Here is a 57,671-nt window from a genome sequence, read left to right on the forward strand (position 1 = left end):
GAAACGTGCGGGGGCAAGCGCAGCGACTAAGTCTGCCGCAAAGCCCAAGCGTGCCAGCAAAGCGAAGTCGTCCTCTAGCACTTGAGCGGTGATGAGTTTGGCTGCTAAGGCCGACCAAAGAACGCCTCTCGACCCCAGGGCTGTAGCCAGGAAAATTCCTGGGCGTTGAGTCAGTGCGCCGATGATCGGAAGGCGATCACCCGCCACGCAACGTATGCCCACAAAACTTCCCGCCTTTTGAAGGTGGCTTGTATCGCCTTCCGGATAATTCAACAAACCCCTTGCTTGTTCACGATTAAAGTCATCGCTTGAAGCCCAGTCTTCAAGATCGGATTCGCCCTCATCAAAACTCGAGCCGACTATCCAGCGATAACTACCGTCTGACAATTGCTCGGCAGGTAAGCAATAGCCATCGCACGATATTGCAGTCTTTGGTAATTTTCCAGCCCAAGCATCGTGCTCATATATAGAAAAAATGCTCAGCTGCCCGCGCACCGGCCTTAGTGGCAGACGAACACCCATGCTTGCCACTAAATTTTTAGTCTCCAATGCTGCTGTAATGATGACTTTGCTAGCAGTCATGATGGGCTCATCTTGATGATTAAATAATTGCCAGCCCGCGCCTAATTTTTCTAATCGACACACAGGAGTATTCCAGCAACAAGTCAGTTGCGGGCGTGGTTTCAGGGCCTCGCTTGTTGCTAACGATAAGTCCAGTGATGCGCCACGCGAAAGCCAAATACCACTTTGGTCAATACCGCAAACTTGGCTTGCTTGATTGGCATCAAGTGCTTGCGCTATATCCTCGCCAAGCTCCAAACTTTGTAAATAATCGACTACTTCTACAAGCTTAAAAACTTTATCTTTTTTTGTCGGCTGAAAGATGCCATGCTGGTTCCAGGTTTTACCCCAGCGCGCTTCGGCCATCAGAAAAGCAATGCGAGTTAATCGCAATAAGCGAGGCGCGCCACGGCCAACATGTGGGTGAGCAATAGCGTATGCATGACTAGAGCATGCAGAGGCAGGGAGGGATGCAGAGTCAACAACACAAACGGTTTGACCGCGCTCTAGCAACTCATTCGCAATGGTTGCACCTGCAATGCCTGCCCCAATCACCACGATGTCATGGTGTTGGGGTGCGGTCATTAAATAAAGATTGTTTTGAAAAGGCCTCTTAAGTTTCTAGGGAATACCTAGGCGTTTAAGCGCTTCTCAATTTTGCTGCGGGCTTCGATCAGCTCTTTAGGCAAACGCTCACCCAAATGTTCAAATAGTTCGGAGTGCAGTTTGAGCTCATTCTTCCAGTCGTCAACAGCAACGGTAATGGCTTTCTCGAATTTTTCTACAGAGTAGTCAAGGCCATCCCAATGCATATCAGCATGCTCTGGACAAATACCAAACACCGTTTCTATGCCCTTAGCCTTGCCTTCGGCACGACCTAAAATCCAAGACAAAACACGCATATTTTCACCAAAACCAGGCCATACAAACTTGCCGTTTTCATCTTTGCGGAACCAGTTCACGCAATAGATTTTTGGTAATACTGCACCTTCATCGGCAAGCTTGCTGCCGATGTTGAGCCAGTGTTGAAAGTAATCGCTCATGTTGTAGCCAGCAAATGCAATCATCGCAAATGGATCGCGACGAACAACGCCAACCTGACCAGTAATCGCAGCGGTAGTTTCGGAGCCCATCGTGGCAGCCATATAAACGCCCTCTACCCAATCGCGTGCCTCACTTACCAAAGGCACAGTATTTGAGCGACGACCGCCGAACAAGAACGCATCAATTGCCACGCCTTCTGGATCATCCCAATTAGGATCAACAGCAGGGTTGTTTGTAGCGGCCACAGTGAAGCGTGAATTTGCATGTGCGGCGTTACGACCAGCGGCGCCATCAGCAGGAGTCCAATCCTTGCCTTGCCAATCAATTAAGTGTGCTGGAGGCGTATCAGTCAAACCTTCCCACCAAACATCGCCATCATCCGTTAAACCAACGTTAGTAAAAATCACGTCTTGGTTTAATGAGTCGAGGCAGTTCGGGTTGGTTTGACGGTTTGTACCTGGTGCAACGCCGAAGTAGCCTGACTCAGGGTTAATCGCAAATAAGCGGGTTTTGCCAGTAACGGCGTCTTTGCGAGGCTTGATCCATGCAATGTCATCGCCAACTGTCGTTACTTTCCAACCCTCAAATCCCTTTGGAGGAATCATCATGGAGAAGTTGGTTTTTCCGCATGCAGATGGGAATGCAGCAGCAATATGGTATTTCTTGCCCTCAGGTGAAGTCACACCCAGGATCAACATGTGCTCAGCCAACCAACCCTGGTCACGACCCATATTCGATGCAATGCGCAAAGCAAAGCATTTTTTGCCCAACAAGGCGTTGCCGCCATAACCGGAGCCGAAAGACCAAATCTCGCGCGTCTCTGGATAATGAACAATATATTTGTTTTTATTATTTGGCCAAGCAACATCATTTTCGCCAGCCGCAAGTGGCTTACCAACAGTGTGAATACAGGGCACGAATTCGCCAGCAGCACCTAGCTGATCAATCACTGCTTTGCCCATGCGGGTCATAAGGCGCATATTGATAGCTACGTAAGGACTGTCAGATAGCTCAACGCCAATGTGGGCAATTGGGGATCCAATCGGACCCATGGAGAACGGCACAACATACATTGTTCTGCCTTGCATACAACCATCAAACAATGGTTTGAGCGTAGCGCGCATTTCATTTGGTTCTACCCAATTATTGGTTGGGCCCGCATCTTCTTTTTTTGCAGAACAAATAAAGGTACGGTCTTCAACACGTGCTACATCATCTGGGTCAGACAGCGCCAAGAAAGCGTTTTGGCGCTTAGCCGGGTTGAGTCGCTTAAATACTCCTGCGCTAACTAAGAGCTCGCAAAATTGGTCATATTCAGACTGGGAACCATCGCACCAGTGGATCTTGTCTGGCTTGGTTAAGGCCGCTACTTCTGCAACCCACTGAATTAACTTCTGATTTTTTACATAATCAGGCGCATTTGCTGTTGTGGTCATGAGATTCCCGTGGAAAGTAATAATTTTGATCGCACGATTTTAACATTTTTGACATAATTCTTGGTGTTGCCCAACCAAGAGCAAACCCTCTATTTGCCGATACAAAACTGGCTAAATATCTTACCCAAAAGGTCATCAGGAAGTAACTTTCCAGTAATTTGCCCTAACTGATCTTGCGCTAAACGTAGCTCTTCTGCAAATAACTCTAGGGATATGTTGCCATCTGCAGCGAAAATCTGGGATTTCTCCAAATGGGTTGCAGCTCTATCCAGGCAGTCTAAATGTCGTCGACGTGCCACAATGGCCCCCTCTTGAGAGCCTCCCCAACCAACCAACTCCAGGATTTTTAGCTTTAGCGCATCAATCCCATCACCTGTTTTGGCTGAAATGAGCAAAGCCTGATTATTGCTGTGATTGGTCTTTGAGCCGCCCAATAGGTCGGATTTATTGCTAACCTCTAAAACAGGGCATTTTGGCGGTAGCGCTTTTAGTATTTGAGCCTTAAGCTCCAGCGTGCTGGCAATTTCAGCCTCATCTGGAGACCTGGGGTCTTGAAGAAACACCACTAGGTCTGCCGTGCGAATCGCTTCCCAGGATCTTTCAATACCCTTTGCCTCGACCAGATCGCTAGTGTCACGCAATCCAGCAGTATCGATGATGTGCATGGGAACACCGTTGATGGTGATGCTCTCCTTAACTCGGTCTCGTGTAGTCCCAGCGATCGGGGTCACAATTGCCACATCTTCCCCAGCAAGGCGATTTAGCAAGGAACTTTTACCGACGTTGGGGGCGCCTGCCAAAACCAATTGAATACCATCTCGCAAAATCTTTCCCTGTTTTGCGCCCTCCCTTAGTGCATGCAGCTTACTCATGACTGTTGCTAGGCGCTCACGAGCTTGGGCATTCTCCAGAAACTCAATCTCCTCCTCGGGAAAATCCAAAGTGGACTCCACCAAAATTCGAAGCTGTGTAATTTCCTCAATCAAGCTATTGATGTCGTTTGAGAAGGCCCCCTGCAGTGAGCGTGCCGCCCCGCGTACTGCGGCTTCGCTTTGAGCATCTATTAGATCTGCGATTGCCTCTGCTTGAGCTAGATCAATTTTGTTATTGAGATAGGCGCGCAAAGAAAATTCGCCTGGCTCGGCAATGACTAAGCCTTGGTCTTTACCCAACTCCAAGCATCGCTTCATTACCAATTCAAGGAGTTGTGGTCCGCCATGGCATTGCAATTCCAATACATCTTCACCAGTAAAAGAGGCTGGGGTAGAAAAGTAAATCGCAATAACTTGGTCAATTACTGCGCCGGCGCCATCGCGCAAAGTTAATAGGTTAGCTTGTCGAGGCTCTAATGCCCTCTGAAATAGGGCTTTGGCAATCTGCAAAAGATTGGGGCCGCTAATGCGAATTACCCCAATACCAGCTCTACCAGGTGCAGTGGCAACCGCAATGATGGGTAGCTTTCTAGTCATCATTGCGGGCACTCCCTATTCGTCTCTAACCAGCTAAAATTTTATTTAGCTGGTTTTTTTCCAAACATTTGATTGATTTGCCACTGTTGAGCAATGGATAACAAGTTATTCACAACCCAATACAAAACCAAGCCAGCAGGGAAAAAGAAGAACATGATGGAGAACACGAGCGGCATGTACATCATCACCTTAGCTTGAATCGGATCTGGCGGCGTTGGGTTTAGTTTGGTTTGTACAAACATGGAGATGGCCATAACGATTGGCAAAATTCCAACGGGGAAGAATTGTGTAAAGCCCAATAAGTCGCTAATTGAGGTGTCGGGTAAAGATAAGTCATGTACCCACAAAATCCATGGCGCGCCACGAAGTTCAACCGATGACAGCAACACCCAATACAAAGAAATAAACACAGGGATCTGAATCACAACAGGCAAACATCCACCCAAAGGATTAATTTTTTCCTTGCGATACATCTCCATCATTGCTTGATTTAGCTTTTGTGGCTCACCCTTATATTGCTCTTTCATTGCAAGCAGTCGCGGCTGCACCTCTTTCATGCGCGCCATAGATTTGTAGCTTGCAGCCGAGAGGGGGAAAAACACCAGCTTAATCAAAATGGTTAGGAGGATGATTGACCAGCCCCAGTTGCCCACGTAGACATGAATATTTTCTAGGAACCAAAAAATGGGTTTAGCCAAAATGGTGAGGTAGCCATAGTCTTTCAATAAAGCAAATCCTGGGGCAATAGTCTCTAAAACACTTTCTTCTTGTGGACCAACAAATAGTTTTGCTTTTTCAACAACAGTAGTGCCTGGAGCAACTACACCCAAGGGTGTTTGTATACCAATGCGATACAAGTTGTTGTCAATTCTTCCCGCATAGATGTCGCGCGTAGCTTTATCGCCAGGAATCCAGGCGCTTGCAAAGTAATGCTGCACCATTGCAATCCATGCAGGATCACCGGCGGCTACCTGCGTAGGAATGGTTATTTTGTTTTTATCAATTGCGGTGAACTCAAGCTTGTTGAATTTTTCTTTTTCTGTATAGACCGCAGGCCCGGTAAAAGTACTTGCAGAGAATGCGCCGTCAAAGGGTCCAATTTTTTTCTCTTGGGATGCATCGCGAACAATCTCTGTATACAAAACCAATGGTGTTGCATTGGCGCTGCTCTGTGTAACACGGTGGCCAACATCTACAACATAACTACCTGGATTCAAGATGAATGTCTTTTCCAGCTTTACGCCGTTGCGCTCGCTCGCCAAAATAAGGAATGGTTTGCCGGACGCATCTTTGCCAGACTGAACCAATTTAAAGTTGCTTGTGTGATTTGGTAGATCCGCATTTCCCAGCGCGATCAAGCCGGAGCGTGCAAAGTATTTGTGATTAGGTGTGTACTGGAAAAGTTCAACTGGTTTTTTTTCTGCGGTGAGCTCTTTAAGCAACTTCGCATCAATTACATTGGCACCGTTGGCGCTAATTTCTAAAACCAATACATCATTCTTTAAAACAAATTTTTCTGATGTCTCTATTGCACTCGGGATTGCTATGGGTGCTTGTTGGGGCGCTGGAATCCCTGGGGTTTGGATGGGCGCTGGAATCCCTGGGGCTTGGATGGGCGCCGGAATGTCCGCTTTACCTGTTGGCGCCTTATCGGCTGCTACAAGATTGCTGACAGGGCTTCCACCAAACATCGATGGCCTGCCTTCATGGATTTGCCAGCTGTTGTACAACATTAAGCCTGACATGGAGAAGACTGCCCAAAGAATTGTTTTTTTAAAGTCCATTTGCGTTCACTTAATAATGATGAGATCTTGGTTTTACAGCGGGGTCGTGACCACCTTGTGACCATGGGTTGCAGCGAAGAATGCGCCACACCATCAGCCCAAAGCTTTTAAAAAATCCATAGCTTGCAAAACAGTCGCAGGCATATTGAGAGCAGGAGGGCTCAAACTTACAGTGCATGCCGACAAAAGGGCTAAGCGCTATTTGATAGAGCCTCACAACTTTTATGGCTATTTTATTTAAAAGATGCACGTTAAATTAGCCCTGCAATCTGAGTTCGCAGAACTTCTTTTTCTTTTCTTCTAAGTCTTCCGCGGGTTTCGCGACCAATTGGTTTTTTTAGCTTAACTACAACATCACTGTTGAGGTTTGTGGCTTGGGCGCCCCTGACCATTTCACGGATCATGCGCTTTAATTGGTTGCGATCAACCGCACGTTTAGCTAATTTTTTAGCTACTGCAATGCCTAAATCTGGTTTCGCGCCTTGATCCGAAGATGCCAAATACAGACCCCAGTACAAGCTTGTCTTGGGACGTGTTTTTAGTAACTCAGAAATCCTGGCGCTATTCAACTGCTAAATTAAACAGCCAGACGTTTACGGCCTTTAGCACGACGTGCGTTTAATACTGCGCGTCCACTCTTAGTTTTCATACGAATACGAAATCCGTGAGTGCGTTTACGACGTGTTACTGAGGGTTGGTACGTTCTTTTCATGATTCATCCTGCAAAACCCAGTATTTTCCTTGTTGGACGGCAAAAGGTCAACCGCTATGAAGGAATATATAGGTATTTTTCTCTATTTTATGCGTGAGTTTTTAGTAAGTCGTTAATTTAAATGGATTTTTTTGTTTTGTGCACAAGTTATCCACAGGTTTTCCACGATTTTCTAGCTTGTGGATAACTTTATGGGATCGCTACAATGGATCCTCTAAAAATATGAGTAACTTACAGAATCCCCCCACATTGAATTCACCTAACCCACTTGGGTTTTGGGATGATGCCCTTGGTATGCTGGCTCGCGAGCTCTCCCCCCAACAATTTAAAACCTGGATACAACCATTAAGTTTGGTTTCCTATGATGAAAGTGAGCAATCACTCATTGTAGGAGCACCAAATAGATTCAAGCTTGATTGGATTAAGAAAACTTTTTCCGACCGCTTCCAGGAGATAGCAGACCAGTATTTTGGTCACTCAGTTACCCTAGGTTTTGTACTTAATGTTGATGGTGTAGCCACCCAAACTGTAGAGGTGAGGGCCCCTCAAGAGCGGATTGAGCCTCAAGAGGCGCTTATTAGCCCAGACAGCACGTCAACAGAGGAGCAGGCATTTGAAATTGAAGACCACTCCAAACTTAACCCAAACCTTACTTTTGAAACCTTTGTAACCGGTAAGGCCAACCAGTTGGCTAGGGCTGCATCTATCCAGGTTGCCCACAACCCAGGCACCTCATATAACCCCATGTTTTTGTACGGTGGGGTAGGCTTAGGTAAAACCCATCTGATCCATGCAATCGGTAATCACCTTTTAAAAGAAAAGCCCAACGCTCGGATACGTTATATCCACGCTGAGCAATATGTTTCGGACGTGGTTCGAGCTTATCAACAAAAGGCGTTTGATCGTTTCAAACGCTATTACCACTCCTTAGACCTTTTATTAATTGATGATATTCAATTTTTTAGCGGCAAATCAAGAACTCAGGAAGAGTTTTTTTACGCCTTCGAGGCCCTCTTAAGTAATAAGGCTCAGGTCATTATTACGAGCGACACTTACCCTAAAGAGATGGCTGGTATTGATGATCGACTTATTTCGCGGTTTGACTCTGGCTTAACGGTTGCTATCGAGCCGCCAGAGCTTGAGATGCGAGTCGCTATTTTGATGAAAAAAGCTTTAATTGAGGGCATCCCTATGAGTGAGGATGTGGCCTTCTTTGTTGCTAAACACCTCCGATCTAATGTAAGGGAGTTGGAGGGTGCGTTAAGAAAAATTTTGGCTTTTGTGCGCTTTCACGGCAAAGAGGTCACGATTGATGTGGCCCGCATAGCCCTTAAAGACCTACTCTCTATACAAAACCGTCAAATTTCTGTCGAGAATATTCAGAAGGCTGTGGCAGATTTTTACAGTATTAAGGTTGCTGATATGTACTCCAAAAGGCGCCCAGCAAACATTGCTAGACCACGTCAAATTGCTATGTTTATGGCTAAGGAGTTGACCCAAAAGAGTTTGCCTGAAATCGGTGAGTTGTTTGGTGGTCGCGACCACACCACTGTTTTACATGCGGTGCGGAAGATTGGGGAAGAGCGCTCACACGATGGCCAATTGAATCATGAAATCCATGTTATTGAGCAAACCCTAAAATCTTAGATTTTTTTGCCTGTGGATAAGGTTGTGGATAGCTCAATAGATAACTTTGGGGATAGTGTGTGGATAAATTGTGGAAAGCTTGCTGTTCATGCAAAAATAGGGTGTTGATAAAGAGTTATCCAATATTTATGCAGTGTTTATACAAAAGTTCTCCACAGGGTTTTTTGGTTATAACAGTTTGTTTTAATTGGAGTTTTTGACTTATCCACCAAAATAACGAGCCTTATTACTATTACTAATAAGATATATACAAGGATTTAAAAGCAATGCAACTCGTAAACACTTCGCGTGATAGTTTGTTAAAGCCCCTTCAGGTTGTCAGTGGCATTGTTGAGCGTCGACATACATTGCCAATCTTGGCAAACTTGTTGTTCAAGAAGCAGGGTGACAAAGTGTCATTCATCTCCACTGATATTGAAATTCAAATCACAACTAACGCCAATTTTGGAGTTGGGGTGGAAGACGTCACCACGACAGTGGCAGCAAGAAAGTTGCTTGATATATTGCGTGCTTTGCCAGAGGGCCCGGTGGCACTTAATCTTAAAGACAACAAGATGGTTATTCAAAGTGGCAAAAGCCGCTTTTCCTTACAAACCCTATCAGCAACAGAGTTCCCGGTAATGCAAAGTGTTGGTGAAGTGACCGCTAGTTGGAAAATGACGCAAAAGAGTTTTCGTCAATTAGTTGGTCAAGTTCATTTTGCGATGGCTCAACAAGATATTCGGTATTACCTCAATGGCATGTTATTGGTTGTAGAGGGTAAACAAGTAATTGCCGTAGCTACAGATGGTCACCGCTTAGCCTACTCTCAAGTGGAGTTAGCAGAGGCTCCAATGGGCTCAGGACAGAGACAAGAAATTATCATCCCACGTAAAACTATTCTTGAGTGCCAACACTTACTCGAAGACTCTGATGAGATGTTGGAGATGAGTCTTACTTCAAATCAGGTGAAGTTTACTTTTGGTGATATTGAGTTGATCTCAAAATTGGTTGAAGGCAAATTCCCTGACTTCCAAAGAGTTATACCTAAGGGCCACAAAAATTCCTTAGTTGTTGGCCGTGATGTTTTGCAATCGGCCTTACAGCGTGCGGCAATCTTAACCACGGATAAATTTAAGGGTGTGCGCTTTTCTTTATCACCGAACCGAATTACTGTTCAATCAACCAATGCTGAGCAAGAAGAGGCTCAAGAAGAAATTGAAACTGAATACAGTGGTGATGACGTTGAAATTGGTTTTAACGTCAGTTATCTACTAGATGTCTTATCAAACTTGAAAAACGAAAAAATTCAAATTAGCTTGGGTGATGCCAATAGTAGTGCGGTAGTTACCTTACCCAACTCTGAAGACTTCAAGTATGTTGTGATGCCAATGCGTATTTAATTTAGAAAAAAATGACTGAAGAAAAAAAAAGTAGTAGAGCAGTATGGTGCGTCATCGATCCAAATCTTAGAAGGTCTTGAAGCTGTTCGTAAGCGCCCAGGAATGTATATCGGGGACACCTCCGATGGAACTGGCCTACATCATCTAGTTTTTGAGGTTTTAGATAACGCTATTGATGAGGCGCTCGCGGGGTATTGTTCTGAGATTACTGTAGTCATCCAAACAGATAACTCTATTTCTATTGTTGATAACGGGCGTGGTGTACCAACAGGCATTAAATACGACGACAAACATAAGCCAAAAAGAAGTGCCGCTGAGATTGTGATGACCGAGTTACATGCGGGTGGTAAGTTCGATCAAAATAGTTATAAAGTTTCTGGCGGCTTACATGGAGTTGGCGTTAGTTGCGTAAACGCACTTTCTAAATGGTTAAAACTTACCATTCGTCGAGATGGTAAAGCGCATTACATGGAGTTTGCACATGGTGTTATTCAAAACCGCAATATTGAAGAAGAAGATGGTGTTGCTGTTTCTCCCATCACCATTACTGGTGATACAGCACTATCTGGTACTGAGGTTCACTTTCTAGCAGATGAGACTATTTTTGGAAATGTGGATTTTCATTATGAGATTTTAGTAAAGCGCATTCGCGAACTCTCATTTTTAAATAATGGTGTGCACATTAAATTAATTGATCAGCGCTCTGGTCAAGAAGAAGATTTTGCATTCTCGGGTGGTGTTAAGGGCTTTGTTGAGTACATTAATCAAACCAAAAATGTTTTACACCCTAACATTTTTTATGCAGAAGGTCTTCGTCCTTCAGACTTGGGCGGCAATATTACCGCTGAAATATCAATGCAATGGAATGATAGTTTTAGTGAGCAGGTTCTCTGTTTCACCAATAACATTCCTCAACGTGATGGTGGCACCCACTTAACTGGCCTACGTGCAGCCATGACTCGCGTTATCAATAAATATATTGATGAGCATGAGGTAGCTAAAAAGGCAAAAGTAGAAATTTCTGGTGAAGACATGCGCGAAGGACTTGCCTGTGTTTTATCTGTCAAAGTTCCAGAGCCTAAATTCTCAAGCCAAACAAAAGACAAGTTGGTGTCCAGTGAGGTTCGTGGACCAGTAGAGGAGATTGTTGCAGAAGCTTTGAGCGCATATCTTCAAGAGCGCCCAATTGATGCAAAAATCTTATGTGGAAAAATTGTAGATGCTGCGCGTGCTCGCGAAGCAGCACGCAAAGCTCGGGATATGACGCGCCGAAAAGGCGTGCTAGATGGATTAGGGCTCCCTGGAAAATTAGCAGACTGCCAAGAAAAGGACCCCACCAAATCTGAATTATTTATTGTCGAGGGAGACTCCGCGGGAGGCTCTGCGAAGCAGGGGCGTGATCGACGCTTCCAAGCAATTCTTCCCCTTAAAGGAAAAATCTTAAACGTCGAGAAAGCGCGCTTCGATAAAATGTTGGCGAGCCAAGAGGTGGTTACTTTAATTACCGTTCTTGGTACAGGTATTGGTGCAGAAGAATACAAAGCTGACAAACTACGCTACCACCGCATCATCATCATGACCGATGCGGACGTTGACGGTAGCCACATCCGCACACTATTACTTACTTTTTTCTACAGGCAGATGCCGGAGTTAATTGAGCGTGGCCACATCTACATTGCTCAACCACCTTTGTATAAAGTGAAGTTTGGCAAGAACGAGCAATACATTAAAGATGATGTTGAACTTAATCAACTTCTATTAAAAATTGCCTTAGAGTCCGCATCACTTCAAACCCCTATAGGAGAGATTATTGAGGGTGCCGCACTAGGTGAGCTTGCTAAACACTACCAAGTAATCCAATCAATTGTTGATCGCCTGTCGCGCAATATTGACGAAGATGCTCTGCGCGCTATTGCCTCTGGTACGCAATTGAACTTAGATACTGAAAATTCAGCACAAGAATCCGCAGAACGTTTGCGAGCTGCACTTAATAGCGCCTTAAACCCGCTAGCACTACCACCAGAAATTATTGTGCAAAAAGAGGAGCGCACAGACCGTTATAAACTTTTATTGTCTCGCCGTATTCATGGCAACTTAAAGTTGTCTGCAATTAACTCAGACTTTGTTCATGGTGATGACTACCAAAGCTTATCGAATGCTGCTGCCGTTTTATCTGGAAAAGTATTGCCGGGATCAAAAGTTCGTCGCGGTGATCCGGATAAAAATCAAAAAGAACAGTCCATTCAAGACTTCAGGGCTGCCTTTGCTTGGTTGCTTTCCGAAGCTGAGCGCGTTCTTAGCCGTCAACGATATAAGGGCCTTGGTGAGATGAACCCTTTACAGTTGTGGGAAACAACCATGGACACTGCATCGCGCACCCTGCTTCAAGTAAAAATTGAAGATGCCATTACTGCAGACCAGGTCTTTACTACTCTTATGGGTGATGAGGTTGAGCCGCGCCGCGCCTTTATTGAGAAGAACGCCTTAATTGCCCGAAACCTTGATGTGTGATTCTAGATGAGCAAAAAAAAATTATCACCACCAAAAATTGATCGATCTCGTATTGTCGTGAAATCTTCACCCATCCATGGGAGAGGTGTCTTTGCTGCGAAACCAATTAAAAAGGGTGATGCAATTATTGAGTACAAGGGCGAGCGTATCAGCTGGAAGTTGGCTGAGAAGCGCCACCCCCACGATCCAAAAGACCCCAATCACACCTTCTATTTTTCATTAGAGGATGGCCGGTGTATTGATGCGAAGTATGGTGGCAATGCTGCGCGCTGGATTAACCACTCCTGTAAACCTAGTTGTGAAACCCGCGAGGACAGCTTTAATGGCGATGCGCGTGTTTTTGTTTACGCGAAGCGCGATCTCAAGGCAGATGAGGAGCTTTTTTATGACTACTCTCTTGGGGTTGAGGGGCGCATCACCAAACAAATGAAAAAAGACTATGAATGCCGCTGCGGCGCCAAAAAATGTCGGGGCACGATGTTGTCTCTCGATAAGAAATAAACTTTTTTGACTATGTTGTTTATTACCATTCAGGATTTAGAGGCTGCTATTAATTATTGGCGTAGCCAGTCGCCTGCATCAGGCGAGGAGTTACATTTATGTATAGAGGCATCAGCCCTTGCGAAGCCTTATGCATTGATGATCGTTCAGGGTTCGCAGAGAGTTCCCATGGATGTCTTAGATGAAACCGCTAAATCTGCCATCCAAACTTTCTTAAAAGATACCAAGACAAATTAATAGATAACCCCTTCTTTTAGGGTTATCGCTATATTGCTAGAGATTTTCTTAGGGTATTCTCAAACACTTACCCATCTATGGGTTTGGGGACTTGAGATTGCAAGAAACAATATTAAAAACAATTGGTCTTGGAAAAACGTTTAAAGGTTTTTCTGCGGTGAGTGACGTCAATTTAGATGTCGCTCGGGGAAGCATTCATGCATTGATTGGGCCCAATGGGGCTGGCAAAACAACCTGCTTTAATCTCCTTACAAAATTTTTAGAACCCACCAGTGGTCAGATTTTGTTTAATGGGTTTGATATCACCAAAGAGAGGCCGGCTCAGATTGCTCGGCGCGGGGTTGTTCGCTCATTTCAAATATCTGCTGTTTTTCCACACTTAAGTGTTTTGGAAAATGTTCGTGTTGCACTGCAACGAGGCTTAGGTACAGAGTTTCATTTTTGGAAATCTGGGGACTCACTCAACGTGCTTAATGAGCGCGCCGAAGAACTTTTGTGTGAGGTTGGCTTGGCCGACTTTGCTCATGAAGACACATTAAATCTAGCCTATGGCCGTAAAAGAGCCCTTGAAATAGCCACCACCATGGCTATGGAGCCCGAATTGATGCTATTAGATGAGCCGACGCAAGGAATGGGGCATGAGGATGTGGAGCGTGTTACAGAGTTAATTGATCGAGTTGCTAAAGGCCGAACCGTTTTAATGGTGGAGCACAATATGAAGGTAGTTTCTTCCATCGCCGACCGGATTACCGTTCTACAGCGCGGCTCCGTCTTGGCTGAGGGCTCTTACCAAGAAGTTTCAAACAACCCCTTGGTAATTGAGGCTTATATGGGAAGTCAGGGGGCTGACACCATATGAGCACCATGGCATTGGAGGTTAAAAACCTAGAGTCTTGGTATGGGGAGTCCCATATCCTTCATGGTGTGAACTTTGCTGTTCGTGACGGCGAGGTTGTTACCTTACTGGGCCGCAATGGTGCCGGCCGTAGCACCATCCTAAAGACTATTTTAGGTTTAACCAGCAAAAGAACTGGTTCGGTAGAGGTGTACGGCGCACAAACCATCACTATGCCAACTTACCAAATTGCTCGCCTGGGTGTTGGTTTTTGCCCAGAAGAGCGGGGCATTTTTGCAAGCTTAAGTACCGAAGAGAATTTGATGCTATTGCCAGAGATTGCCCCTGGCGGCATGGGTTTAGATGAGATTTATGAAATGTTCCCTAATCTCTATGAGAGGCGCAACAGCCCGGGTACACGATTATCTGGCGGTGAGCAGCAAATGCTGGCAATGGCGCGCATTCTCAGAACAGGTGCAAAACTTCTATTGCTAGATGAGATTACCGAAGGTTTGGCGCCGGTTATTGTTCAAAAGTTGGGTGAGGTGGTTACAAGTTTGCGCAATAAAGGGTTCACCATTGTGTTGGTGGAGCAAAACTTCCGTTTTGCTGCACCTTTGGCGGATAGGCATTATGTGGTTGAACACGGCAACGTGGTTGAGGTTGTAAATCAAAACGAGCTTACCGAAAAAGCGAGCTTATTAAACGAGTATCTTGGTGTTTAGTGGTTATTTATAGGAGACAAAAATGAAGTTAAAGCAAATTACCGCATGTCTGGTGGCGGCAACCATATTTGGTTCTAATCCAGCGTTTGCGCAAGCATCAAAAACTAGTGGCGATGTTATTAAGATTGGCGTCTTAACCGACCTATCTTCAACTTACTCAGACTTGGCTGGCCCTGGTGCTGTTATTGCAGCCAAAATGGCAATCGCTGACTTTTCTAAGGACGGCACAGTTCTTGGTAAAAAAATTGAGTTGCTTAGCGCTGACCATCAAAACAAAGCTGATATCGCTGCAAACAAGGCTCGCGAATGGTACGACAAAGATGGTGTAGATGTGATTGTTGAGTTGGTATCAACCAACGTTGCTTTGGCTGTTATGGAAGTTGCAGAACAAAAAAATAAAATTACTTTAGTTTCTGGTGCGGCCTCTTTGCCAATTACCAACGAGAAATGTACTGCCAACAACGTTCATTGGACCTACGACACTTATGCCCTTTCAAACGGCACAGGTAAGGCAGTGGTCAAGCAGGGTAAAAAGAACTGGTACTTCATTACCGCCGACTATGCGTTCGGTGCAGCCCTAGAAAAAGATGCTACTAACGTTGTTACTGCTAATGGCGGTAAAGTTTTGGGTACAAGTAAGCACCCATTCCCAAATAGCGATTTTTCGTCCTACCTCCTCAAGGCCCAAGCTAGTGGTGCTGATGTTGTAGCTCTGGCAAATGCAGGTCAAGACACCATTAACTCTGTTAAGCAGGCCTCAGAGTTTGGCATCAATAAAAAGCAAACCGTTGTTCCTTTGCTTATGTTTATCTCTGATGTCCACTCTTTGGGTTTAAATGCTGCACAAGGTATGTATTTAACCGAAGGTTTCTACTGGGATAAAGATGACAAGACACGCGCATTCTCTAAGCGCTTTATCTTGCAACACAAACGCATGCCTACTAGTGTTCAAGCCGGTGTTTACTCATCAGTTCTTGCTTACCTGACTGCGGTTCAAAAAGCGGGCACTGACGATACTCAAGCTGTAATGAAGGCTCTTAAATCTACCAACATTGATGATGGTCTATTTAAGGGAAAAATCCGCGCTGACGGTAAGTTTGAGCACGACATGTATTTACTAGAAGTGAAGAAGCCTTCTGACTCGAAGAGCCCATGGGATTATTACAACGTCCGTGCGGTGATTCCTGCTGCCGAAGCAACCCAACCACTTTCATTGTCAAGATGTAAGCTGGTTACCAACAAGTAATCGAATCTTAATTAAGTATGTTTGAACTTCTTGGAATTACCCCACAAGGGCTGGTTGCCCAGCTCTTGGTGGGGCTTATTAATGGCTCGTTCTACGCCATTTTGAGCTTGGGCTTGGCTATTATTTTTGGCCTACTCAACATCATTAATTTCTCGCACGGCGCCCAGTACACCATGGGTGCTTTTGTTGCGTGGATTGGCTTAACTCAAGTTGGCCAGTGGTTTGGCTTTCCTGAGTTCTCTATTAATTATTGGTTTGCATTAATTCTTGTGCCCTTGGTCATGGCCGGCTTTGGCTTGATTTTGGAGCGAACCATGCTTCGTCGCCTTTATCACCTGGATCATCTTTATGGTCTTTTGCTGACTTTTGGTTTGGCTTTAATTATCGAGGGCATGTTCCGTCATTGGTATGGAATTTCTGGTGAGAGCTATCCTGCTCCTGAAATATTACAAGGTGCCATCCCCTTAGAATCAATCGGTATTATTTTGCCTAAATATCGCTTGTGGGTGGTTGTAGTTTCTTTGGTTGTTTGCTTTTCGACTTGGTATGTAATTGAGAGAACCAAGTTAGGCGCCTATCTTCGCGCGGGCACTGAGAATCCAAAATTACTTCAAGCGTTTGGTATTAATGTTCCCCTGATGATTTCTTTGGCTTACGCCTATGGTGTAGGCCTTGCTGGTTTTGCTGGTGTCTTAGCGGCGCCTATTTTTCAAGTGAATCCACTGATGGGTTCGAATTTAATTATTGTTGTTTTTGCTGTGGTCGTAATTGGTGGAATGGGCTCAATCATGGGGTCTATTTTGACTGGCCTTGCCTTAGGTTTGATTGAAGGCTTAACTAAAGTATTTTACCCAGAGGCATCTGGCGTGGTTATTTTTGTGATCATGGCAATCGTATTGCTCATTCGTCCCGCTGGACTCTTCGGCCGGGAGAAATAAGTATGAACTCAAAAACAAAATTAATTTATGGCATCTTGGTGTGCATTGCCCTACTTATGCCATTCCAGGATTTTATCTATTTAGTGTTTGCAATGAAGGTCTTGTGCTTTGCCCTCTTTGCTTGCGCCTTTAATTTGCTGCTGGGTTTTACTGGCCTACTCTCATTTGGTCATGCCGCATTCTTTGGAACCTCAGCCTACATTACTGCATATTTTTGCAAAGAGGTGGGACTATCACCCGAGTTTGGTATTGCATTAGGCGTTTTGGGCTCGGCGGCACTGGGCCTCCTCATTGGCTCCTTGGCAATTCGTAGGCAGGGCATTTATTTTGCAATGGTGACCTTGGCACTCTCGCAAATGGTTTACTTCTTGGCGGTTCAACTTCCATTTACCGGTGGTGAGGATGGTATTCAGGGTGTGCCCCGTGGAATGTTGCTTGGCTTCATTGATCTAAAAGATGATGTGAGCATGTATTACTTTGTATTGGCTGTGTTCTTAATTGGTTTTGCTTTAATTTTGCGTACAGTTCACTCCCCATTTGGCCAGGTCTTAAAAGCCATTCGCGAAAATGAGCCGCGCGCGATTTCTCTTGGTTACGATGTTGATCGTTTTAAATTAATTTCCTTTGTGATTTCAGCAGCCCTTGCTGGTCTGGCTGGATCTTTAAAAACTTTGGTTTTCCAGTTGGCGACATTGACCGATGTTCATTGGCATATGTCTGGCGAGGTGGTTCTAATGACCTTGCTCGGCGGCATGGGAACCATTCTTGGTCCAGTGGTTGGTGCTGGCATCGTGGTTGGCTTACAGAACTACTTGGCGAATATTGGGTCTTGGAGCACGATTGCAACCGGATTCATTTTTGTAATTTGTGTTTTGGCATTTCGTCGTGGTGTTGTTGGTGAAATCGCTCACTTTTTCAAGAGTAAGACTTGATTTTAGATTGTTCTTAATGGCTTCTAGTACGGCGCTTCGGCGCCGTACTCATTTCTGGGTTTGTATTGCTTGGGTTTACTGTGGATCCCGTGAACCTATAATTTTTATAAATAGTCAATTAAATCAATAGCTTATATTGTTAACTATTAATATTTTTGTTTAATAGTCACATTTGTTTCACGTGAAACCTACAAAATGCTATGATCATCGCCCTATCTGAGGCAAATCATGCGTTATTCAAAAAACTTCGATGTCATTGTGGTTGGCGGCGGTCATGCTGGAACTGAAGCTGCGCTTGCGGCTGCGCGCATGGGATGCGATACCCTCCTCATTACCCATAGTATTGAGAATTTAGGTGCCATGAGCTGTAATCCCTCCATTGGCGGTATTGGTAAGGGCCACTTAGTTAAAGAGATTGATGCCATGGGTGGTGCAATGGCAGCGGCTACGGATGAGGCTGGTATTCAGTTTAGGATCCTTAATTCGAGTAAGGGGCCGGCGGTGCGTGCAACCCGTGCCCAGGGCGATCGGGTTTTATATAAGGCAGCTATTCGCCACCGCCTAGAAAATCAAGAAAATCTTACCCTCTTTCAGGCAGCTGTAGATGACCTATTGGTTCAGGGGGATGAGGTTCAGGGTGTTCTTACCCAAATGGGCTTGAAGTTTATGGCTAAGAAGGTGGTGCTAACTGCTGGAACCTTCTTGGATGGAAAGATTCACGTTGGTTTAAATAATTATGCCGGCGGTCGAGCTGGTGACCCGGCCGCAGTTTCTTTATCCGCAAGATTAAAAGAGTTAAAACTTCCTCAGGGAAGATTAAAGACGGGCACTCCGCCGCGGATAGATGGGCGAACCATTGACTTCTCTGTAATGCTAGAGCAGCCTGGGGATTTAGACCCTGTCCCAGTTTTCTCCTACTTAGGGCGTCCGGAGCAACATCCAAAACAAGTTCCCTGCTGGATTTCTCATACTAATGAGCAAACCCATGACATTATTCGAGGTGGTTTAGACCGCTCCCCGATGTATACGGGCGTGATTGAGGGGGTTGGACCCCGCTACTGCCCTTCAATTGAAGACAAAATTCATCGTTTTGCCTCCAGAAATAGCCACCAAATCTTCTTGGAGCCGGAAGGATTAACAACGAACGAGTTTTATCCTAATGGCATCTCAACCAGCCTCCCTTTTGATGTTCAGTGGAATTTAGTTCGGAGCATTCGGGGTCTAGAGTCTGCTGTGATTGTGCGTCCTGGCTATGCAATTGAGTACGATTTCTTTGATCCGCGCCATTTGCGCCATAGCCTGGAGACCAGGGCAATTGCAGGCCTCTACTTTGCGGGGCAGATTAATGGAACTACAGGCTATGAAGAGGCTGCCGCACAAGGCATGCTTGCTGGTATTAACGCGGGCTTGGCTGCGCAGGGCAAGGAGCCTTGGTTGCCTAAGCGCAGCGAATCCTATATTGGCGTTCTGGTTGATGACCTCATTACTTTAGGCGTCCAAGAGCCCTACCGTATGTTTACTAGTCGCGCAGAATATCGCCTGAGCTTGCGTGAAGATAATGCTGATATGCGCTTAACTACGATCGGCCGTGAGCTTGGATTGGTTAATGATTATCGCTGGAGTACCTTTTGTAGAAAACAAGAGGCTGTTTCACGTGAAACATCACGTTTGCAAGAAATTTGGATAGGACCAAAGCATGGTTCAGCTAAGGCTGTTTCTGAGCTTTTGGGTCAGGATCTATCGCACGAATGCAGTGTTGCTGACCTCTTGAGGCGCCCTGGCATTACTTATAGCGCAGTAACAAGCTTGTCGGAGGGGCTGTGGTCCCCTGGAACTCTAGATGATGACCTGGGTTTGGCTCAGCAAATCAGCGACCAAGTCGAAATTTCTATTAAATATCAAGGTTATATAGATAGGCAGACGGTTGAGATTGCTCGGCAAGAGCATAACGAAACCTTCCCGCTGCCTGAGTGGCTGGATTACACCCAAGTTCTGGGCTTATCTAAAGAAGTGCAACAAAAGCTTAATTTGCATAAGCCGGGTACTTTGGGCCAAGCTGGCAGAATCTCTGGGGTAACGCCCGCAGCGCTATCTTTACTATTAGTGCATCTTAAAAAAGGCTTAGGCCGAACGCAAGAAGCGGCTCATGAATAATGAGTTGGTTTCCTTGGGGATTGAAGATTTGGGATTAAACCTAAACCCAGAAAATATTGCTGATTTAGAATTGTTTTTACAGGAAATGGGCCGCTGGAATCAGGTGCACAATTTAACAGCAATTGAAGGCGAGCAAAACTCTATACGTCTGCATCTTATTGATTCTATTACTGTTTTACCAATTATGCGTCAATTTTTGACGGACCCCGGTCCGAGTATTGCAGACCTTGGTTCGGGTGGCGGTCTGCCAGCCATACCCATTGCAATCTTGCAACCAGGCTGGCATTTAACCTTGATTGAGGCCATCCGCAAAAAGACAGCGTTTCTGCAGCATGTACGCGGTAAGTTGGGCCTAAAGAATATTCAGGTGTTAAGTGAGCGCGTTGAGGTGGTTGGGAAAAACCAGTCTGGACAGTTTGATGCTGTGATCTCAAGAGCATTTACCAATCTTGCCAATTTTTTGGAGTTGTCCCTGCCCCTGCTTAAGCCCGAAGGCCTGGTATTTGCTATGAAGGCCAAGCGCGCAGACGAAGAGTTGCAGGATGTTTGTATGGATGACTGGCGATTGGTGGCTGATGTGCCCTTAAAAATCCCAAATTTAGCGGTGGAGCGCCGGCTTTTAGTCTTATCCCCCGTGAGAAAATTACCCCTTTAAAGCACGACCTTTTTAAGAAAAAACTATGGCCAAAATATTTTGTATTGCTAATCAAAAAGGTGGGGTGGGTAAAACAACTACGGCAGTTAATTTAGCTGCTGGTTTAGCTGGACATCAGCAGCGTGTTTTATTGGTCGATTTAGATCCACAGGGCAACGCCACGATGGGATCAGGGATTGAGAAATCGGATCTAAATAGCACGGTATATCAAGTGCTAATTGGTCTCGCATCGGTGAAGGAATCTGCGGTTCGTTGTGAGAGCTCTGGCTATGATGTATTGCCAGCAAATCGTGACTTAGCAGGCGCAGAAATTGAGTTGGTAGATCTGGATTCTCGCGAGCAAAGATTAAAGGATGCGCTTGCTGTCGTTGCTAATGATTATGATTTTATTTTGATTGACTGCCCCCCTGCCCTATCTTTACTAACGCTCAATGGGTTGTGTGCAGCTAATGGCGTGATCGTCCCAATGCAGTGCGAGTATTTTGCATTGGAGGGCCTATCTGATTTGGTCAACACGATTAAACAGGTGCACGCGAATTTAAATCCAGATTTGGTCATCATTGGTTTATTGCGTGTGATGTTTGATGCGCGCATGACATTACAGCAACAAGTTTCCGATCAGCTGCTTGAGCACTTTGGCGATAAGGTATTTAAAAGCATTATTCCTCGCAATGTTCGCCTGGCTGAGGCCCCTTCCTACGGGCTTCCTGGGGTGGTGTTCGATAGATCATCGCGTGGCGCCAAAGCCTATTTGGAGTTTGGTGCCGAAATGATTGAACGTATTCAGCAAATGTAAAACCTAGGAACAAAAAATATTATGGTTGCAATAAAGAAAAAAGGTTTGGGTCGTGGGCTTGAGGCATTGCTTGGTGAGAAAGCACAAAAAGAAAACACTGCTGATATCAATCGCTTGCCATTGACTGCATTACAGGCCGGCAAATATCAGCCGCGTCAAAAAATGGATGTCAGTGCATTGCAGGAGTTGGCCGACAGTATTCGCGAGCAAGGTGTGATGCAGCCACTATTGGTGCGTTTAGTTGCCCCCGGTAAATACGAAATTATTGCGGGCGAGCGACGCTTTCGTGCGGCAACATTAGCGGGATTAAAAGAGGTGCCAGTTTTAGTTTCTGGTGCCGACGATCAGGCTGCCGCTGCAATGGCTTTGGTTGAGAACATGCAGCGCGAAGATTTAAATCCGCTGGAAGAATCACAAGGTTTGGCAAGATTGATCGAGGAGTTTGGTTTTACTCATGAGCAGGCTGCAAAAGCAGTGGGTAAATCCCGGAGTGCGATTACTAACTTGCTACGCTTAATTCAACTGGCAAAACCAGTACAAGCCATGCTTTTAGCTGGCGATATTGATATGGGGCATGCACGAGCGCTGCTCCCTCTGCCAGGAGCAAGTCAGGTAGCTTTGGCGCAAAGAATTGCTGCGCAAGGACTCTCGGTTAGAGAGGCTGAAAGAATGTCTACTGCCTTGGCGCGTGCTGGAGGGCAAATTGGAGATAAAAAAGCCAAAACCAATTTGGAAGCAGGCGCACCAAGCCGCGACCCAGATATGCGTCGTTTAACCCAGGAAATCGCTGATTTGATTGGGTTAAATGCAGAATTTAAGCTCAAGGGTAAGGGCGGCGAGCTCAGAATCCGCTTTAGTCAATTTGATGAACTGGACTCTCTGTTGAAAAAATTGGGTGTTGAGGCTTAAATCATTGCTAAAAATGACTCCAAAACATTTGACCTATTGCAGTGCACACATTAAACTCTCGAGGCTAAATTGATTCCTCAAAAAAATCGATTTTCTGAGGTAAATGACTGGGATGAGCCCGAAGAAGAGGTGTATCGGGTACTTAGTAAGGAGGAGATGGCGGTATTGCGAAAAAGCAATGCTCTAAATCACCCCCCGTTATCACCCTGGAAGATTTTGGCTGCACAAGTGGTGATTACAGTGCTTAGCATGGTAATTTGGTCAGTTTTTGGGGAGCCGGTAGGGGAAAGCCTTTATTCTCAGTCGGCCTTTTTAGGTGGTTTAATTAGCGTCTTGCCATCAGCCTTATTTTTAATCAGGCTGGAGTTGGCGAAAAAAACGCAGATATTGAATCCAGGAAATTATTTAGCAGCATTGGTTTCAGGCGAATTTATCAAAATTGTCGTGACTTTGATGCTGTTTGTTGGGATTGCGTATCTAGTCCCAGGCGTGCTTTGGGTCCCATTATTGGTGACTTATGTGCTTGCCTTAAAGTGTGTTTGGCTGGCGTGGTTTTGGCGCTAAGAGTAATAAATGAGATTGAACCAAAGGACTAGTTAAGAGATGTCTAGCGAAGTAAACCAAGCCCACGCGGCAGCAGAGCAAATGACGCCAACAGCGTACATTTCTGAGCATTTGCAAAACCTCACCAGCACTGGTGAGCATCAAGCCGCTATTATTGATTTCAGCATCATTAATTTAGATACTATTTTTTGGGCTTCCTTAATGGGCCTTTTAACTGTATTTATCCTATTGATCGCAGCGCGTCGTGCAACTCCAGGCGTACCTGGTCGCTTCCAGTGTTTTGTAGAAATGCTTGTGGAAATGGCCGATACACAAGCCAAGAGCATTGTTCATGGCGATCGTAGTTATATTGCCCCACTCGCTCTGTTTGTATTCTTTTGGATCATCCTCCTCAATACTTTAGATTTAATTCCGGTAGATTGGGTTTTGGGCGTAAATCATTTCATCGAGAGTTTTGGTGTGCATGTGCCCCATCACAAGCTGGTGCCTACAACCGACCTCAACGCCACCATGGGCATGTCCATGTCTGTTTTGCTGCTAGTTTTCTTTTATAGCTTCAAGGTCAAAGGTTTTGGCGGCTTTTTACATGAACTCATTTCCGCACCATTTGGCGCGAAGTGGTACTTGGCCCCGTTCAATCTTTCTTTGAACATCATTGAATATCTTGCTAAAGGTGTTTCATTGGGAATGCGACTATTCGGCAATATGTATGCTGGCGAGCTCGTCTTCCTATTGATCGCATTGCTAGGTAGTGTGTGGACATTTAATTTAGATTTATCCCTGTTCGGATTGGTGGGCCATGTTATTGCTGGATCAGCTTGGGCCATCTTCCACATTTTGGTTATTTTGTTGCAAGCCTTTATTTTCATGATGTTGACTTTGGTCTACATCGGGCAAGCGCATAGCCATCACTAAGATTTTTATTTTTAACTTATCTCTTTAACTTCAGGAGTCAGCAACATGCAACAATTTCTCGCAAACATTCAAGGTTTCACAGCAATCGCTATCGGCATCATCATTGGCCTCGGCGCGATCGGTGCTTGTTTAGGCATTGCATTGATGGGTGGTAAATACATTGAAGCATGTGCCCGTCAACCAGAATTGATGGAGCCACTCCAAACTAAGATGTTCCTTTTGGCTGGTTTGATCGACGCTGCGTTTTTGATCGGCGTTGGTGTTGCAATGTTGTTTGCTTTCGCAAACCCACTGCTCGCAGTTATTAAGTAATTGTTTTGGCGTGGATGACCAGGTGGTCATCCAACCGTTCTCAACAATACTGAAAGGAATATCGTGAATCTGAACGCGACCCTATTCGCGCAAATGATCGTTTTCTTCGTCTTATGGTGGGTTGTTGCACGCTTTGTGTGGCCACCCCTAGTTAAGGCGTTAGATGAGCGTTCAAGCAAAATTGCCGATGGCTTGGCAGCTGCCGAGCGTGGTAAAGAAGCACTCGCTTTGGCAAGTAACGAAGCAGAGCAAGAATTAACTAAAGCACGCCAAGAAGGTGTGCAGCGTGTTGCAGAAGCTGAAAAACGTGCGCAAATGTCCGCTGAAGAAATTCGCGCCAACGCACAAGCTGAAGCTGCCCGCATCATTTCTCAAGCTAAGCAAGATGCTGATCAACAAGTAACACGTGCTCGCGAAGTGTTGCGTGCTGAAGTGGCTGTGTTGGCTGTTAAAGGCGCAGAGCAAATTTTGCGTCGTGAAGTGGATGCAAAAGCCCACGGCACATTGCTTGATCAACTGAAGGCAGAACTTTGATATGGCTGAATTAGCCACGATTGCACGCCCCTATGCTGAAGCGCTTTTTCAAAGCACTAAGCCTGCTGAGCTTGCTACATGTTTGGAGCAGTTAAGTGAACTGGCGCAGCTTGCTGCTTTGCCAGAAATTGCTGCTCTATCAAACAACCCAAAAGTATCTGCTGATGATTTAAGCAAATTGCTTTCCGGCCTGGTGAAGACAAAGCTGGTCGGCAAAATCGCAATCTTTTTAAGTCTCGTAAATCAAAACCACCGCTTATCCGCTATTCCTGAAATTGCTAAGCAATTTGAGGCAATGAAGAATAAGAGCGAGGGTGCAGCAGAAGTAATGATTACTAGCGCATTCCCATTAGAGGGTTCTGCGTTGAATGATTTGTTGTCAAGTTTGAAGAAGCGCTTTGGGGGTAAAGAATTGCGCCCAACTATCCAAGTAGATCCTGCATTGATTGGCGGAGTTCGCATTCAAGTTGGTGACGAAGTATTGGATAGCTCTGTGAAGGCACAGTTAGCTCAAATGCAAGCAAGTCTTGGCGCATAAGTTATCCCTATTAAGAACATACGAAATAAGACCCAGGAGTAAGTAATGCAACTCAACCCTTCCGAGATCAGCGAACTGATCAAAAGCCGAATTAGCGAAATGGGCGTTGACTCCCAACTTCGCAACGAAGGCACTGTAATTTCAGTGACCGACGGTATTTGCCGCGTACATGGCTTGTCTGGTGTTATGCAGGGCGAAATGTTGGAATTCCCTAACAACACTATCGGCCTCGCGTTGAACCTTGAGCGTGATTCTGTTGGCGCAGTGGTATTGGGTGAATACACCCACATTAAAGAAGGCGATCCAGTTAAGTGTACTGGCCGCATTTTGGAAGTTCCAGTTGGTCCAGAGTTGCTCGGTCGCGTTGTAAACGCACTTGGTCAGCCAATTGATGGCAAAGGCCCAATTAACACCAAGTTAACTGACTTCATCGAAAAAGTTGCTCCAGGCGTTATTGCACGTCAATCAGTTAGTCAGCCAGTGCAAACTGGTTTGAAGGCGATTGATGCGATGGTTCCAATTGGCCGTGGTCAGCGCGAGTTGATCATTGGTGACCGTCAAACAGGTAAGACAGCAGTTGCGGTTGACGCGATCATTAACCAAAAAGGTAAAAGCGTTTATTGCGTTTACGTTGCGATTGGTCAAAAAGCTTCCACTATTGCTAACGTTGTTCGAAAGCTCACAGAGCTGGGCGCAATGGAATACACCGTTGTTGTTGCAGCAAGTGCTTCTGAGTCTGCAGCGATGCAGTACCTTTCAGCCTACGCTGGTTGCACAATGGGCGAATACTTCCGTGACCGTGGTGAAGACGCATTGATCGTTTATGACGACTTAACAAAACAAGCAGTTGCATACCGTCAGATTTCTTTGCTCTTGCGCCGCCCACCGGGCCGCGAAGCCTACCCTGGCGATGTGTTCTATCTCCACTCACGTCTGCTCGAGCGCGCTGCTCGCGTAAATGCTGAGTACGTTGAGAAATTTACAAATGGATCAGTAAAAGGTAAGACAGGTTCTTTGACCGCGTTGCCAATTATTGAAACCCAAGCTGGTGACGTTTCTGCCTTCGTTCCAACCAACGTTATTTCGATTACGGATGGTCAGATCTTCTTGGAAACTGACTTGTTTAACGCGGGTGTACGTCCTGCGATTAACGCCGGTATTTCTGTTTCACGTGTTGGTGGCGCAGCTCAAACTAAAGTCATTAAGAAATTGTCTGGTGGTATTCGTACCGACTTGGCGCAGTATCGTGAATTAGCGGCATTTGCTCAGTTTGCATCTGACCTTGATGAGGCAACTCGCAAGCAGTTGGAGCGTGGTCGTCGCGTTACAGAACTGTGTAAGCAAGCCCAATACAAGCCTTTGCAAGTTTGGGAAATGGCCGCTTCACTGTATGCAGTCAATAACGGCTACTTTGATGACCTCGAAGTGAAGAACGTGTTGCCATTCGAAAAAGGTTTGCAAGATCATTTGAAATCTAAGTACGCTGACTTGGTTGGCCGTATTGAAGAAACCAAAGACTTGAGCAAAGATGACGAAGCTGCTTTGCGTCTTGCAATTGAGGATTACAAGCGTTCAGCCTCTTTTTAAGGGGGCTCGCATAAATCATGGCAAGCACAAAAGAGATACGATCTAAGATCAAGAGCGTGCAAAACACGCGCAAGATCACGAAGGCAATGGAAATGGTCGCCGCATCCAAGATGCGTCGCGCCCAGGAGCGCATGCGTAATGCGCGTCCTTATGCTGAAAAAATTCGTGAGATTGTTGCCAACCTTTCTAAAGCAAATCCTGAGTTCCGCCCGGCTTACATGGCAACTCGTGATGTGAAGAAAATTGGCACGATTTTGGTTACAACAGACAAAGGCTTATGTGGTGGTTTGAATACCAATGTGTTGCGTCTGATTGCAAACCAGGTGCGCGATATGGAAGGCAGTAATATTGGAATTGAATACACTGCCATTGGTTCAAAAGGCCTCCAGTTTTTAAATCGCTCTAAAGCAAAACTAATTTCCCAAACAACTCATATTGGCGATACGCCACATATGGATGTGTTGATTGGTGCAATTACTGCCCAACTAGAAGCGTTTGAGCGTGGCGAGATTGATGCCGTTTATTTGGCATATACCCGCTTTGTAAATGCAATGAAACAAGAGTCTGTTTTGGAAAAACTCTTGCCACTGGAGCCAGCTGCATTAACTCCAGAAGAGAAATCAGGAAATTCTTGGGATTACATCTACGAGCCAGATGCAGAGTCCATCTTGAATGGCTTGCTTAAGCGCTACGTAGAGGCAATGATTTATCAAGCTGTTGCTGAAAATATGGCTTCAGAACAATCTGCGCGTATGGTCTCGATGAAGGCCGCTTCAGATAATGCGAAGAATGTAATCGGCGAATTGCAATTGGAATACAACAAAACACGACAGGCTGCTATTACTAAAGAGTTGTCAGAGATTGTTGGTGGAGCGGCTGCGGTTTAAGCGGTCAGCGTTTAGGATTACGAAAGAATTCAGGAATTAAAAGCGGAGAAATGCGATGAGTAACGGAAATATCGTGCAGTGTATCGGTCCAGTGGTGGACATTCAGTTTCCACGCGACAAAATGCCAAACATTTATGATGCGTTGACATTAGTTGATAGCGGCGAAAAATCATTTGCTGAAAAAGGTCTGACCTTTGAAGTGCAACAACAGATCGGTGACGGCGTAGTTCGTGCGATTGCCATGGGTGCAAGCGATGGTTTGCGTCGCGGCATGCAAGTTGTTTCTACTGGTAAGCCAATCTCTGTTCCTGTCGGTCCTGCAACATTAGGTCGCATCATGGACGTATTAGGCCGCCCAATTGATGATGCAGGCCCAATTGCTACTGAAGAGCGTCGCGCTATTCACCAGCCAGCACCAAAGTTTGATGAGCTCTCCCCTTCTGTTGACCTATTAGAAACCGGTATTAAAGTTATTGACTTAGTTTGCCCGTTCGCTAAAGGCGGTAAGGTTGGCTTGTTCGGTGGTGCGGGTGTTGGTAAGACCGTGAACATGATGGAATTGATTAACAACATTGCTAAGCAACACTCTGGTTTATCAGTGTTTGCTGGTGTTGGTGAGCGTACTCGTGAAGGTAATGACTTCTATCACGAGATGAAAGAATCGAACGTTATCGACAAAGTAGCGATGGTGTTTGGTCAGATGAATGAGCCTCCTGGCAACCGTTTGCGCGTTGCGTTGACTGGTTTGACAATGGCTGAAGCATTCCGTGATGAAGGCCGTGATATTTTGTTCTTCGTTGACAATATTTACCGTTACACACTCGCCGGTACTGAAGTATCTGCATTGCTCGGTCGTATGCCTTCTGCTGTGGGTTATCAACCTACATTGGCTGAAGAAATGGGTAAGTTGCAAGAGCGTATTACTTCAACTAAGACGGGTTCCGTTACTTCCATTCAGGCCGTTTACGTTCCTGCGGATGACTTAACCGATCCATCACCAGCGACAACATTCTTACACTTAGACTCCACAGTTGTGTTGTCACGTGACATTGCTGCTTTGGGTATTTATCCAGCGGTTGATCCATTGGATTCAACCAGCCGTCAGCTTGACCCACAAGTAGTTGGTCAAGAGCACTATGACGTAGCTCGTGAAGTACAGATGACATTGCAACGTTATAAAGAGTTGCGCGACATTATTGCAATTTTAGGCATGGACGAATTGTCACCAGAAGATAAGTTGGCAGTATCACGTGCACGTAAGATTCAACGTTTCTTGTCCCAGCCTTTCCACGTTGCTGAAGTATTTACTGGCTCACCAGGTAAATACGTTCCATTGAAAGAAACTATCCGTGGTTTCAAAATGATCTGTAGCGGTGAGTTGGATCACTTGCCTGAGCAAGCGTTTTACATGGTGGGTTCAATTGATGAAGCCATCGAGAAAGCTAAGAAGCTTTAATCGAACTCATCTAGGGAAATTATGTCAACCATACGCGTCGATGTAGTAAGTGCTGAGCAATCCATTTTCAGCGGTGAAGCCAAGTTTGTTGCGCTTCCTGGCGAAAACGGTGAGCTCGGTATTTTGCGCGGCCACACTCCGTTGATTACACGCATTCGTCCAGGCTCAGTTCGCATTGAAAAAGCTGACGGTGATGAAGAGTTTGTATTCGTAGCGGGTGGCTATTTAGAGGTTCAGCCTGATCATGTCATGGTATTAGCAGATACTGCTATTCGTGGTCATGATCTAGATGAAGCTAAGGCAACTGAAGCTAAGAAGCGCGCCGAAGAAGCAATGCAGAATCGTGGTACTGACTTTGACTTGGCATTAGCTCAATCAGAGTTTGTAATGGCAGCAGCACAGCTTGCAGCAATTGCACGCTTCCGTCGTAAAAAGTAAGAGCCGGTCATCTCCTTGTTGTTAAATGATCGGTTTTTAAAAGCCTGCTTGGGCGAAGCGGTTGATCAAACACCGCTTTGGCTCATGCGCCAGGCTGGCCGCTATCTCCCTGAATACAATGCCACTCGAGCCAGAGCTGGTAGTTTTTTAGGTCTTGCGAAAAATCCTGCTTATGCCACAGAGGTAACGCTCCAACCTTTGGATCGCTACCCATTAGATGCGGCTATTTTATTTTCAGATATTTTGACCATTCCCGATGCCATGGGCTTGGGCTTGAAATTTACTGCAGGCGAAGGGCCCAGCTTTGATCGCCCCTTGCGAACAGAAGACGCCGTCAAAAAATTGCGCGTTGCGGATATGGACGAACTCAAATACGTATTTGATGCTGTTTCAGAAATTCGTAAGGCATTAATTCAGGATGGCAAGCAACGCGTTCCTTTGATTGGTTTCTCTGGAAGCCCGTGGACATTGGCTTGCTACATGATTGATGGTTCGGGCTCTGATGATTTTCGTCATGCCAAGACCATGATGTTTAGTCGCCCTGATTTGCTGGAACATATCCTGGAGATCAATGTCCAGTCAATTGCCGCCTATCTGATTGAGCAAGTCAAGGCAGGCGCACAAGCACTCATGATTTTTGATACCTGGGGAGGATTGCTCCCCGACGGCTGGTACCAACGCATGTCCTTGGCTGCAATGCAAAAAGTAATCGCATTATTGCCACGCGAACATGAGGGTCGCAAGATTCCCATCATCATGTTTACTAAAGGTGGCGGCATTTGGTTAAACGATATGGCTCAAGTTGGCGCAGATGTGATTGCGATCGATTGGACTATGCGCCTAAGCCGTGCCCGTAAGCAGCTTTTAGAGATTAATAAGCCTTTGTCATTACAAGGCAATTTAGACCCTCTGATTCTATTTTCAGAACCCAAGCAGATTGCAGCTGCTGCTTCTGGACTGTTGGAAGACTTGGCCAGTGCCCCAGCATTAAAGCCGGGGCTCCATTCTTTAGATGGTCACATCTTTAATCTGGGTCATGGTATCAACCAATTTACACCTCCAGAAAGCGTTACCGCCTTGTCCGAAACGGTAATCTCCAAGTCAAAAGCCCTGCGGGCAAAGCAATAATCACAAGTAATCGCTAACTTTTACCAGTATTTGGTAAAAAGTTATGCACAGATATGTGCAAAAACCCAAATACAGTAAGATTGGCGATAAATCTGAAAACTTACTTTTAGTAAGCAGTGTAAATTATTGATTTATATAGATATTTAATAAAAGTCTGATTTTAGGTCACAGATAGCATTCCTATAAAATAACTATAGAAACCTAAAATAGTGAATGATATCCACAGACTTATCCACAGGCTAAGACAGAAAATTTTTAGTAAATGACACTTAAACCCATCGTGGTACAAGTAGTAATAGACAAGCCCTTGGCCCAGGGCTTTGACTACTTATGGGATGCTGAAAAATTAGGCAAATTACCAGAAATTGGCCATATTGTAGAGGTACCTTTCGCCAGGTCTAAGGTGATTGGGCTTGTAATAAAAGTGAGCGATCACTCCGATTATGAGATAGCAAAACTCAAATCTGTGGATCGCCTTGCCCCACTACCACCTCTTGACCCTGCACTATTGCGATTGATGAACTTTGCAAGCCAGTACTACGTGCACGCGCTGGGCGAAACCATCTTGCCAACAATTCCGCAGATGTGGAAAAAGGCTGATGATTGGGAAAAGATCCCAAAAAAAATAGAAACGGCAGATAAGAAGAGTAATAAAAATAGTGATGTGATTGCAGAGGGCTTGATCACCGAAGATCAATTGAACCCAAGTCAAAAAAATGCATTACAAGAGTTGATGGCAGACGGGCAACAAGAAAATCAATTTCGAGTAATCTTATTGCAGGGGCAAACAGGTAGCGGCAAGACTGCAGTCTTTCTCAACTGGCTTGCGAGCATCTTGAGAGACGAAGCTGCGCAGGTGCTATTGCTGGTGCCCGAAATCAATTTAACGCCACAATTAGAGAGGCGCGTAAAGGCGTACTTTCCAGATAAAAAGATGGCGCTATTACACAGTGGTGTGAGCGAAAAGAAAAGAGGCATTGCTTGGTACGAGGCAATGACAGGTAAAGCGCAAATTATTTTAGGAACGCGTTTAGCTGCATTAACCCCAATACCAAACTTGCGAGCCATAGTGGTTGATGAGGAGCACGATGCGTCCTATAAACAACAAGAAGGAACGCGCTACTCAGCAAGAGATTTGGCTATATGGCGCGCACATGATCAAAAAACCACCATCTTGCTATCTTCAGCAACGCCATCTCTAGAGACTTGGTTGGCCGCCCAATCGGGGCGTTATAAATATATTCGTCTTGATCAGCGCGCTCAGGGAGCGAACCTTCCTAGTGTGCATTTAATTAATACGCGCGATCCACAAAACCAATTTAGTCCTGGAGATGAAGACGCGCCCAAACAAAAAAGCTTAATAACTAAAACACTAGCACGTGCAATCACAAAAACTCTTGAGGCAAAAAAACAAAGCCTAATCTTAATTAATCGACGAGGATATGCGCCGGTATTGAGTTGCTCGGCATGTAACTGGTTATCGAAATGTACCCAATGCTCTACCTATACAGTGATGCATAAGGCGGGCGCGCTAGGCAAAAGATCAGTATTGAGTTGCCATCATTGCGGATTAGTAAAGTCCATTCCACAGTTTTGTCCAGACTGTGGAAATGCAGATTTAAAAACACTAGGCCATGGCACGCAAAAGTTAGAAGATGCTATTGAGGAAATGTGGCCACAAGCGCGAGTGCTTCGGGTCGACACAGACTCCAGTAGAAAGAGCAAGGGAGCAGAGAAACTCTTTCAGGAAATTCATGAGGGCAATGTCGACATTGTGGTTGGAACGCAAATGATTGCGAAGGGGCATGATTATCAAAACATTGGATTAGTGGCAGTACTAGATGCGGATAGCCGACTCTACTCGGCAGACTTTAGGGCGGCAGAAAGATTGTTTGCGCAATTGGTACAGGTAGCAGGGCGCGCCGGTAGGTCTGGAACAAGTGGAGAAAGAGGGGGCGACATTTATATTGAAACTCAATATCCAGAGTCACCTGTATTTCAGTATTTGCTAAGGCATGACGTTGATGGATTTATGGCGTTTACGGCGAGCGAGAGAGAGGAGGCAAAGTTACCACCCTACTCTTATCAGGCCTTAATTCATGCGGAGGCTAAAGTTCTTGAGAAAGCAATTCAGTTTTTAAATGAACTAAAGGCCCGCATGAAAAGCAGGGGCATAATTAGTAAAGAGCTAAAGGTCTACGACCCAGTGCCAAAGCCAGTGATGCGGGTTGCGGGATCAGAGCGGGCACAATTGTTAATAGAGTCACCGAACCGGAAGACTCTACAAGAAGCACTTGAGATAGTTGACCAAGGTTTGCGACAAGACTCTCAAGGAAGAATCAGCAAAATCTCACGCATTCGTTGGTTAATAGAGCGTGACCCGATTGCTATTTAAGCGCCTGCGCTTGAGCTGTACTTCTCAAGAGGCATTAAGATGCCCAACTCTGTATTCAGTGTTTCCTTTGATGTGGGTTTGATTTTAAAAAGCCAAACCGCATAAGGTTTTTCATTCACAATCTCGGGGGCGGCATCCATCTCTGCATTGAGGCTAACAATTTCACCGCTAATAGGTGCATGAATATCGCTTGCGGCTTTAACGGATTCAATCACAGCAACGGCTTCGCCTTGTTGAACTAGCTGACCAATTTTTGGTGCTTGAAAAAACATGACATCACCTAAAGCCTCTTGGGCATGATTGCTAATACCAACCCAAGCAAGCCCATCATCTTCGATGCTGGCCCACTCATGTGTTTCTGCGAATTTAAAGCTATCTTGAGTTTTCATTGTGTATCCTGTGAGGTACATTCTAGCTTCTTTGCCATAAACTGGCGCCCAATTAATTTACACATTTTCCATTTATGCCAATCAAATTAGGAATTGTTCCAGTCACCCCATTCGAGCAAAACTGTTCCATCTTGGTTTGCCAAGAAACAGGCGATGCCGCGGTGGTCGACCCCGGTGGAGACATTGACAAGATCTTAGATGGCGTTAAACAACTTGGCGGTACTGTAAAAAAGATTTTGTTAACTCATGGGCATCTTGATCATTGTGCTGCAGCCAAAGATTTATCTGAGCAACTGGGTGTGCCTATTGAGGGCCCGCAAATTGAAGAACAATTTTGGTTGGATCAATTGCCAGAGCAAACCGTACGTTTTGGATTTGGTCATGCAAAGGCATTTGCACCAACACGTTGGTTAGAAGATGGTGATCATGTGCAAGTCGGCAATGTGGGTTTAGAAGTTTTGCACTGTCCAGGCCATACGCCCGGTCATGTCGTGTTTTTTGATAAAGAAGATCGCTTAGCCTTGGTGGGAGACGTACTCTTTGCCGGCTCAATTGGAAGAACTGATTTTCCACGCGGCAATCATGCCGATCTCATTAATGCCATCAAGACAAAATTATGGCCACTAGGTGATGATGTGCAGTTTGTTCCTGGTCATGGGCCAATGTCCACGTTTGGGAAAGAGCGCCAAACCAACCCCTATGTTGGAGATTAATAAAGCTAAGTTGATGAAACCTAATTGAGAGATTAGGTTTTTGCAGAGCCAGTACGATGTGTGCGGTTGTACAAGCAGCTAGCGCAAATCCAACGTTGCTTGCGATTGCTTGTCGGAATCCAAGTGCCACCTTCTAGGCGCTTTTCGCGACTGCAAGAAGAGCAAAATTTAAGGCTCTGAGAGGTTTCTTGGGGAGCAGCTGGAGTCGAGGTAGTCATGGGCAATCCGGGTAAGCCAAATCTTTTACAGAAAACCTATTTTACCCGTTTTGTCCCGCTGGGGCTGGGCTGAGGACAACTCTAACGGAATCAGCCGTTTTATTGCCATCAAAGTCTAGCCAAGCCTTGTTTTCGAAGTCATATAGCTTGCACTTGCGAGCGGTATCAAAATACCAGTCCCAGGAGAACTTTTGCACAAAAATACGCTCTGGAAGAATGGTTTCAAGAGTATTTTGGGCCTCTTTAAGGCGATAGAGGGGTACGCTCATATCCACATGGTGTGCGGTGTGCTCCATGATATGGTGCATTAAAGAGCCCCAAATCCAGTTAAAGGTCAAATGGACTGTAGTTGAAACGAAGGGCTGGGCACGCAACCACTCTGATTTCTTGTCATACCAAGAAACTTTTGGGTGGGTATGGTGAACATAGACCACAAAGCCAATCATTCCGTTCCAAAACAAGAATGGGATAGCAAAGCCAGTAATTAAGCCCAACCAAACTGATTGTCCAGTAGCAATAGCTCCGGCAATCAGGCAGCCAATCCAGATAATGGCAAAGCCAGTTACCAATAAATTATCTTTAAGGAAGATTGGGCGATCACCAGGCTTGTTCTTCGCATTTGGAAAGTACTCACGTCTCCACCAGATTTCAATTAAGTAGTAGAAAACCGGACCCCAACCACTGCGATAAAGGCGCTCCAGGGTTTTACGCCATGCAGGCAAGGCATCAAACTCTGCTTTTGATAATGGGGCCCAAACAAAGTCAAAGCCCTTCAAGTTGGTCTGGCCATGGTGAACCACGTTGTGCCCCACATCCCATAAGCTATAGGGCGTTAAGGACGGCAAGAATGCAATGCGACCCAGTAATTTATTGAGCTCACGGTGCGGTGTGAAGCTTTGGTGGCAGGCATCGTGGCCCAAAATAAAGATACGACCAGTCACAAACCCAGCAACCAAGCCAAAAATGATTTTGAGTAATAAGCTTTCCACAAAAATAGTGCCAGCAATACAGCCGAGCCACATGGCGGCATCCATCACCAGAAGCATGATTGCTCTCCCAGTCTCGCCTTGAGCCATGGGGATCAACCAGCTACGAATCACTTTGCGATGCGGCAATGGAAGACTGGGCGCCAAGGGGTTGGCTAGGGATGGCTCAGAAAGGGCAGTATTTAGATGATTTGACATGATAAGAATCAATAAGTTAGTGAGAAATGATAGCCTTTTTCACAAATTTGCGCATGATATAGGTCAAAAACACCCTTCTTTTGGTGCGCCCAGCGCGAATCGAATGCGCGAGCGTCCGCTTTTGAGTCTAATGCAGTCCTTGTGGATCACAAATGTAATTTAATTAAATCCGCCGAGTGGTTCTTTTCGCATCCCTATTGGCATAGATATAGCCACCCCAATATTCATCATCACTATATTCAGACACAATCAAAGCATTGGTGATTGCCTGGGTTGCCGCTTTAAGCCAGTTAGAGTCAGTAAAGTTTTTGGCTGCCTCTAACTCTCTCATTTCCCAAGGTGCAATCATGCCATATTCAGTCATGAAGTATTTTTCAGCATCCATAATTAATGCACGAGTAGCTTCTTGATGATTCTCATACCCACGACTGAGTTTGAGATCTAGTTTTTCAAGCTTTCCTAGCAGGTCATTAAACATATTTTCTTTCGTTGTGAATTATTGCGGCGCCTGCCTAAATTGAACTTAAATAAGCTGGAAATATTTTGATGCTCACTCTTCGGGAATGGGGTGATCAGTATCTCGTAGTGCTTTGGCCCAGCGTCGAATCGTTGCGCGTAGCGTTCGCTGCACATCATCATCGAGCGGCATAGTCGGCACCAACTCTAGGGCTTGTGTGGGCGTAAGGTAGGCGTATTCCAGTAGCGCCATGCAAAACTCTCGATCTTTGTCTCGCCCTGCAGCAGCCTTTGCAAGGAAGAGATCAAGCACATCAAGGCAGTACCCTACTCGACCATTGGTATTGTTGTTTTGCACGCGATGGACACGCGTCATCCAGTCTTTTGGCAATATTGCGGTATCCGGTCCCACACCTTGAGCGTAGTAACCATAAGTCTCGTGGAACTGTGAACCTTCACCAATTGCGCCATCAATCTCATCTGCTAAATCAGGGGCCTGTCGGGGATAGATATCCGCCTCCATAGAAACGGTGAAGACCTTTTCTGGATTGGGCACTTGGCCCAGCATTGACTGGCTGCCGATGATCACAAATTCATATTGATTGGTGACATCAGCGCTGGCGCGAATGATGTGCTCTAGCTCTTCTCGTGTCATGGTAATTCCTTGAAGTTTTGCGCATCTTGGGCGGTGGTCAAAGAGCTGCCGAACACCACTCCTTTTTTGAGCGCGCTCACATCCTTCAAAATGCGAAGGCGCACTTCATCTGGAAGGATGGTGACTAGTGGAGAAGTTTGTCTAAGTTGCTGAGCATGCCTCGTGCGGCCAAGTACCTTGCGCCAAGAGCCTGCACTTAAGATGAGTTGCCATTCTCGCCATAGGCTGGCAGACCGAGAATCACCAGTAGCAATCCAACGCCCAACAGTATCTTGAGCTTGCAACAGTAATGCGGGATCAGCTTTTACTAGCCGAACAGCTTCCTCATGCAGGGTAAGACTTTGTAGATCTTGAAGTCGGTGCCCGGCGTTATCTGGCAAAACGCGTACTTGTACGTTAGGGGCAATGCGCCTAGACCTTGCTCCTGCTGATCCAGCGGGAGCAGCTTGCATCGTATCGCCCGCCAAAAGCGCTAACTCTCCGCTAACGCCCAGAACCGACATTACTCGTAGGTAAGCGCCGATAGAAGGAGACGGGTCGCCTGCCTCAATGGATCGTAGAGTATTACGGGTGAGCTTTGCGCGCTCAGACACTTCAACCGTGCCAAGCCCCTGCGCTTTACGTAAGCGCTTAATTCTATCGCCTAGTTGTAATAGCAACTGGCGCTCTAGGATGGGGCTAAGCTCAGGAGCAGTCATTTGATCATTATTTTAACCATAAACTGTTTATTTGGTCAATATATTGATCAAATAACTACAAAATAATTTAAAGAACTGGCCGCCAATTGCTGATTGGTCTTTCCGGCTTTCATCCGATGCCAACTAAGTGAACTTCGCATCTTGGCATCATATGCAGTGTTGGATCTAATGTGTGCCCAAAATATTGGTGCGCCCGGCGCGAATCGAACGCGCGACCCTTGGCTTCGGAGGCCAATACTCTATCCACTGAGCTACGGGCGCCAGCAGGAAAATCGCTAACCCCGCCATTGTAAGTGCCTATAACTCCAAGGTCTCGTTATAATCACGGCGAAGTAACCCTAAAACCCATAAAACTATAAAAGTCCTATGAGCGCAGAGCACGGAAGCCTAATTAAGTCCCCTAAACAATTGATCATCATGGTGTTTGCCAGCTTTTTTGTGCCCCTGATCATCATTCTGTTGCTAATGGTGTTTGTAAACAATGGCAAGCGCGCAGACTCTGAAGCTTCCGCCGAGCAACTCATTAAGCCCGTAGCGCAATTAAATTTTAAAGATGCTACCGCGCCACGCGAATTGCAAACGGGCGAACAGGTATATAAAGCGGTTTGCTCTTCATGCCACGCAACTGGAGCAGCAGGTGCACCGAAGTTTGGTGATGCTGGTGCTTGGTCTGCACGTTTGGGCAAGGGCTATGATGGTTTATTAACATCAGTTCTTAAGGGCAAGGGCGCGATGCCTGCTCGTGGCGGATCAAGCCCTGCTGATGTAAGTGATTACGAGCTCGGTCGTGCGGTTGTCTATTTGGCAAACTCTGCTGGCGGTAAGTTGGCGGAGCCTAAAGCCCCTGCGGCCCCCGCAGCCAAATAAGGCTTTAGTACCCATTTAAAAGCTGGCTATATGCCAGCTTTTTTATTGCTCTTTGATTTGGGCTTTTGCATCTAGAGCAACTTGGTAGGCCACTTTCTTGCTGAGTCCAAGAGTTTGTGCCAGAACAGCAGCAATTTCTTTGCTGCCTAGGTAGGGACTTAAAGCATTGGCCCACAGCAACAACGCTGAATGCTCTGGAGCTTCGTCTGCACTAGCCTGACGCCCAGCTATCAAAATAATAAATTCGCCCCTGAGGCTTTCTGCTTGCTCTAGCCATTGGGGTATATCCGCTGCATTGAGCGCAACCAATTGCTCAAATTTTTTAGTTAGCTCTCGACCTATCAAAACTTGGCGCTCGGGTTCCAGATCTTTACTGAGCGATGTCAGTGTTTCTCGAATTTGATGGGGAGATTCAAAAAAGATGCTGGCCTTAGAGTTAGAGCGAATGTCTTGCATCAGCGCGTCACGCTCTTTGGCCTTGTTGGGCCAAAAGCCTAAAAACTGAAAGCGCCCTTCTGATGGGAGCATGACTGAGCCGCTAGCAGAAATGGCGGAAGGTACTGCGCTGGCGCCAGGTATGGGAATAATTCGAAAGCCCGCCTTTTGAACGGCATTAACTAGACGCGCTCCTGGATCAGAAACGCCTGGGGTGCCCGCATCAGAGATGTAGGCCCAACGCTGGTTTTGGGAAAGGTGTTGAATCACAGTCTGTGCGCCAGCAATTTCATTGTGCTCATGCAAGGCGACACATTTCTTATGAATGCCAAAATGCTTAAGGAGGGGCGCGCTATGCCTTGTATCTTCACAGGCTATCCCATCAACAGAATTGAGCACATGTAGTGCGCGCAAGGTGATGTCCCCCATATTGCCGATTGGGGTGGCAACCATATATAGGGCTCCAGCAGGCAGATCCTGTTGCTTTAAAAAATCCAAGGAGCTTAATTCCATAGGGGCAATCTTTTGCGCAAGAAGTAAGAATAACTAAGAGAATACGTCGCTTTTGATTTCAGGTGCGCCCTAGTCAGCCTGCCTCTACTTTGGCGCATAATAATGCGATGGATAAAGATACCCTCGAACGTTTGCGCGCTCGCGCATCCCAACATTTTTTAGACAGTATTGCTGTAAAGCAAGAGGCTGAAAAAATACTTCCTGAACAAGTGGCGCGCGGCGTAGTCGCAATGACGGAATGCCTGCGTGCAGGTGGAAAAGTGATGGCGTGTGGCAATGGTGGCTCAGCAGCTGACGCACAGCATTTTTCTGCCGAACTAATTGGTCGCTTCGAAAGAGAGCGTCAAGAGTTGGCCGCGATTGCGCTAACAACCGACACATCAATCTTGACGGCAGTAGGTAACGACTACAGCTATGACGAGATCTTTAGCAAGCAAGTGCGTGGCCTTGGAAAGAAAGGCGATATTTTGATTGGTATTTCCACTTCAGGAAATTCAAAGAACGTAGTGAAGGCAATTGAGGCTGCAAAAAAGATGGGCATCAAAATTATTGCGCTCACAGGAAATGGCGGTGGAAAAATTGCAAGCCTATTAGATGCGGATGACATTCATTTGTGCGCTCCCTCTACACGCACCGCTCGAATTCAAGAAACCCATTTAGTTTTGCTGCACGCTATATGTGATGGTGTAGACCATCTATTGCTCGATTAAGGGCCCCATTCATTTTTAGAAAGTTCGTATATGCAAAATACACTCACCATCCGATTGTTTGTTGCAATTTTGATGACATCACTCTTATCGGGCTGTGGAGTATTGGCTGTTGGCGGTGTTGCTGCTGGCGCAAGCGTGATGGCTGATCGACGTCCACCGGCGGTGCAGGCAATTGATAAAGGCATTGGCCTGGAGGTGGAGAATGCTTTGGATAAGAAGTTTGGAGATAGCGCGCATATAAATGTGAGCTCCTTTAATCAAAAAGTATTATTGACGGGTGAAGTGAAAGATGCCGGCATTAAAGAGCAGGCTGGCGCATATGCAAAAGCAAACAAGAATGTACGTTCAGTGTTTAATGAGTTAGTTGTTGGGCCTATCAGTACATACACCGCACGCGCCAATGATTCCTATCTCGAGTCCAAAATTAAAACGCAAATGATTTTTACCGATAAGTTGCCATCAAATTCAATGGTGATTGTTGCTGAAGGTAGTAGCGTTTATCTGATGGGTATTCTGACGCAGAACGAAGCAGAGATTGCCAAGAAAGTAGCGAGTAATACAAGCGGCGTGAAAGACGTTTACGCCTACTTCGATATTATTTCTGAAGCAGAAAAAGCGCGCCTAGAAAAACAAGGCAAAGCAGATGAGTCTCAACCTAACTCAGCGCCAAAGCAGTAAAGCCATTTGATGAGGTATGAGCAATGAGATCTTCAAAGCAACACATGAAATTTTTTTTGCTCATCACCCTTCTCTCACTTTGCCCTCTGAGCGTGAAAGCATCCATCGATGATGCAAAGGCAGCTGCACTGGCAAAACAAAATGCTTGCTTAGGTTGTCATGCGATAGATAAAAAAATTGTTGGCCCAAGCCTTCAGGCCATTGCAAAAAAAATATGCAAGCGATCCCAATGCATCAGCGTTTTTAAAAAACAAAATTTTGAAAGGTGGATCGGGATCATGGGGTGTTGTCCCCATGCCAGCAAACGCTAAGTTAAGCGATGCGGAGTTGTCCTTATTGGTGGGCTGGATATTGCGCGGGGCGCCCAGCACGAATTAAGTAGGGCGGACGACCGGTTTGCCTAGAAACCAAGACCACGCATCATTTGAGCGCTTAAAGTTCTCTTTAACAGCATAGTCAAAGTCTGCCCATTGTTCTTTAGCAGCCTCTTCCACAATCGTGCCAGGATTTGCTGGGGGTAATGTCAAATACGCGTCCGCATCTCCATAGGCGTATTCAACGCGCATACCAGCCTTCTGAGCTAGATGCATCATCGCCCTGTTATTTGCAAGGCAATGCACAAACAGGATTTCGATACGGGTATTACGAGAATGGACGGAGGCGCGTCCTAATAAAGCAGTGCCAATGCCCTGCCCTCGGCCATTAGGTAGCACGGAGACGCCAAACTCGGCTGCCTGTGGTTTGCCCTTCACCTTTGGCAGATAGGCCAAATGCGCCATGGCAATCAGGTTTAGCTGGGAATCAAAGCTACCAAACACGGTATCTCTATTGAAATTGAGATGCTCAACATAGTGACGAATCACCTCATCAGGAGTCTGTGTGCCAAAGCGAAGTCGGCGATCCTCATCATTTAATAACAAAAGGTGACGGAGAATCTCGGCCCTGTGGCCAGCATGTAATTCACGAACAGGAACGGAAAAGCCTGCCGCGTAGGGCTTGCTATGTAAGTGACTGTTTGCTAATGGGTTGTGCATAGCAACATACTAGCAGAAATCAGATAAAAACACAGGGTTTTCCCTTAGGCTTAGGTATTCAGGAAGAAAAAAGCAACAAATCATTGAAAAAAAGTAGATAGCAGACACCCTGTTTGCCTTCATATCCATAAAAACCCGTATATTTTTAAAAAAAGTTGAAAATATTTTCAATCTATATCCTATTGTTTTTAAAGGAATTAATTTTAAAACAAGAAAAAACTTAGCTTTTTTAATGAAATAGACTACGAAAGGTGTTGACAGGGGTATATGAGTAGGATAAAGTCTCATCTCTCTGCTGAATGTTATTAAGAAATACGAAACAAGTCAGCCCTCTTTAAAAATTAGTCAACCGATAAATGTGGGTACTAAGTGAAAGCATCAAGTCCTTCGGGACAGATGTAAATAAATAGTACTCATAGACAGTAAAAAGATTTGGTTTTATTACCAAGTCAATTTCTTGAATGAGTGCGACGATCCGCAAGGATCACAGGAATTAAACTGAAGAGTTTGATCCTGGCTCAGATTGAACGCTGGCGGCATGCCTTACACATGCAAGTCGAACGGCAGCACGGGTACTTGTACCTGGTGGCGAGTGGCGAACGGGTGAGTAATACATCGGAACGTACCTTATCGTGGGGGATAACGCAGCGAAAGCTGTGCTAATACCGCATACGCCCTGAGGGGGAAAGCGGGGGATCGAAAGACCTCGCGCGATTAGAGCGGCCGATGCCTGATTAGCTTGTTGGTGGGGTAAAAGCCCACCAAGGCGACGATCAGTAGCTGGTCTGAGAGGACGATCAGCCACACTGGGACTGAGACACGGCCCAGACTCCTACGGGAGGCAGCAGTGGGGAATTTTGGACAATGGGGGAAACCCTGATCCAGCAATGCCGCGTGAGTGAAGAAGGCCTTCGGGTTGTAAAGCTCTTTTGTCAGGGAAGAAACACCGGCTCTAACACAGTCCGGGAATGACGGTACCTGAAGAATAAGCACCGGCTAACTACGTGCCAGCAGCCGCGGTAATACGTAGGGTGCAAGCGTTAATCGGAATTACTGGGCGTAAAGCGTGCGCAGGCGGTTATACAAGACAGGCGTGAAATCCCCGGGCTTAACCTGGGAATGGCGCCTGTGACTGTATAGCTAGAGTGTGTCAGAGGGGGGTAGAATTCCACGTGTAGCAGTGAAATGCGTAGATATGTGGAGGAATACCAATGGCGAAGGCAGCCCCCTGGGATAACACTGACGCTCATGCACGAAAGCGTGGGGAGCAAACAGGATTAGATACCCTGGTAGTCCACGCCCTAAACGATGCTGACTAGTTGTTCGGGATTTTCATCCTGAGTAACGTAGCTAACGCGTGAAGTCAGCCGCCTGGGGAGTACGGTCGCAAGATTAAAACTCAAAGGAATTGACGGGGACCCGCACAAGCGGTGGATGATGTGGATTAATTCGATGCAACGCGAAAAACCTTACCTACCCTTGACATGTCACTAACGAAGTAGAGATACATTAGGTGCCCGTAAGGGAAAGTGAACACAGGTGCTGCATGGCTGTCGTCAGCTCGTGTCGTGAGATGTTGGGTTAAGTCCCGCAACGAGCGCAACCCTTGTCTTTAGTTGCTACGCAAGAGCACTCTAAAGAGACTGCCGGTGACAAACCGGAGGAAGGTGGGGATGACGTCAAGTCCTCATGGCCCTTATGGGTAGGGCTTCACACGTCATACAATGGTGCATACAGAGGGTTGCCAACCCGCGAGGGGGAGCTAATCTCAGAAAATGCATCGTAGTCCGGATCGTAGTCTGCAACTCGACTACGTGAAGCTGGAATCGCTAGTAATCGCGGATCAGAATGTCGCGGTGAATACGTTCCCGGGTCTTGTACACACCGCCCGTCATACCATGGGAGTGGGTTTTGCCAGAAGCCGTTAGCCTAACCGCAAGGAGGGCGACTGCCACGGCAGGGTTCATGACTGGGGTAAAGTCGTAACAAGGTAGCCGTATCGGAAGGTGCGGCTGGATCACCTCCTTTCTAGAGAAAGATGCTGGAACTCTAGTGCCCACACTTATCGGTTGACAATAAAAGCCACGGGTCTGTAGCTCAGCTGGTTAGAGCACTGTGTTGATAACGCAGGGGTCGTAGGTTCAAGTCCTACCAGACCCACCACCAGCCAGAAACGAGACTTAGTGGGACGTTGGGGGATTAGCTCAGCTGGGAGAGCACCTGCTTTGCAAGCAGGGGGTCGTCGGTTCGATCCCGTCATCCTCCACCATCATCTAAATGTCAAAACTAAACGAACATTTAATTGTTTAGTTTTGCCATTTATGGCTGTTCTTTAAAAATTTGAGTAAGCAAAGTGTCAAATGTTTCTTTGAGAGGACATTTGACAATGTAATAAGGGTAAAGATTGAATCATCAATCAGTAATACAAACGAGTTTTACCAAGTTCTTTAACAAGTACTTACAGTTTGGATTACGGCAAACATGTCAGAAGTAGAAGTAAACCTGTAACAGGTACTAGCAATGGTGCTCGTTATAGGATCAAGTGAATAAGTGCACATGATGGATGCCTTGGCGATTACAGGCGACGAAAGACGTTATAACCTGCGATAAGCCCCGGGGAGCTGGTAAATAAGCTTTGATCCGGGGATTTCTGAATGGGGAAACCCACCACTTTTGTGGTATCCATACCTGAATACATAGGGTATGAGAAGCGAACCTTGTGAACTGAAACATCTAAGTAGCAAGAGGAAAAGACATCAACCGAGATTCCCAGAGTAGTGGCGAGCGAAATGGGAACAGCCTTCTAGTGATATCTCAGTAATTAACAGAATGGAATGGAAAGTCCAACAATAAAGGGTGATAGTCCCGTATGTGAAAATTATTGAGTGGTACTAGGCTAGAGACAAGTAGGGCGGGACACGTGAAATCCTGTCTGAATATGGGGGGACCATCCTCCAAGGCTAAATACTCGTAATCGACCGATAGTGAACAAGTACCGTGAGGGAAAGGCGAAAAGAACCCCGGGAGGGGAGTGAAATAGATCCTGAAATTGTGTGCATACAAACAGTAGGAGCCTCGTAAGGGGTGACTGCGTACCTTTTGTATAATGGGTCAGCGACTTACATTCAGTAGCAAGCTTAACCGAATAGGGAAGGCGTAGCGAAAGCGAGTCCGAATAGGGCGCTAGTTGCTGGGTGTAGACCCGAAACCAGTTGATCTATCCATGGCCAGGTTGAAGGTGCGGTAACACGTACTGGAGGACCGAACCCACTAACGTTGAAAAGTTAGGGGATGAGCTGTGGATAGGGGTGAAAGGCTAAACAAAACTGGAAATAGCTGGTTCTCTCCGAAAACTATTTAGGTAGTGCCTCGTGTATCACTGTAGGGGGTAGAGCACTGTCATGGTAGTGGGGTCCATTGCGGATTACTGCGCCATAGCAAACTCCGAATACCTACAAGTGCAAGCACGGGAGACAGACATCGGGTGCTAACGTCCGGTGTCAAGAGGGAAACAACCCAGACCGCCAGCTAAGGTCCCTAATATATGCTAAGTGGGAAACGAAGTGGGAAGGCTAAAACAGTCAGGAGGTTGGCTTAGAAGCAGCCATCCTTTAAAGAAAGCGTAATAGCTCACTGATCGAGTCGTCCTGCGCGGAAGATGTAACGGGGCTAAGCATATAACCGAAGCTGCGGATCACAGCAATGTGATGGTAGGAGAGCGTTCTGTAAGCCTGTGAAGGTGTCTTGTAAAGGATGCTGGAGGTATCAGAAGTGCGAATGCTGACATGAGTAGCGATAAAGGGGGTGAAAAGCCCCCTCGCCGTAAGCCCAAGGTTTCCTGTTCAACGTTCATCGGAACAGGGTGAGTCGGCCCCTAAGGCGAGGCAGAGATGCGTAGCTGATGGGAACAAGGTTAATATTCCTTGACCATTGTTAGATGCGATGGGGGGACGGATCGCGGAAAGTTGTCCGGGTGTTGGAAGTCCCGGTTCTTACGTTGGAGATGGCTATTAGGTAAATCCGGTAGCGTAATTCAAGGGCGTGAGACGAGCGAATTTATTCGCGAAGCAATTGGAAGTGGTTCCAAGAAAAGCCTCTAAGCTTCAGTCTAACAAGACCGTACCGCAAACCGACACAGGTGGGCGAGATGAGTATTCTAAGGCGCTTGAGAGAACTCAGGAGAAGGAACTCGGCAAATTTGTACCGTAACTTCGGGATAAGGTACGCCCTCGTAGTTTGACCCTGTACAAGGGGAGGACGATAGGGTTGCAATAAAAAGGTGGCTGCGACTGTTTAATAAAAACACAGCACTCTGCAAACACGAAAGTGGACGTATAGGGTGTGACTCCTGCCCGGTGCTGGAAGATTAAATGATGGGGTGCAAGCTCTTGATTGAAGTCCCAGTAAACGGCGGCCGTAACTATAACGGTCCTAAGGTAGCGAAATTCCTTGTCGGGTAAGTTCCGACCTGCACGAATGGAGTAACGATGGCCACACTGTCTCCTCCTGAGACTCAGCGAAGTTGAAATGTTTGTGATGATGCAATCTACCCGTGGCTAGACGGAAAGACCCCATGAACCTTTACTGTAGCTTTGCATTGAATTTTGAACCGGTCTGTGTAGGATAGGTGGGAGGCGTTGAAAGCGGGATGCTAGTTCCGCTGGAGCCAACCTTGAAATACCACCCTGGTTTGTTTGAGATTCTAACCTTGGCCCATTATCTGGGTCGGGAACAGTGCATGGTAGGCAGTTTGACTGGGGCGGTCTCCTCCCAAAGTGTAACGGAGGAGTACGAAGGTACGCTTGGTACGGTCGGACATCGTACCTAAAGTGCAATGGCAAAAGCGTGCTTAACTGCGAGACCGACAAGTCGAGCAGGTGCGAAAGCAGGTCATAGTGATCCGGTGGTTCTGTATGGAAGGGCCATCGCTCAACGGATAAAAGGTACTCTGGGGATAACAGGCTGATACCGCCCAAGAGTTCATATCGACGGCGGTGTTTGGCACCTCGATGTCGGCTCATCTCATCCTGGGGCTGTAGCCGGTCCCAAGGGTATGGCTGTTCGCCATTTAAAGAGGTACGTGAGCTGGGTTTAAAACGTCGTGAGACAGTTTGGTCCCTATCTGCCATGGGCGTTGGAGATTTGACGGGGGCTGCTCCTAGTACGAGAGGACCGGAGTGGACGTACCGCTGGTGTACCTGTTGTTTCGCCAGAAGCATCGCAGGGTAGCTATGTACGGAAGAGATAACCGCTGAAAGCATCTAAGCGGGAAACTTGCCTGAAGATGAGATCTCCCGTAGGTTTAACCTACATAAAGGGTCGTTGAAGACCACAACGTTGATAGGTCGGGTGTGTAAGCGCAGTAATGCGTTGAGCTAACCGATACTAATTGCCCGTTAGGCTTGATCCTATAACCAGCACTATTGTGTTGGATGTTTGCCAGATTTAATCTGCATCCTTAATTACATGCTTACTCAAATAGAACTGTTGATTTATCAACAGTTCGACCCTCTACGCCCGGTGACCATAGCAAGTTGGAACCACTCCTTCCCATCCCGAACAGGACAGTGAAACGACTTTACGCCGATGATAGTGCGGATTACCCGTGTGAAAGTAGGTAACTGCCGGGCACCAATGCGACGCCCAGACCCTCTTAGGTCTGGGCGTTTTTACTTGTGCAAAGCGTTTTGAGATTTTTAGATATTGACAGAAACTCCATTTGGAGTCAGAATATTGGGTTCGCGGAGGGGTGTCCGAGCGGCTAAAGGAGGCAGACTGTAAATCTGTTGGCTATGCCTACGTAGGTTCGAATCCTACCCCCTCCACCAGAGATGTGCGGGATTAGTTTAATGGTAAAACAGCAGATTTCCAATCTTCGGTCAAGAGTTCGATTCTCTTATCCCGCTCCAGATTTAGTGGCATTTGTTTTTGCCCATGTGGCTCAGTGGTAGAGCACTCCCTTGGTAAGGGAGAGGTCGGCAGTTCGATCCTGCCCATGGGCACCAGGCTTAATTAGCATTAATTTTAATTTCGTGTGTTGGTTTAAGAGTTAACTAAAGGCAGACAAAAAATGGCAAAAGAAAAGTTTCAGCGGACAAAACCGCACGTAAACGTTGGCACCATTGGTCACGTTGACCACGGTAAAACCACATTGACAGCAGCAATCGCAACCGTGCTTTCAAAAGCATTTGGTGGCGAAGCTAAAGCATACGATCAGATCGATGCTGCTCCAGAAGAAAAAGCACGCGGTATTACGATTAATACTGCACACGTTGAGTATGAGACAGCGAATCGTCACTACGCACACGTGGATTGCCCAGGACATGCTGACTACGTTAAGAACATGATTACTGGTGCTGCCCAAATGGACGGCGCTATTTTGGTTTGCTCTGCAGCTGACGGCCCAATGCCACAAACTCGTGAGCACATCCTCTTGGCACGCCAAGTAGGTGTTCCATACATCATCGTATTTTTGAACAAATGCGATATGGTGGATGATGCTGAGTTGTTAGAACTCGTAGAAATGGAAGTTCGTGAGCTTCTTTCTAAGTACGACTTCCCAGGCGATGACACACCAATCATTCATGGTTCTGCTAAGTTAGCACTTGAAGGCGATGAAGGCCCAATGGGCTCACAGGCCATCATGAAATTGGCTGATGCTTTAGATACTTATATCCCAACTCCAGAGCGTGCTATTGACGGTGCGTTCTTGATGCCAGTAGAAGATGTGTTCTCTATCTCCGGTCGCGGTACTGTTGTAACAGGCCGTATCGAGCGCGGTATCGTTAAAGTAGGCGAAGAGATCGAAGTAATCGGTATCAAGCCAACAATCAAGACTACTTGTACTGGTGTTGAAATGTTCCGCAAATTGCTCGACCAAGGTCAAGCAGGCGATAACGTGGGCATCTTGTTACGCGGTACAAAACGTGAAGAAGTTGAGCGCGGCCAAGTATTGGCTAAGCCAGGTTCAATCACTCCACATACTCACTTTACTGCCGAGGTTTACATCTTGGGTAAAGACGAAGGTGGCCGTCATACTCCATTCTTTAACAACTATCGCCCACAGTTCTACTTCCGCACAACGGACGTGACTGGTTCAATCGAGTTGCCAAAAGACAAAGAAATGGTGATGCCTGGTGATAACGTCACAATTACCGTAAAACTCATCGCACCAATCGCGATGGAAGAAGGTTTACGTTTTGCGATCCGTGAAGGTGGCCGTACTGTTGGCGCCGGCGTGGTTGCAAAGATTTTGGCTTAAGTTTTTTAATAAAGGGGTGTAGCTCAATTGGCAGAGCGTTGGTCTCCAAAACCAAAGGTTGGGGGTTCGATGCCCTCCGCCCCTGCCACGATTTGAACTGAAAGTAATATGTCTCAACATACAGCAAGTCACTCTGAACAAAAGAGCAGTTGGGTCTCCGGACTCGCTGCTCTCATTGTCGTTGCAGCGTTAGTTCTTTACTACACGTTAGCCGACCAATCTTTATTGCTCAGATTGGCTGTAATGTTTGGCGGCATTATTGCTGCAGTTCTGATTGTGGCAATTTCACCGGATGGGCGTCGTTTTATCGCCTATGCAAAAGATTCTTGGTATGAAGTAAAAAAGGTTGTTTGGCCAACTCGTAAAGAGACCACCCAAATGACTCTAGTCGTATTTGGCTTTGTCTTGATCATGTCCCTGTTTTTGTGGATTGCAGACAAATTAATTGAATGGCTAGTTTTTTCAGCCTTTCTAGGCTGGAAGTGAGTAAGAAAAATGATTGATTCTGAATTGGCCGTAAACCCACAAGCTACTGGCAATATGCGCTGGTACGTAATTCATGCTTATTCTGGCATGGAAAAAAGCGTTAAAAGAGGATTAGAAGAGCGAATTGCTCGCTCTGGCATGCCCGAAAAATTTGGCCGTATTTTGGTTCCATCCGAAGAAGTTGTTGAAATCAAAGCTGGCACCAAGTCAGTGTCTGAGCGTCGCTTCTTCCCAGGCTATGTCCTGATTGAGATGGAAATGACTGATGAGAGCTGGCATTTGGTGAAAAACACGCCAAAAGTGACTGGTTTCGTTGGTGGTGTTAGAAACCGTCCAAGCCCAATTTCAACGGCTGAAGTAGCAAAAATCATGGATCAAATGCAGGCTGGAGTGGATAAACCGAAGCCTAAGACCTTATTTGAGGTTGGTGAGATTGTGCGAGTTAAAGAAGGCCCATTCATTGATTTCAACGGCAATATTGAAGAAGTCAATTATGAGAAGTCAAGATTGCGCGTTTCTGTTACAATTTTTGGCCGCGGTACTCCAGTTGAGTTGGAGTTCGGTCAAGTAGAAAAGATGTAAAAACCACCATTTTTAGTGGTGTTTTGTATCAAAAGTAGTGGTTTTAAGTGGTTAGCAATAACCGAGGAGCGGAGCTAGAAAGCCAAAAAACTAGTGATGCGTTTACTCAACAGCGGTCTTTCCTAATGAGGTTAGGCGCGCTTTTAGGAGCAATTAATGGCTAAGAAGATCATTGGCTTTATCAAGCTGCAGATCCCTGCAGGTAAAGCAAATCCATCACCTCCCGTAGGTCCAGCTTTGGGTCAACGCGGTCTTAATATTATGGAATTCTGTAAGGCGTTTAATGCTCAAACTCAGAGCATGGAACCAGGCCTTCCAATTCCAGTCGTGATTACAGCGTTTGCTGATAAGAGCTTCACATTCATCATGAAGACGCCTCCAGCGACGATCATGATTAAGAAGGCTGCGAAGATCGAAAAAGGTTCACCACGTCCCCATACCGATAAGGTAGGAAAAATTACACGTGCTCAAGCAGAAGAAATTGCTAAAGCAAAAATGCCAGATTTGACAGCAGCCAATATGGATGCAGCTGTAAGAACAATCGCTGGTAGCGCCCGCTCCATGGGCATCACAGTGGAAGGTCTCTAATCATGACTAAATTATCAAAGCGTTTAAAAGCAATCGAAACTAAGGTTGATCGCAATAAGTTTTACGCATTAGAAGAAGCATTGAACCTCGTTAAAGAGTGTGCAACTGCTAAGTTCGATGAGTCTATTGATGTTGCGGTTCAGTTGGGTATTGATGCTAAGAAATCTGACCAAGTTGTGCGTGGTGCAGTTGTGCTCCCAGCGGGTACCGGTAAGCATGTTCGCGTAGCTGTTTTTGCACAAGGCGAGAAGGCTGAACAAGCTAAAGCTGCCGGTGCAGAAATCGTTGGCATGGAAGAGCTTGCTGAACAGATTAAAGGCGGCAAGATTGATTTCGACATCTTGATCGCATCTCCAGACACAATGAAGATTGTTGGTACTTTAGGTCAGGTATTGGGCCCACGTGGTTTGATGCCAAATCCAAAAGTAGGAACTGTTACTCCTGACGTTGCTACAGCAGTTAAGAATGCAAAAGCTGGTCAAGTGCAATTCCGTGTGGACAAAGCCGGTATCGTGCACGCAACCATTGGTCGTCGTTCATTCGAGCCAGCTGCATTGAAATCAAACTTGCTCGCATTGCTAGAGGCTTTGAATAAAGCGAAGCCACCTGCATCTAAGGGTATTTATTTAAAGAAGGTTGCCGTAAGCAGCACGATGGGTGCAGGCGTACGAGTAGACCAAGCATCGATACAAGCGGCCCAATAATCCGCTTGTAGCAAAAAGAACTTTGGGTCGACTCCCGCTCTTTGAGTGAGAGTCGAACATCAAAGACCGTTGGTGAATTCATTTGCTTACTCAGAAATAAATTCTTAATCATTACGTAAGTGATAGCCAGCGCAGATGGCGACCCTGAAAAGATTTCACAAGACTTTCTTGTGACAAATGATCAGACGCTGGTGTGTAACCCCAACTGGAAACAGTTGGTTTTTTAGGAGTTAAACCGTGCCTTTGAATGTACAAGACAAAAAAGCGATTGTTGCTGATGTCGGCGCTCAATTGGCTGGAGCTCAAACAGTCGTGCTCGCTGAATACCGTGGTATTCCAGTAGAGCAGTTGACAAAGCTTCGTGCTAGCGCACGTGACCAAGGTGTATATCTTCGCGTTTTGAAGAACACATTGGCACGCCGTGCTGCACAAGGCACACAGTTTGAGCCTCTTGCTGATTCGATGGTTGGCCCCTTGATCTACGGCATTTCTGCTGATCCAATTGCTTCGGCAAAAGTATTGCAGAACTTTGCTAAGACTCAAGACAAGTTAGTCATTACTGCTGGCTTATATAACGGCAAGTTGTTGGACGTAGCGGGCATTAAATCCCTCGCGTCTATTCCAAGCCGCGACGAGTTGTTATCACAGTTGTTGGGTGTCATGTTGGCCCCAGTATCTGCAATGGCTCGCGTATTGGGCGCAGTAGCAGCTCAAAAAGCAGAGGGAGCACCTGCTCCAGTTGCAGCACCTGTAGTAGAAGTAGCTGAAGTTGTAGCAGCCCCAGCAGAAGTTGTTGCTGAGGTAGTTGCAGAAACAGCCGCTCCGGAAGCAAGTGCAGAGCCTGTAGCAGCAAGCCCAGAAGCTGGAACAGAAACAAGCGAAACCCCTGCCGCTGAATAAGCGACAGATTAACTATTAAGTATTAGGAGCTAAAAATGGCGATTACCAAAGAAGAAATCATTGATGCAGTAGGTAGCATGTCCGTAATGGATTTGAACGACTTGGTTAAGGCGTTCGAAGAGAAGTTTGGCGTTTCAGCTGCAGCAATGGCTGTTGCTGGTCCTGCTGGTGCAGCTGGCGGCGCTGCTGCTGAAGAGCAAACAGAATTTACTGTTAACTTGCTCGAAGCTGGCGCAAACAAGGTTTCAGTAATTAAGGCTGTTCGCGAAATTACTGGTCTTGGCCTCAAAGAAGCTAAAGACTTAGTTGATGGCGCACCAAAGCCAATCAAAGAAGCTGTTGATAAAAAGACTGCTGAAGAAGCTAAGAAAAAGCTTGACGACGCAGGCGCTAAGTCAGAAATCAAGTAATACAAACTCCGTTAGCGCTCCTCAAAAAGGAGTGCTAGCCCTGTTGGGTTTGACCATTAGTGGTCAAACCCGATTTCATTTCTGATTGAAATCGGGTTTGCCTTCTGATACGACTGCAGAATGCAAGTTTGGTCGGACACTGAATCTTTCGATTTAGTGTTGTCCGCCAGTGATTGGTAGTGGCCAATCGCCAAATCTTTGTACAGTCGCTGAATTCGGAGATGAAATGAACTACAGCTTCACCGAACGCAAGCGAGTCCGTAAAAGCTTTGCTAAGCGAGTAAATAATCATCAGGTTCCATACCTGATCGCAACGCAGCTGGAATCCTACGCTAAATTTTTACAGGCTGAAAAGCCAGCAATGTCCCGTCTTACAGAGGGACTTCAAGCTGCCTTTACATCAGCATTCCCAATTGTGTCGAACAACGGCTATGCACGCATGGAATATGTGTCATACCAGTTGGCACAACCGCCGTTTGACGTAAAAGAATGTCAACAGCGCGGTTATACATACCACTCAGCCTTACGCGCAAAAGTTCGCTTGATTATTTATGATCGCGAAGCGCCTACTAAGGTAAAAGAGGTAAAAGAGAGCGAAGTCTACATGGGTGAAATTCCACTCATGACAGATAACGGATCTTTTGTTATTAATGGTACTGAGCGCGTGATCGTGTCTCAGTTGCACCGTTCCCCAGGCGTGTTCTTTGAACATGACAAGGGCAAAACACATAGCTCAGGTAAGCTGCTGTTCTCAGCGCGCATCATTCCTTACCGTGGTTCATGGCTCGATTTCGAGTTTGATCCAAAAGATATTCTGTATTTCCGTGTTGACCGTCGTCGCAAGATGCCCGTCACCATTTTGCTTAAAGCAATTGGCTTAAATAACGAACAGATTCTTGCAAACTTCTTTAACTTTGATCATTTCTCATTGAGCGCAAATGGCGCATCAATGGAATTTGTACCAGAGCGTTTGCGCGGTCAAATGGCTAACTTTGATGTGCTCGACAAGAATGGCGTAGTAGTCATTCAAAAAGACAAGCGCATTAATGCAAAACATATTCGTGAACTCGAGGCTGCTAAAACTAAGAACATCGTTGTTCCTGATGACTACTTGGTTGGTCGCGTAGTAGCACTTAACATCATTGATCCAGACTCTGGTGAAATCTTGGCTTACGCTAATGATGAAATCACTGAGGAGTTGTTGGCTACATTGCGTGATGCTGGCATCAAGCAATTGGAAACCATTTACACCAATGATTTAGATTCTGGTGCGTATATTTCTCAGACATTGCGTACTGATGAAACTGCTGATCAGATGGCTGCTCGTATTGCTATCTACCGCATGATGCGTCCTGGCGAGCCTCCAACAGAAGATGCTGTTGAAGCCTTATTCCAGCGCCTGTTCTACAACGAAGATAGCTACGATTTATCTCGCGTTGGTCGTATGAAAGTGAACAGCCGTCTCGGTCGTGCAGAGATGGAAGGCAAAATGGTTTTGTCGGATGAAGATATCCTCGATACCATTAAGTCTCTCGTTGACTTGCGTAACGGCAAAGGCGAAGTCGATGATATCGATCACTTAGGTAATCGTCGTGTACGTTGCGTTGGTGAGTTGGCAGAGAATCAATTCCGTGCTGGTTTGTCACGTGTAGAGCGTGCGGTTAAAGAACGTCTCGGCCAGGCCGAAACAGAAAACCTCATGCCGCATGATTTGATTAACAGCAAGCCAATCTCTTCAGCGATTCGTGAGTTCTTCGGTTCTTCACAGCTGTCCCAGTTTATGGACCAAACCAATCCATTGTCGGAGATCACGCACAAGCGTCGTATTTCTGCTCTAGGACCTGGTGGTTTAACTCGCGAGCGCGCAGGTTTCGAAGTGCGCGACGTGCATCCAACTCACTACGGTCGTGTTTGTCCAATTGAAACTCCAGAAGGACCAAACATTGGTCTGATCAACTCACTCGCGTTGTTTGCGCGTTTGAATGAGCATGGTTTCTTGGAGACACCATATCGTAAAGTTGCTAATAGCAAAGTGAGCGACGAAGTAATGTATCTCTCCGCTATTGAAGAGGCGAAGTACATCATTGCTCAAGCTAACGCGACAATCGATAAGACTGGCAAACTGGCTGATGAATTGGTTTCAGCACGTCAAGCTGGTGAGACCATGATGGTTAGCCCAGAGCGTATCGATTTCATTGACGTTGCTCCTAGCCAGATCGTTTCTGCTGCTGCTTCGCTCGTTCCATTCTTGGAGCACGATGATGCGAACCGTGCCTTGATGGGTGCGAACATGCAGCGTCAAGCGGTTCCTTGCTTGCGTCCAGATAAGCCATTGGTTGGTACAGGTTTAGAGCGTATTGTTGCGGTTGACTCCGGCACTGTTATTTTGGCGTCCCGTGGCGGTATCGTTGACTATGTCGATGCAAACCGTGTGGTGATTCGTGTAAACGATGATGAAACTGCTGCTGGTGAAGTTGGTGTGGATATTTATAACCTCATCAAGTACACCCGTTCAAATCAAAACACGAACATCAACCAACGTCCAATCGTTCAGGCTGGTGATCGCGTAGTACGTGGCGACGTAGTTGCTGACGGCGCTTCTACCGATTTGGGTGAATTAGCTTTGGGTCAAAACATGACTGTGGCATTTATGCCATGGAACGGTTATAACTTCGAAGATTCAATCTTGATCTCAGAGAAGGTAGTTGCTGATGACCGTTACACCTCTATTCATATTGAGGAGTTATCGGTTGTAGCGCGCGACACCAAACTTGGTTCAGAAGAAATTACTCGCGATATCTCCAACTTGGCTGAGTCACAACTCTCCCGTTTGGATGAGAGCGGTATTGTTTACATTGGTGCTGAAGTTGAAGCTGGCGACGTATTGGTTGGTAAGGTAACTCCAAAGGGCGAGACTACTCTCACTCCAGAAGAGAAGCTCCTCCGTGCGATCTTCGGTGAAAAAGCATCTGACGTTAAAGATACTTCTTTGCGTGTTCCATCAGGAATGATTGGTACAGTGATTGATGTTCAAGTCTTCACCCGTGAAGGTATTGAGCGCGATGCACGTGCACAAGCGATTATTCAAGAAGAATTACAACGCTATCGTTTAGATTTAAATGACCAGCTGCGTATTGTTGAGGGCGATGCCTTCATGCGCTTAGAAAAACTGTTGATTGGCAAAGTTGCCAATGGCGGTCCTAAGAAGTTAGCTAAGGGCACTAAGATCGACAAGGAATACCTTGCTGACTTGGATAAATACCATTGGTTCGATGTGCGTCCAGCGGATGAGGAAGTTGCTTCACAAGTTGAAGCGATTAAATCTTCTATCGAAGCGAAGCGTAAGCAGTTTGACGAGGCTTTTGAAGAGAAGCGCACTAAGCTTACCCAGGGTGATGATTTGCAACCTGGCGTAACGAAGATGGTGAAGGTGTACTTAGCCGTTAAGCGTCGTCTGCAGCCTGGTGACAAGATGGCCGGTCGTCACGGTAACAAAGGTGTGGTTTCTAAAATTGCCCCTGCCGAAGATATGCCATTTATGGCGGATGGACGTCCCGTTGATATCGTTTTGAACCCGTTGGGTGTTCCTTCTCGTATGAACGTAGGTCAGATCTTGGAAACCCATTTAGGTTGGGCGGCTCAGGGTATTGGTAAGCGCATTGACGAGATGGTTCGCCAACAAGTCAAGCAAGCTGAACTCCGTAAGTTCATGAAGCAGCTTTACAACGAAACCGGTCGTATTGAAGACATCGACAACTTCACTGATGAGCAAATTACTGTTTTGGCTGAGAATTTACGCCAAGGCTTACCATTTGCGACGCCAGTATTTGACGGTGCTACAGAGGCAGAAATCAGCCGCATGCTCGAGTTGGCATATCCAGAAGAAGTAGCGACTTCTTTGAAGATGACACCATCACGTCAGCAAATGATTCTGTGCGATGGTCGTACTGGTGATCAGTTTGAGCGTCCAGTGACTGTTGGCGTAATGCACGTCTTGAAACTCCACCATTTGGTCGACGACAAGATGCATGCACGTTCAACCGGACCTTACTCGTTAGTAACGCAACAACCACTGGGCGGTAAAGCTCAGTTTGGTGGACAGCGCTTTGGTGAGATGGAAGTTTGGGCCCTCGAAGCATACGGTGCTTCATATGTCTTGCAGGAAATGCTGACAGTGAAGTCCGATGACGTCGCAGGCCGTACCAAGGTTTACGAAAACATCGTCAAGGGCGAGCACACAATTGATGCTGGCATGCCCGAATCCTTCAACGTGTTGGTAAAAGAAATCCGCTCGTTGGGTATTGACATTGACATGGAGCGCAACTGATATGAAAGCATTGCTCGATTTATTTAAGCAAACGCAGGGCGAAGAGCAGTTTGATGTCATCAAAATTGGTCTCGCATCTCCTGAGAAAATCCGCTCATGGTCTTTTGGTGAAGTTCGCAAACCAGAAACCATCAACTACCGGACTTTTAAGCCCGAGCGTGATGGTTTGTTCTGTGCCAAGATTTTTGGACCAACTAAGGACTATGAGTGCTTATGCGGCAAGTACAAGCGCTTAAAGTTCCGTGGCGTCATCTGCGAGAAGTGCGGTGTTGAAGTTACTCTCGCTAAAGTACGTCGTGAGCGCATGGGCCACATTGAATTGGCAGCCCCTGTAGCGCACATTTGGTTCTTGAAGTCATTGCCATCCCGTTTGGGTATGGTTCTTGATATGACTTTGCGGGATATCGAGCGCGTTCTGTACTTTGAAGCATATGTAGTGGTTGACGAAGGCATGACACCTGAAGGCGCAATGAAGCGCGGTCAGATCATGTCGGAAGACGAGTACATTGCCAAAACTGAAGAGTATGGTGATGGTGCATTTACTGCCATCATGGGCGCTGAAGGTATTCGTGATCTCTTGCGCTCGATTGATATCGATCGCGAAGTAGAGACTATTCGTGTTGACCTAAAAGCTA

52 protein-coding genes, 7 tRNA genes, 3 rRNA genes and 3 pseudogenes (2 of these 65 running past the window's edge) are annotated in these 57,671 nt (G+C 46.2%); 49 read left to right on the top strand and 16 right to left on the bottom strand.

All coding sequences use genetic code 11. From position 1 onward, the window contains the following. Positions 1-85 carry the end of a DNA topoisomerase III gene (locus CBI30_RS01785; protein ID WP_088526623.1) on the top strand. It extends 2,594 nt beyond the left edge of the window, so only the last 85 of its 2,679 coding nucleotides appear in the window; the start codon falls outside the window, past its left edge; its stop codon occupies positions 83-85. Here the strand turns inward: CBI30_RS01785 and CBI30_RS11255 are convergent. The 7 genes and pseudogenes from CBI30_RS11255 to rpmH form a co-directional block, all read right to left on the bottom strand. After that, positions 55-1,146 (bottom strand): annotated as a pseudogene (locus tag CBI30_RS11255) (FAD-dependent oxidoreductase); the annotation flags it as partial. The gene CBI30_RS01785 and the pseudogene CBI30_RS11255 sit on opposite strands and share 31 nt — an antisense overlap. Positions 1,147-1,193: 47 nt before the next feature. Continuing rightward, the gene (locus CBI30_RS01795) at positions 1,194-3,041 is read right to left on the bottom strand and encodes a phosphoenolpyruvate carboxykinase (GTP) (RefSeq protein WP_088526625.1); all 1,848 of its coding nucleotides are present in this window, start codon (positions 3,039-3,041) and stop codon (positions 1,194-1,196) included. Positions 3,042-3,130: 89 nt separating this feature from the next. After that, a complete protein-coding gene (gene mnmE / locus CBI30_RS01800) occupies positions 3,131-4,510 on the bottom strand; it encodes a tRNA uridine-5-carboxymethylaminomethyl(34) synthesis GTPase MnmE (RefSeq protein WP_169711240.1) in 1,380 nt (459 codons plus the stop codon). Positions 4,511-4,551: 41 nt separating this feature from the next. Continuing rightward, positions 4,552-6,294: a membrane protein insertase YidC gene (yidC, locus tag CBI30_RS01805; protein ID WP_088526627.1), complete on the bottom strand. Its 1,743-nt coding sequence runs from the start codon at positions 6,292-6,294 to the stop codon at positions 4,552-4,554. A gap of 10 nt (positions 6,295-6,304) precedes the next feature. Then, on the bottom strand, positions 6,305-6,544 hold the full coding sequence (yidD, locus tag CBI30_RS01810) for a membrane protein insertion efficiency factor YidD (RefSeq protein ID WP_088526628.1): 240 nt from the start codon (positions 6,542-6,544) through the stop codon (positions 6,305-6,307). Between the two features lies 1 nt (position 6,545). Next, positions 6,546-6,863 (bottom strand): ribonuclease P protein component, encoded by a 318-nt coding sequence (locus tag CBI30_RS01815; RefSeq protein ID WP_206075520.1) that lies wholly within the window; start codon positions 6,861-6,863, stop codon positions 6,546-6,548. Positions 6,864-6,871: 8 nt separating this feature from the next. Beyond that, on the bottom strand, positions 6,872-7,006 hold the full coding sequence (gene rpmH / locus CBI30_RS01820; RefSeq protein ID WP_011903922.1) for a 50S ribosomal protein L34: 135 nt from the start codon (positions 7,004-7,006) through the stop codon (positions 6,872-6,874). Positions 7,007-7,228: 222 nt separating this feature from the next. Between rpmH and dnaA the strand changes: the two genes are divergently transcribed. The 25 genes from dnaA to priA all read left to right on the top strand — a co-directional run bounded on the left by dnaA (position 7,229) and on the right by priA (position 33,228). After that, positions 7,229-8,653: a chromosomal replication initiator protein DnaA gene (dnaA, locus tag CBI30_RS01825; protein ID WP_088526629.1), complete on the top strand. Its 1,425-nt coding sequence runs from the start codon at positions 7,229-7,231 to the stop codon at positions 8,651-8,653. 266 nt (positions 8,654-8,919) lie between these two features. Further along, positions 8,920-10,035, top strand: coding sequence for a DNA polymerase III subunit beta (dnaN, locus tag CBI30_RS01830; protein ID WP_088526630.1), 1,116 nt, complete (start codon positions 8,920-8,922; stop codon positions 10,033-10,035). 15 nt (positions 10,036-10,050) lie between these two features. Continuing rightward, positions 10,051-12,546, top strand: a complete 2,496-nt coding sequence (gene gyrB / locus CBI30_RS01835; protein ID WP_088526631.1) for a DNA topoisomerase (ATP-hydrolyzing) subunit B — start codon at positions 10,051-10,053, stop codon at positions 12,544-12,546. Between the two features lie 6 nt (positions 12,547-12,552). Continuing rightward, positions 12,553-13,047: an SET domain-containing protein gene (locus CBI30_RS01840; RefSeq protein ID WP_088526632.1), complete on the top strand. Its 495-nt coding sequence runs from the start codon at positions 12,553-12,555 to the stop codon at positions 13,045-13,047. Between the two features lie 12 nt (positions 13,048-13,059). Further along, the gene (locus CBI30_RS01845) at positions 13,060-13,284 is read left to right on the top strand and encodes a DUF3717 domain-containing protein (protein WP_088526633.1); all 225 of its coding nucleotides are present in this window, start codon (positions 13,060-13,062) and stop codon (positions 13,282-13,284) included. Positions 13,285-13,375: 91 nt separating this feature from the next. Continuing rightward, positions 13,376-14,143 (top strand): ABC transporter ATP-binding protein, encoded by a 768-nt coding sequence (locus tag CBI30_RS01850; RefSeq protein ID WP_088526634.1) that lies wholly within the window; start codon positions 13,376-13,378, stop codon positions 14,141-14,143. Next, a complete protein-coding gene (locus CBI30_RS01855) occupies positions 14,140-14,844 on the top strand; it encodes an ABC transporter ATP-binding protein (RefSeq protein WP_088526635.1) in 705 nt (234 codons plus the stop codon). Before CBI30_RS01850 ends, CBI30_RS01855 begins: the two co-directional genes overlap by 4 nt. 22 nt (positions 14,845-14,866) lie before the next feature. After that, positions 14,867-16,090, top strand: coding sequence for an ABC transporter substrate-binding protein (locus CBI30_RS01860; protein WP_088526636.1), 1,224 nt, complete (start codon positions 14,867-14,869; stop codon positions 16,088-16,090). A gap of 17 nt (positions 16,091-16,107) precedes the next feature. Then, positions 16,108-17,028, top strand: coding sequence for a branched-chain amino acid ABC transporter permease (locus tag CBI30_RS01865; protein ID WP_088526637.1), 921 nt, complete (start codon positions 16,108-16,110; stop codon positions 17,026-17,028). Between the two features lie 2 nt (positions 17,029-17,030). Continuing rightward, positions 17,031-17,960 carry a branched-chain amino acid ABC transporter permease gene (locus CBI30_RS01870; protein ID WP_088526638.1) on the top strand — a complete coding sequence of 310 codons (930 nt, stop codon included), beginning with the start codon at positions 17,031-17,033 and terminating at the stop codon, positions 17,958-17,960. A gap of 228 nt (positions 17,961-18,188) precedes the next feature. After that, on the top strand, positions 18,189-20,114 hold the full coding sequence (mnmG, locus tag CBI30_RS01875; RefSeq protein WP_088526639.1) for a tRNA uridine-5-carboxymethylaminomethyl(34) synthesis enzyme MnmG: 1,926 nt from the start codon (positions 18,189-18,191) through the stop codon (positions 20,112-20,114). Next, entirely contained in the window at positions 20,107-20,769 is a 663-nt protein-coding gene (gene rsmG, locus CBI30_RS01880) for a 16S rRNA (guanine(527)-N(7))-methyltransferase RsmG (RefSeq protein ID WP_088526640.1), read from the top strand. Before mnmG ends, rsmG begins: the two co-directional genes overlap by 8 nt. Positions 20,770-20,794: 25 nt before the next feature. Beyond that, positions 20,795-21,565, top strand: a complete 771-nt coding sequence (locus CBI30_RS01885; protein WP_088526641.1) for a ParA family protein — start codon at positions 20,795-20,797, stop codon at positions 21,563-21,565. 18 nt (positions 21,566-21,583) lie between these two features. Next, on the top strand, positions 21,584-22,474 hold the full coding sequence (locus CBI30_RS01890; protein ID WP_169711241.1) for a ParB/RepB/Spo0J family partition protein: 891 nt from the start codon (positions 21,584-21,586) through the stop codon (positions 22,472-22,474). Between the two features lie 69 nt (positions 22,475-22,543). Continuing rightward, positions 22,544-23,038 (top strand): ATP synthase subunit I, encoded by a 495-nt coding sequence (locus tag CBI30_RS01895; protein WP_088526643.1) that lies wholly within the window; start codon positions 22,544-22,546, stop codon positions 23,036-23,038. A 39-nt stretch (positions 23,039-23,077) separates the two neighbouring features. After that, positions 23,078-23,953: a F0F1 ATP synthase subunit A gene (atpB, locus tag CBI30_RS01900; RefSeq protein ID WP_088526644.1), complete on the top strand. Its 876-nt coding sequence runs from the start codon at positions 23,078-23,080 to the stop codon at positions 23,951-23,953. A gap of 45 nt (positions 23,954-23,998) precedes the next feature. Then, on the top strand, positions 23,999-24,265 hold the full coding sequence (atpE, locus tag CBI30_RS01905) for a F0F1 ATP synthase subunit C (RefSeq protein ID WP_012357116.1): 267 nt from the start codon (positions 23,999-24,001) through the stop codon (positions 24,263-24,265). 63 nt (positions 24,266-24,328) lie between these two features. Further along, positions 24,329-24,799: a F0F1 ATP synthase subunit B gene (locus tag CBI30_RS01910; RefSeq protein WP_088526645.1), complete on the top strand. Its 471-nt coding sequence runs from the start codon at positions 24,329-24,331 to the stop codon at positions 24,797-24,799. Between the two features lies 1 nt (position 24,800). Then, positions 24,801-25,337 (top strand): F0F1 ATP synthase subunit delta, encoded by a 537-nt coding sequence (locus CBI30_RS01915; protein ID WP_088526646.1) that lies wholly within the window; start codon positions 24,801-24,803, stop codon positions 25,335-25,337. A gap of 45 nt (positions 25,338-25,382) precedes the next feature. Beyond that, on the top strand, positions 25,383-26,924 hold the full coding sequence (gene atpA / locus CBI30_RS01920) for a F0F1 ATP synthase subunit alpha (protein WP_088526647.1): 1,542 nt from the start codon (positions 25,383-25,385) through the stop codon (positions 26,922-26,924). Positions 26,925-26,941: 17 nt separating this feature from the next. Continuing rightward, on the top strand, positions 26,942-27,811 hold the full coding sequence (gene atpG / locus CBI30_RS01925) for a F0F1 ATP synthase subunit gamma (RefSeq protein WP_088526648.1): 870 nt from the start codon (positions 26,942-26,944) through the stop codon (positions 27,809-27,811). 55 nt (positions 27,812-27,866) lie between these two features. Next, on the top strand, positions 27,867-29,267 hold the full coding sequence (gene atpD, locus CBI30_RS01930; protein ID WP_088526649.1) for a F0F1 ATP synthase subunit beta: 1,401 nt from the start codon (positions 27,867-27,869) through the stop codon (positions 29,265-29,267). A gap of 21 nt (positions 29,268-29,288) precedes the next feature. After that, entirely contained in the window at positions 29,289-29,705 is a 417-nt protein-coding gene (locus CBI30_RS01935; protein ID WP_088526650.1) for a F0F1 ATP synthase subunit epsilon, read from the top strand. Positions 29,706-29,714: 9 nt separating this feature from the next. After that, positions 29,715-30,833 carry a uroporphyrinogen decarboxylase gene (gene hemE / locus CBI30_RS01940; protein ID WP_088526651.1) on the top strand — a complete coding sequence of 373 codons (1,119 nt, stop codon included), beginning with the start codon at positions 29,715-29,717 and terminating at the stop codon, positions 30,831-30,833. Between the two features lie 262 nt (positions 30,834-31,095). Then, positions 31,096-33,228, top strand: coding sequence for a replication restart helicase PriA (gene priA / locus CBI30_RS01945; RefSeq protein WP_088526652.1), 2,133 nt, complete (start codon positions 31,096-31,098; stop codon positions 33,226-33,228). Here the strand turns inward: priA and gcvH are convergent. Next, a complete protein-coding gene (gene gcvH / locus CBI30_RS01950; protein ID WP_088526653.1) occupies positions 33,225-33,617 on the bottom strand; it encodes a glycine cleavage system protein GcvH in 393 nt (130 codons plus the stop codon). The two genes, priA and gcvH, sit on opposite strands and share 4 nt — an antisense overlap. 74 nt (positions 33,618-33,691) lie before the next feature. Here gcvH and CBI30_RS01955 point away from each other — a divergent pair, with 74 nt between their 5' ends. After that, positions 33,692-34,330: an MBL fold metallo-hydrolase gene (locus CBI30_RS01955; RefSeq protein ID WP_420812031.1), complete on the top strand. Its 639-nt coding sequence runs from the start codon at positions 33,692-33,694 to the stop codon at positions 34,328-34,330. A 32-nt stretch (positions 34,331-34,362) separates the two neighbouring features. On the opposite strand, the gene CBI30_RS01960 is transcribed toward CBI30_RS01955, so the two are convergent. The 6 genes from CBI30_RS01960 to CBI30_RS01985 all read right to left on the bottom strand — a co-directional run bounded on the left by CBI30_RS01960 (position 34,363) and on the right by CBI30_RS01985 (position 37,802). Then, positions 34,363-34,548, bottom strand: coding sequence for a hypothetical protein (locus CBI30_RS01960; RefSeq protein ID WP_088526654.1), 186 nt, complete (start codon positions 34,546-34,548; stop codon positions 34,363-34,365). Positions 34,549-34,589: 41 nt separating this feature from the next. Next, entirely contained in the window at positions 34,590-35,732 is a 1,143-nt protein-coding gene (locus CBI30_RS01965; protein WP_240553464.1) for a fatty acid desaturase, read from the bottom strand. Between the two features lie 163 nt (positions 35,733-35,895). Next, positions 35,896-36,210, bottom strand: coding sequence for a hypothetical protein (locus CBI30_RS01970; protein WP_088526655.1), 315 nt, complete (start codon positions 36,208-36,210; stop codon positions 35,896-35,898). Positions 36,211-36,282: 72 nt separating this feature from the next. Next, positions 36,283-36,843, bottom strand: coding sequence for a DUF6036 family nucleotidyltransferase (locus tag CBI30_RS01975; protein WP_088526656.1), 561 nt, complete (start codon positions 36,841-36,843; stop codon positions 36,283-36,285). After that, positions 36,840-37,541: a helix-turn-helix transcriptional regulator gene (locus CBI30_RS01980; RefSeq protein ID WP_088526657.1), complete on the bottom strand. Its 702-nt coding sequence runs from the start codon at positions 37,539-37,541 to the stop codon at positions 36,840-36,842. The genes CBI30_RS01975 and CBI30_RS01980 overlap by 4 nt, the downstream gene beginning before the upstream one ends. A gap of 185 nt (positions 37,542-37,726) precedes the next feature. After that, positions 37,727-37,802: transfer RNA gene (locus tag CBI30_RS01985), tRNA-Arg, on the bottom strand. Between the two features lie 105 nt (positions 37,803-37,907). Here CBI30_RS01985 and CBI30_RS01990 point away from each other — a divergent pair. Further along, positions 37,908-38,399 (top strand): annotated as a pseudogene (locus tag CBI30_RS01990) (c-type cytochrome); the annotation flags it as partial. A 51-nt stretch (positions 38,400-38,450) separates the two neighbouring features. Here the strand turns inward: CBI30_RS01990 and rsmI are convergent. After that, positions 38,451-39,356: a 16S rRNA (cytidine(1402)-2'-O)-methyltransferase gene (gene rsmI / locus CBI30_RS01995; RefSeq protein WP_088526659.1), complete on the bottom strand. Its 906-nt coding sequence runs from the start codon at positions 39,354-39,356 to the stop codon at positions 38,451-38,453. A 107-nt stretch (positions 39,357-39,463) separates the two neighbouring features. Between rsmI and CBI30_RS02000 the strand changes: the two genes are divergently transcribed. From CBI30_RS02000 to CBI30_RS02010, 3 genes are read left to right on the top strand one after another with little or no spacing between them, the layout of a single operon-like run. Further along, positions 39,464-40,066, top strand: a complete 603-nt coding sequence (locus CBI30_RS02000; RefSeq protein ID WP_088526774.1) for a phosphoheptose isomerase — start codon at positions 39,464-39,466, stop codon at positions 40,064-40,066. A gap of 30 nt (positions 40,067-40,096) precedes the next feature. Continuing rightward, positions 40,097-40,744: a BON domain-containing protein gene (locus tag CBI30_RS02005; protein ID WP_088526660.1), complete on the top strand. Its 648-nt coding sequence runs from the start codon at positions 40,097-40,099 to the stop codon at positions 40,742-40,744. Positions 40,745-40,788: 44 nt separating this feature from the next. After that, complete coding sequence (locus CBI30_RS02010; protein WP_240553465.1) at positions 40,789-41,055, top strand: c-type cytochrome; 267 nt, start codon at positions 40,789-40,791, stop codon at positions 41,053-41,055. 63 nt (positions 41,056-41,118) lie between these two features. Here the strand turns inward: CBI30_RS02010 and CBI30_RS02015 are convergent, their stop codons facing one another. After that, positions 41,119-41,778, bottom strand: a complete 660-nt coding sequence (locus tag CBI30_RS02015; RefSeq protein ID WP_088526661.1) for a GNAT family N-acetyltransferase — start codon at positions 41,776-41,778, stop codon at positions 41,119-41,121. Positions 41,779-42,273: 495 nt separating this feature from the next. On the opposite strand from CBI30_RS02015, the gene CBI30_RS02020 reads away from it, so the two are divergent. The 18 genes and pseudogenes from CBI30_RS02020 to rpoC form a co-directional block, all read left to right on the top strand. Beyond that, positions 42,274-43,806: ribosomal RNA gene (locus CBI30_RS02020) — 16S ribosomal RNA — on the top strand. A gap of 58 nt (positions 43,807-43,864) precedes the next feature. Beyond that, positions 43,865-43,941, top strand: a tRNA-Ile gene (locus CBI30_RS02025). A 30-nt stretch (positions 43,942-43,971) separates the two neighbouring features. Continuing rightward, positions 43,972-44,047 (top strand) — tRNA-Ala (locus CBI30_RS02030). 267 nt (positions 44,048-44,314) lie between these two features. Further along, positions 44,315-47,188 (top strand): 23S ribosomal RNA (locus CBI30_RS02035). 106 nt (positions 47,189-47,294) lie between these two features. Then, a 5S ribosomal RNA gene (gene rrf / locus CBI30_RS02040) occupies positions 47,295-47,408 on the top strand. The 16S, 23S and 5S rRNA genes sit together here with 5 tRNA genes alongside, the layout of an rRNA operon. A 113-nt stretch (positions 47,409-47,521) precedes the next feature. Then, positions 47,522-47,606, top strand: a tRNA-Tyr gene (locus tag CBI30_RS02045). A 7-nt stretch (positions 47,607-47,613) separates the two neighbouring features. Continuing rightward, positions 47,614-47,687, top strand: a tRNA-Gly gene (locus CBI30_RS02050). Between the two features lie 21 nt (positions 47,688-47,708). Further along, a tRNA-Thr gene (locus tag CBI30_RS02055) sits at positions 47,709-47,783 on the top strand. 65 nt (positions 47,784-47,848) lie between these two features. After that, positions 47,849-49,039, top strand: coding sequence for an elongation factor Tu (gene tuf, locus CBI30_RS02060; protein WP_088526662.1), 1,191 nt, complete (start codon positions 47,849-47,851; stop codon positions 49,037-49,039). A gap of 12 nt (positions 49,040-49,051) precedes the next feature. After that, a tRNA-Trp gene (locus tag CBI30_RS02065) sits at positions 49,052-49,127 on the top strand. 20 nt (positions 49,128-49,147) lie between these two features. Further along, positions 49,148-49,525: a preprotein translocase subunit SecE gene (gene secE / locus CBI30_RS02070; RefSeq protein ID WP_088526663.1), complete on the top strand. Its 378-nt coding sequence runs from the start codon at positions 49,148-49,150 to the stop codon at positions 49,523-49,525. A 9-nt stretch (positions 49,526-49,534) separates the two neighbouring features. Then, a complete protein-coding gene (gene nusG, locus CBI30_RS02075) occupies positions 49,535-50,107 on the top strand; it encodes a transcription termination/antitermination protein NusG (RefSeq protein WP_088526664.1) in 573 nt (190 codons plus the stop codon). A 156-nt stretch (positions 50,108-50,263) separates the two neighbouring features. Continuing rightward, the gene (gene rplK, locus CBI30_RS02080) at positions 50,264-50,695 is read left to right on the top strand and encodes a 50S ribosomal protein L11 (protein WP_088526665.1); all 432 of its coding nucleotides are present in this window, start codon (positions 50,264-50,266) and stop codon (positions 50,693-50,695) included. A gap of 2 nt (positions 50,696-50,697) precedes the next feature. After that, entirely contained in the window at positions 50,698-51,399 is a 702-nt protein-coding gene (gene rplA, locus CBI30_RS02085) for a 50S ribosomal protein L1 (protein ID WP_088526666.1), read from the top strand. 237 nt (positions 51,400-51,636) lie between these two features. Further along, positions 51,637-52,149, top strand: a pseudogene (gene rplJ / locus CBI30_RS02090) (50S ribosomal protein L10); the annotation flags it as partial. Positions 52,150-52,334: 185 nt separating this feature from the next. Continuing rightward, a complete protein-coding gene (gene rplL, locus CBI30_RS02095) occupies positions 52,335-52,709 on the top strand; it encodes a 50S ribosomal protein L7/L12 (protein WP_088526668.1) in 375 nt (124 codons plus the stop codon). A 226-nt stretch (positions 52,710-52,935) separates the two neighbouring features. Then, complete coding sequence (gene rpoB, locus CBI30_RS02100; protein ID WP_088526669.1) at positions 52,936-57,036, top strand: DNA-directed RNA polymerase subunit beta; 4,101 nt, start codon at positions 52,936-52,938, stop codon at positions 57,034-57,036. 1 nt (position 57,037) lies between these two features. Then, on the top strand, positions 57,038-57,671 hold the start of the coding sequence (gene rpoC / locus CBI30_RS02105; protein WP_088526670.1) for a DNA-directed RNA polymerase subunit beta'. The gene runs 3,629 nt beyond the window's last position; the window shows 634 of its 4,263 coding nt (coding positions 1-634); it begins with the start codon at positions 57,038-57,040; its stop codon lies off the right edge, out of view.

This window comes from Polynucleobacter aenigmaticus (assembly GCF_002206635.1).
GTDB classification, from domain to species: domain Bacteria; phylum Pseudomonadota; class Gammaproteobacteria; order Burkholderiales; family Burkholderiaceae; genus Polynucleobacter; species Polynucleobacter aenigmaticus.

Excerpts from the sequence above, each read along its gene's own strand:
- CBI30_RS01885 (WP_088526641.1), top strand. The coding sequence starts at position 20,795 with ATGGCCAAAATATTTTGTATTGCTAATCAAAAAGGTGGGGTGGGTAAA.
- CBI30_RS01845 (WP_088526633.1), top strand. The coding sequence starts at position 13,060 with ATGTTGTTTATTACCATTCAGGATTTAGAGGCTGCTATTAATTATTGG.
- CBI30_RS01935 (WP_088526650.1), top strand. The coding sequence starts at position 29,289 with ATGTCAACCATACGCGTCGATGTAGTAAGTGCTGAGCAATCCATTTTC.
- priA (WP_088526652.1), top strand. The coding sequence starts at position 31,096 with ATGACACTTAAACCCATCGTGGTACAAGTAGTAATAGACAAGCCCTTG.
- atpB (WP_088526644.1), top strand. The coding sequence starts at position 23,078 with ATGTCTAGCGAAGTAAACCAAGCCCACGCGGCAGCAGAGCAAATGACG.
- yidC (WP_088526627.1), bottom strand. The coding sequence starts at position 6,294 with ATGGACTTTAAAAAAACAATTCTTTGGGCAGTCTTCTCCATGTCAGGC.
- secE (WP_088526663.1), top strand. The coding sequence starts at position 49,148 with ATGTCTCAACATACAGCAAGTCACTCTGAACAAAAGAGCAGTTGGGTC.
- atpE (WP_012357116.1), top strand. The coding sequence starts at position 23,999 with ATGCAACAATTTCTCGCAAACATTCAAGGTTTCACAGCAATCGCTATC.
- CBI30_RS01915 (WP_088526646.1), top strand. The coding sequence starts at position 24,801 with ATGGCTGAATTAGCCACGATTGCACGCCCCTATGCTGAAGCGCTTTTT.
- rplL (WP_088526668.1), top strand. The coding sequence starts at position 52,335 with ATGGCGATTACCAAAGAAGAAATCATTGATGCAGTAGGTAGCATGTCC.
- CBI30_RS01960 (WP_088526654.1), bottom strand. The coding sequence starts at position 34,548 with ATGACTACCTCGACTCCAGCTGCTCCCCAAGAAACCTCTCAGAGCCTT.
- nusG (WP_088526664.1), top strand. The coding sequence starts at position 49,535 with ATGATTGATTCTGAATTGGCCGTAAACCCACAAGCTACTGGCAATATG.
- CBI30_RS01865 (WP_088526637.1), top strand. The coding sequence starts at position 16,108 with ATGTTTGAACTTCTTGGAATTACCCCACAAGGGCTGGTTGCCCAGCTC.
- CBI30_RS01840 (WP_088526632.1), top strand. The coding sequence starts at position 12,553 with ATGAGCAAAAAAAAATTATCACCACCAAAAATTGATCGATCTCGTATT.
- CBI30_RS01870 (WP_088526638.1), top strand. The coding sequence starts at position 17,031 with ATGAACTCAAAAACAAAATTAATTTATGGCATCTTGGTGTGCATTGCC.
- rplA (WP_088526666.1), top strand. The coding sequence starts at position 50,698 with ATGACTAAATTATCAAAGCGTTTAAAAGCAATCGAAACTAAGGTTGAT.
- CBI30_RS01980 (WP_088526657.1), bottom strand. The coding sequence starts at position 37,541 with ATGACTGCTCCTGAGCTTAGCCCCATCCTAGAGCGCCAGTTGCTATTA.
- CBI30_RS01855 (WP_088526635.1), top strand. The coding sequence starts at position 14,140 with ATGAGCACCATGGCATTGGAGGTTAAAAACCTAGAGTCTTGGTATGGG.
- rsmG (WP_088526640.1), top strand. The coding sequence starts at position 20,107 with ATGAATAATGAGTTGGTTTCCTTGGGGATTGAAGATTTGGGATTAAAC.
- atpD (WP_088526649.1), top strand. The coding sequence starts at position 27,867 with ATGAGTAACGGAAATATCGTGCAGTGTATCGGTCCAGTGGTGGACATT.
- tuf (WP_088526662.1), top strand. The coding sequence starts at position 47,849 with ATGGCAAAAGAAAAGTTTCAGCGGACAAAACCGCACGTAAACGTTGGC.
- CBI30_RS01955 (WP_420812031.1), top strand. The coding sequence starts at position 33,692 with ATGCCAATCAAATTAGGAATTGTTCCAGTCACCCCATTCGAGCAAAAC.
- CBI30_RS02010 (WP_240553465.1), top strand. The coding sequence starts at position 40,789 with ATGAAATTTTTTTTGCTCATCACCCTTCTCTCACTTTGCCCTCTGAGC.
- CBI30_RS01795 (WP_088526625.1), bottom strand. The coding sequence starts at position 3,041 with ATGACCACAACAGCAAATGCGCCTGATTATGTAAAAAATCAGAAGTTA.
- rsmI (WP_088526659.1), bottom strand. The coding sequence starts at position 39,356 with ATGGAATTAAGCTCCTTGGATTTTTTAAAGCAACAGGATCTGCCTGCT.
- CBI30_RS01965 (WP_240553464.1), bottom strand. The coding sequence starts at position 35,732 with ATGTCAAATCATCTAAATACTGCCCTTTCTGAGCCATCCCTAGCCAAC.
- rpoB (WP_088526669.1), top strand. The coding sequence starts at position 52,936 with ATGAACTACAGCTTCACCGAACGCAAGCGAGTCCGTAAAAGCTTTGCT.
- rplK (WP_088526665.1), top strand. The coding sequence starts at position 50,264 with ATGGCTAAGAAGATCATTGGCTTTATCAAGCTGCAGATCCCTGCAGGT.
- CBI30_RS01860 (WP_088526636.1), top strand. The coding sequence starts at position 14,867 with ATGAAGTTAAAGCAAATTACCGCATGTCTGGTGGCGGCAACCATATTT.
- mnmG (WP_088526639.1), top strand. The coding sequence starts at position 18,189 with ATGCGTTATTCAAAAAACTTCGATGTCATTGTGGTTGGCGGCGGTCAT.
- CBI30_RS01970 (WP_088526655.1), bottom strand. The coding sequence starts at position 36,210 with ATGTTTAATGACCTGCTAGGAAAGCTTGAAAAACTAGATCTCAAACTC.
- dnaA (WP_088526629.1), top strand. The coding sequence starts at position 7,229 with ATGAGTAACTTACAGAATCCCCCCACATTGAATTCACCTAACCCACTT.
- CBI30_RS02015 (WP_088526661.1), bottom strand. The coding sequence starts at position 41,778 with ATGCACAACCCATTAGCAAACAGTCACTTACATAGCAAGCCCTACGCG.
- CBI30_RS02005 (WP_088526660.1), top strand. The coding sequence starts at position 40,097 with ATGCAAAATACACTCACCATCCGATTGTTTGTTGCAATTTTGATGACA.
- gcvH (WP_088526653.1), bottom strand. The coding sequence starts at position 33,617 with ATGAAAACTCAAGATAGCTTTAAATTCGCAGAAACACATGAGTGGGCC.
- CBI30_RS02000 (WP_088526774.1), top strand. The coding sequence starts at position 39,464 with ATGGATAAAGATACCCTCGAACGTTTGCGCGCTCGCGCATCCCAACAT.
- atpA (WP_088526647.1), top strand. The coding sequence starts at position 25,383 with ATGCAACTCAACCCTTCCGAGATCAGCGAACTGATCAAAAGCCGAATT.
- atpG (WP_088526648.1), top strand. The coding sequence starts at position 26,942 with ATGGCAAGCACAAAAGAGATACGATCTAAGATCAAGAGCGTGCAAAAC.
- mnmE (WP_169711240.1), bottom strand. The coding sequence starts at position 4,510 with ATGACTAGAAAGCTACCCATCATTGCGGTTGCCACTGCACCTGGTAGA.
- CBI30_RS01975 (WP_088526656.1), bottom strand. The coding sequence starts at position 36,843 with ATGACACGAGAAGAGCTAGAGCACATCATTCGCGCCAGCGCTGATGTC.
- rpmH (WP_011903922.1), bottom strand. The coding sequence starts at position 7,006 with ATGAAAAGAACGTACCAACCCTCAGTAACACGTCGTAAACGCACTCAC.
- dnaN (WP_088526630.1), top strand. The coding sequence starts at position 8,920 with ATGCAACTCGTAAACACTTCGCGTGATAGTTTGTTAAAGCCCCTTCAG.